This window comes from Micromonospora orduensis (assembly GCF_006228125.1).
Taxonomy (GTDB): domain Bacteria; phylum Actinomycetota; class Actinomycetes; order Mycobacteriales; family Micromonosporaceae; genus Micromonospora; species Micromonospora orduensis.
The window spans coordinates 1-55,765 of record NZ_VDFY01000088.1 but is presented as its reverse complement, the minus strand read 5'-3'; the positions used below and the strand labels follow the sequence as shown (position 1 = coordinate 55,765).

The window sequence follows — 55,765 nt, the reverse complement described above, 5'->3', positions numbered from 1 at the left end:
CGGGTCCCGGATGCCGAAGTCGATCCCGTACGGGCGCTCGGTCGGCTCGTCGGTGATCTCGACGCCCTTCGCCACGAGATCCTCGTGCGTCTTGCGGGCGTCGTCGGTGGTCATGAAGAGGTACCCGCCCAGGGCACCCTTGGTGAGCAACTCCCGGACCTGCTCGGCGGTAGCCGGGTCGAGCGCCGGCGGACCCGGCTTCTCCAACAGGATCTCGCGCTCCGGGTCGCCGGGCAGGTTGACCGTCAACCACCGCATGAACCCGAGGTCCTGGTCGGTGTTGACCTCCATGCCGAGCTTGTTCACGTAGAAGTCGAGCGCCTCGTCCTGGTCGAGGACGTAGATCTGGGAGCGGCTGATCGCGTTCATCGTCATGCCCATGACGCTAGAGGTCGCCCCTGACCTGCTGCTTATCCAAAACTGATCGGTCTGGTCCAGGCCTTGGTGAAGCAGGACGGCACGTTCGTGGGCGTGGCGCGTCGACGGAAGCCGGTCGGCGACTCACCGACGATCTGCCGGAACGTCCGACTGAACGTGCCCAGGCTGCTGAAGCCGACCGCGAAACAGATGTCGGTCACGTCCCGCTCGGTCTCCACAAGCAGCCACATCGCCCGCTCCACCCGGCGGCGTTGCAGGTAGCGGTGCGGGGTCTCACCGAACGTGGCCCGGAATGTCCTGATGAAATGGGCCTCCGAGACGTGCGCGATCCGGGCCAACGCCGGAATGTCCAGCGGCTCGGCGTACGCCCGGTCCATCGCGTCCCGGGCACGCAGCATCGCCCGGTTCGACTCCTCCACCGCGCGACTCATCGGGCCCCCGTCCCGCCCGGCTGTCTGCCCGGCCCCAGGCTACCGCCAGGCCCCGGACTGCCGAGAAGATGCGCCGCCACGTTGCCGCGCGGCGCACTCGCGGCGGCGCCGGTCCGAAAACTGCCTGATGGAATTGGAGCCCCCGGCCGGGATCGAACCGGCGACATCTCGCTTACAAGGCGAGTGCTCTGGCCAGCTGAGCTACAGGGGCGCGTGCGTCGTGGTCAGCATAGCGAGTGACGTCCGGATATCCCGCTCGCGAGGGCTCCCGAGCACGGGAAACGTCAACAACCCGACGCCCATTGGTATGACGACATGTCGATTGATGGCCTCCCGTGCCCGACTGACCGGAATGCGTAGGTGATGGGCCACGTACGACCCTCCCCCGCCTTGGCAGCGCGGGGAAAGCCGTTTACGGTGCAGTGACACGGACGACAACCCGGCCGCCCCCGCGACCGGGCCGCCGTCCGCTGACCGGCACGGACACGTGCCTGTCGCTCCTTCACTCGGATCGTCCGGCACGTTCCTGCCGGTGAAAGGAAGCGCTTCACCATGGCTACGGTCACCTATTCCAAGGCGTCCCGGATCTACCCGGGCACCGAGCGTCCCGCCGTCAACGAGCTGGACCTCGAGATCGGCGACGGCGAGTTCCTCGTCCTGGTCGGCCCCTCCGGTTGCGGCAAGTCCACGAGCCTGCGGATGCTCGCCGGCCTGGAGGACGTGGACGCCGGTTCGATCTACATCGACCAGCGTGACGTCACCCACCTCCCCCCGAAGGCCCGCGACATCGCGATGGTCTTCCAGAACTACGCCCTCTACCCGCACATGACTGTGTACGAGAACATGGCGTTCGCCCTGAAGCTGCGCAAGACCTCCAAGTCGGAGATCGACCGCCGGGTCAAGGAGGCGGCCGGCCTGCTCCAGCTGGAGGAGTTCCTCAGCCGCAAGCCGAAGGCGCTCTCCGGTGGTCAGCGTCAGCGTGTCGCCATGGGCCGCGCGATCGTCCGCGAGCCGCAGGTCTTCCTCATGGACGAGCCACTGTCGAACCTCGACGCCAAGCTGCGTGTGCAGACCCGTACGCAGATCGCGTCGCTCCAGGCCAAGCTGGGCGTCACCACCGTGTACGTCACGCACGACCAGGTCGAGGCCATGACCATGGGTCACCGGGTGGCCGTGCTGCTCGACGGCGTCCTTCAGCAGGTGGACACGCCGCGGGCGCTCTACGACACCCCGGCCAACGTCTTCGTCGCCGGCTTCATGGGCTCCCCCGCCATGAACATCAAGACCGTTCCGCTGAACGAGCAGGGCGCCGAGTTCGCCGAGCTGCACATCCCGCTGACCCGCGAGCAGGTCGCCGCGGCCCGCGCCGAGGGCGGCGACGGCAAGGTGACCGTGGGCTTCCGCCCGGAGGACTGCGACCTGGTCAGCCCGACTGAGGGCGGCATGCCCGTCGTCGTCGAGCTGGTCGAGGACCTCGGCTCGGACGCGAACGTCTACGGTCACGCCGCGCTGGGTGGCAACTCGGAGCGCTTCGTCGTCCGCACCGACCGGCGCACCATGCCGAACATGGGTGACACCGTGTTCGTCAAGCCGCGCACCGGCCGCAGCCACGTCTTCCACGCCGCCACGGGCAGCCGGATCTGACGTAACGCCGTACCGGAAGGGGCGGTCCGCTTCGGCGGGCCGCCCCTTTTGTCGTACCGGCAGGTTCGCCTCACCCGGTGGGCACACGACGCGGCCCCTCCCCGGAGTCGGGGAGGGGCCGCGTCGACGTGACTACAGCTCGACCGAGCGCCGGCGGGCGACCTCGGCCAGGGTGACGGCGGCCGCCACGCTGGCGTTGAGCGACTCCACCTCGGAGATCATCGGGATGCTGACGGTCAGGTCGCAGGTCTCGCCGACCAGCCGGGACAGCCCGCGCCCCTCGGAGCCGACCACCACCACCAGCGGACCGACCGCGGCCTCCAGGTCGTACAGGTCGGTGTCGCCGTCGGCGTCCAGGCCGACCACCATGAAGCCGGCCTCGCGGCACGCCTTCAACGACCGGGTCAGGTTGGTCACCTGCGCCACCGGCACCCGCGCGGCCGCGCCGGCGCTGGTCCGCCAGGCGGTCGCGGTGATCCCGGCGGCCCGCCGCTCGGGTACGAAGACACCCTGCGCGCCGAATGCGGCGGCCGAACGGATCACCGCGCCCAGGTTGCGCGGGTCGGTGACCCCGTCCAGTGCGACAAGCAGCGGCGCCTGCTGCTCCAGGGCGGCGGCGACCATGTCGTCGAACGGCTGGTACGCGAAGGGCGGCACCTGCAACCCGACGCCCTGGTGCAGCACCCCGCCGGTCATCCTGTCCAGCTCGGCCCGGCTGATCTCCAGGTTGGCGATGCCCCGGTCGGCGGCGGTCCGGATGATCTCGTTGATCCGGTCGTCCATGTCGATGCCCTGGGCCGTGTAGAGCGCCGTCGCCGGCACCTGGGCGCGCAGCGCCTCCAGCACCGGGTTGCGCCCGACCAGCAGCTCCGGGGTGTCCTTCGACGGGTTGGACTTGCGCCCGGGCGCGACCCGGGGACCGCTGCGGCCGACGGGCTTGCCGCCCCGGCCTGCGGCGCCACGACCGGCGGCCCGCCCGGCAGGTACGCCCCGGCCGCCGCCCTTGCCCCAGGTGGTGTCCTTGCTGCCCGGCTGACCGATCTTCGGGGCACGCCCCTCCTCGGCCGCCGCCCGACGCTCCTTGTCCTGCTTCCAGGCGGTGCGCTGGGGCAGCTTCTCGGTGCCCGAGTAACCCTTGTGCCACGGTCGCTCGTCGGCGGGCAGCGTACGCCCCCGACCGGCGAGGGAGTCCTTGTTCTTGCCGCCGGAGCCCTTGGGGGCACCCGCCTTCGGCGTCAGTCGCCGGCCACGGCGCTGCGAGTTGCCGGCCATCAGTCCTGCTCTCCAATAGTCCAACGGGGGCCCTGGGGGGTGTCCTCGACCACCACGCCGGCCAGCTTGAGCTGGTCGCGTACGGCGTCCGCGGCGGTCCAGTCCTTGCGGCCCCGGGCCTGCGCGCGCTGCTCCAGGGCCAGCGCGATCAGGGAGTCCACCACGGCGCGCAGGTCATCCGAGCGGCCGCCACCGGTCCACGCCGGGTCGAGGGGGTCGATGCCGAGGATATCCAGCATTGCCCGCACTGCGGCCAGGGTGGTGCGGACGGTCACATCGTCACCGACGCTGAGCGCGGTGTTGCCGTCCCGGATGTGCTGTTGCAGCACGGCCAGGGCGGCGGACGTGTTGAGGTCGTCGTCCATGGCGGCGACGAAACCGGCCGGAAGCTCGCCGAGCTGCCCGACGCCGACCCGCTCGGCGGCCCGCTGCACGAAACCCTCGATCCGGCGATACGCGGTGGCCGCGTCGCGCAGCGAATCCTCCGAGTAGTCGATCACCGAGCGGTAGTGGGCGGCGGCGTAGTAGTAGCGCAGCTCCACCGGCCGCACCCCCAGCGAGTCCACGTACGCCAGGTCCAGCGCGTTGCCCGCCGACTTGCCCATCTTGGCCCCGCCGATGCTGAGCAGCCCGTGGTGCACCCAGTAGCGGGCGAACGGCAGCCCGGCCGCCTGAGACTGGGCGATCTCGTTCTCGTGGTGCGGGAACGTCAGGTCCAGTCCGCCACCGTGGATGTCGAACTCCGGGCCGAGGTACCGCCAGCACATCGCCGAGCACTCGATGTGCCAGCCCGGCCGGCCCAGCCCCCACGGCGACGGCCAGTAGGCGTCCGCCGGCTCGTCCGGCTTGGCGCCCTTCCACAGGGCGAAGTCGCGCGGGTCCCGCTTGCCCCGGTCGGGGGCGTCGCCGGCCGACTGCATCGCGTCCGGGGATTGACCCGACAGCGATCCGTACGCCGGCCAGGACGCCACGTCGAAGTAGACGTCGCCGGAGCCGTCTGTGGCCGGGTAGGCGTGCCCATCGTTGATCAGCTTGGTGATCAGCTCGTGCATCTCCGGGATGTGCCCGGTGGCGCGCGGCTCGTAGGTGGGCGCCAGCACGTTCAACGCCTGGTACGACTCGGCGAGGATCAACTCGTTGGCGTACGCGATCGACCAGAACGGCCGACCCTGCTCGCCCGCCTTGACCAGGATCTTGTCGTCGATGTCGGTCACGTTGCGGATGAACGTGACCTCGTAACCGGCGACAAGCAGCCAGCGGCGCAGCACGTCATAGTTGACGCCGGAGCGAAGATGGCCGATGTGCGGCGGCGCCTGGAGGGTGAGACCACACAGGTAGACCCCCACCTTGCCGGCTTCCCGCGGGACGAAGTCCCGCACCGATCGGGTGGCGGTGTCATACAGGCGTAGCGTCACCGTACAAGGGTAGCCGTCCACGCCTGTCCGGATCCGCCGGTGCCGGGTCGTACGCTGCCAGACGTGGATGCGACCGCACGCTCCGGTGAGCCACCCGCCAGCACCGAGACTGTCGTGGGTCACCCGGACGCGGTCGCCGGGGTGGCCGGGCGGGGCGGGGAGACGGCGCAGACGCTGGACCGGGGTCTGCGGCTGCTGCACCTGGTCGCCGACGCGCCGGGCGGCCTGACGGTCACCGAGGCCGCGACCCGGCTGGGGATCGGCCGGGCCGCCGTCTACCGGCTGGTCGGCCCGCTGACCGGGCACGGAATGCTGCGCCGCGACGCCGACGGGCGGCTCCGCCTCGGCGCCGGGGTGCTGCACCTGGCCCGCCGGGCCCAACCACTGCTCGCCGAGGGCGCGCTGCCAGCCCTGCGTCGGCTCGCCGAGCAGGCCGGCGCGACCGCGCACCTGACCGTGGTCGAGGGCGGCGAGGGCGTCGCGCTTGTCGTGGTCGAGCCGAGCTGGACGTCGTTCCACGTGGCGTACCGGACGGGGGCGCGGCATCCACTGGATCGGGGAGCGGCGGGGCGGGCCATCCTGGCCGGCCGGACCGGTGTGGCGGAACCGGTGAGCAGCAGCGGAGAGTTGCAGTCCGGGGCGTACGGGGTGGCAGCGCCGGTGCTCGGCGTACCCGGGTTGGAGGCGAGCGTGGGCGTGGTGGCCCTCGCCCCGCTGGACGTCGGACTGGTCGGCCCGCAGGTGCTGGCCGCCGCAACGGCCGTCGCCGCCGCCCTCCGCTGACGCTGACCCCGCCGGCCCGCTGACCCGTCGGTCGGTCGGCCTTGATCGACTCCACATCGCCGATGTGGCGGCATCTCGGCCGATCGATGGCGCCACTACGCCGATATGGTGTTGATCTAGCCGTATAGCACTCCGAGCCGGGTGGTCGGCGGTCGTCCACAGGTGCGCCCCGGGCGCCCTTCCGGCGCTGTCCACAGGGGTTTCGGGTGCCCAGTCGGGGTCCGAGTCTGGGCCTATGCCTCCTCATCCCCACCGACCTCCCGCCCTCGCCTGGCAGGTCTTCCGCGGCTCCGACGTGGTCCGACAGGGACTGGCCACCAGACACCAGCTACGTGGCTCGTCCTGGATCCGCCTTCGGCACGACGTGTACGCCGACGCCCGCCTCGATCGCGACCACGCGCTGGCCTGCCGGGCAGCGGCGTTGCGGCTGCCACCCGAGGCGGTGATCGCCGGCCCGTCGGCGGCCTACCTGCACGGCGTCGAGCACGCCGCAGGGTTCGACGACGACGTCCACGTCCTGGTGCCGAAGGCCTGTCGGGTCGACTCCCGACGCCGCCTCCGGGTGCACCTGCTCGGCGCCGCCGACGCGCCGTCCCTCCCGCCGGTGACCAACCGAAGAGACGGCATCGAGCTGCGCCGCACGGATCCCACCTCGGCCGCCTGGGAGACGGCTGTCTGGTTGGATCCGCTGCGCGCGGTCCCGATCGTCGACTCGCTCCTCGCGGGCGGTCTGACCACCCAGGCGGCGTTGTCCACAGTCGGCACCGCCAACGCGGACCGACCGGGTGGCCGGCGGGCGAGATGGGTCTTCGGCCTGGCCGATCCGGGCGCGCAGTCGCCTCCCGAGTCGCAGCTACGGGTACGTCTGGTGCTGGGCGGGCTTCCCCGGCCGGTGACCCGGCAGCCGATCCGCGTGGCCGGCGGGCTCGTGCTGCATCCCGACCTGGCCTGGCCGGAGTTCCGGGTGGCGCTCGAGTACGACGGCCGGTGGCACTCCGATCCGCAGCAACTGCACCGCGACCGCCGACGGCTCAACCTGCTCGTCGGTGCGGGCTGGCTGGTGCTGCACGTGACCAGCCGGCGATTGCATGGCGAGTTCCCGGCGGTGCTCAGCGAGGTGCGCGCCGCGCTGATCGGCCGGGGCTGGCGTCGGTGAGCACCAGAACCCGAGTCGATCAAGCGCCGAGACCACTGTCTCAGGCGTTGACGGCCAGCGCGGGCTCGGGCGGGGCAGGTGCGGGCGAGGCGCGCAGTTCGTCGAGGCGTACCAGCGCGACCCCGGCGACGATCAGCACGCCTCCGAACAACTGCCAGGCGGTAGGCAACTCGTCCAGGAACAGCCAGGCGATGAGCACCGCGAAGAGCACCTCGGTCAGTCCCACGAACGAGGCCAGCCGGGGCCCGAGGATCCGGGTGCCGGCGATCCCGGCCAGGTACGCGACGACGGCGGCGACCAGGGAGAGCCCGACGATGGGCAGGAGCCAGCTGGTGCGCTGCCCGGCGAAGGTGACCTCGCCGAAGGTGGCGTGCAGCGGCAGCACACCGGTCAGCCCGATCAGGAGCAGAACGGCGGCGCCGACGGCCATTCCGCCGCTGGCCATGGCGACGGAGGGCAGCCGGGGATCGACGCGGCCGGCGAGTACGAAGTAGCCGGCCAGGCCCAGCGCCGCGCCGAGTCCCCAGAGCACGCCCACCGGGTGGAAGTCGGCGTTGCCGGCGAGGTCCAGCACGAACGCCAGTCCGCCCAGGGCGGCCACCGAGCCGACCACGGTGAGCTGGCGGGGACGCTGCCCGTGTCGCAGCCACATCCAGCCCACGACCAGGATGATGCCGAGGTATTCCAGCAGCAGCGCGACGCCGACCGGCAGGTAGCGCACGGCGTTGAAGAAGCAGGCCTGGGCCAGCGCGACCCCGAGCAGCCCGAACATCGCGATCGCCGTGGTGTTCCGCCGCAGCACGTCCCAGTTGCCGCGCAGTGACAGCACGGCGGGGATCGCCAGCACCAGGGCGGCGATGCCGACCCGGGCGCTGACGGCGGCCTCGGCGGACCAGCCGGCTTCGATGAGGGAGCGCGCGAAGGTGCCCGAGGTGGCGAAGGTGACCGCGGAGAGCAGCGCCAGCGCTACGCCGGCGGCGGGTCGTCGGTGCATCTCGCGCTCCTCGGTACGGCACGGGTGTCATGAGCAAACTATCCTTGTGCCGATGACGCTAGGCGGAGCCTGTGACAGGAGTCAAGTTGCTGTTCGCTCATGACACCGAGTGTTCGCTGATCGCCGCCGCCGCACTCGTGAACACGGCGGGCCGCGACGGCGAACTGCTCCCCGACGTCGCCGCGCTGGACGCGTTCTTCGTCCGGCACTCCTACAGCGGGCGGCACGAGCACACCGACGCGGAGTTGCACGCCGTCCGGGAGCTGCGGCCACGGCTACGCCGCATCTGGTACGCCGAACCGCCCGAGATCGTCACCCTGGTCAACGGCCTGCTGCTGGAGCACAAGGCGCTGCCGCAGCTCATCGAGCACGACGACGAGCCGTACCACCTGCACGCCGTACCCCGGGACGCCCCGCTGGCGACCCGCCTCGCGGTGGAGGCAGCGATGGCCATGGCCGACCTGGTCCGCGCCGGTGAGCTGCGTCGACTGCGGATCTGCGAATTCCCGGACTGCGACAACGTGGTCGTCGACCTGTCCCGCAACCGGTCGCGGCGCTTCTGCGAGGCCGGCTGCGGCAACCGCGCGGCGGTGACCGCCTACCGGGCGCGCAGGGCCGCCGGCCGTTCCTGAACGGCGTCGGCCCGCACCTCGTACTCGACCTCGCCGTGCTCGGTCCCGGGAATCGGGTCGTCCCACTGAAGGTGGAAGGTGCGCACGTGGCGCAGGCCCGCCTTCGCCAGCACCCGCCGGGACCTGTCGTTGACCGCCATCGTCTCGGCCCAGACCCGACGCACGCCCACCCGGTCGAAGGCGTACCGGACCAGCGCCCGGGACCCCTCGGTGGCCAGGCCGCGCCCCCACGCCGAGCGGCGCAGCCGGTAACCCAGCTCGGCCTCCGTGCCGTCGACCGACGGGTCGAGCGCGAGCCAGCCCAGGAAGTCGCCCGTCCCCCGGTCGAGCGCCGCCCAGCGGCCCAGCCCGGGATGCCTGTCGTACTGGGCGAGCAGCTTCGGCAACTGCTCATCCCGGACGGTGGCCAGCGGTGTGGCGACGCCACCGGTGAGGAACCGCATCACCTCCGGGTCGCTGTCCAGCTCCACCAGCGCGTCCACGTCGGCGATCGTCAACCGACGCAGCAGCAGCCGCCCGGTCGCCGGAGGCACTCCATCCATGACCGGATCATCCCGCCCACCCGAACACCCGTCGAGCCGTTTACCCACGACCCCGCGACCGCCGCGGCGGGCGAGGCGGTCGCGTCAGCGCGGGGGCGCGGCCACGAAGAGCCGCCAGGAGTACGCGTCGACCACGAGCACGGGCCCGTCCGGGTCCTTGCTGTCCCGCACCCCGACCACGCCCCCGCGATTCGTAGCCACCTCGACGCACCAGTTGTCCTGGTTGCTGCGGCTGCTCTTGCGCCATCGAGCGTCGGTCAACTCCACGACTCGGCCACCTCGTTCATCAACTCGATCGACGCCTGCGGGGGCAGGGCTTCGCCCAAGGTAGCCTCCCAGACCCGCTGCAACCGCAACAGATCCCTCGGCTGGTCCAGCTCCTGGCCGCGGACCTGACCCTCCAGGTAGGCCACCTCGGTGCCGTCGGGCAGGGCGGCGAGCGCGAACTGCCCACCGAGCCCCGGATACTCCTCGGCGGATCGCGGCACCACGTGCAACCAGACCCGGGGGTGCCCGGTGGCGATGCCCAAGGTGCAGCGTCTGGTCGCGCATCACCTTCCGCCCGCCCACCCGACGCCGCAGCACGGCCTCGTCCAGCACCGCCACGATCTGCGGCGCCCGCTCGCTGTGCAGCACCTCCTGACGTTCCAGGTACTTGGCCGTGGGCGGCTGCTGGCCCAACTCGACGGCGCTGACCATCGACGCCGAGTAGTTGACCGCCTTGGCCAGCTCGTCCTGACTCCAACCGCGCCGGGCCCGCGCCCGGCGCAGCTCCGCGATCAGGAACGCCGCCGCCGTCATCTGCCCATCGGCCATGCCCAGCCACCCTCCACCCTGCCGACGATCAACTCCAGCCGGTCGCCAGCGGCGGTGCGGTCCCGGAACAGAGCAGCCCCGACAGGCCGGCCGAACCCTTCCGACCGTAGTCGTCCGATCACCAGACTGTGAAGCGCGGCACCGCTCCCCGTCCCCTGGGCGAAGCCGACCAACTGCGCAAGATCGTGCTCGATCATGGAAGTAGTGGGGTCCTGGCGTGCGAAGGCCACTACATCCAGGATCGAACACGATCAAGGCACGGCACGGCAAGGCGCGGCACGGCGCGGACGCCAGAGCGAGCGGGGGTGATGCCACAAACGATTCAGCTCCAAAGGAAGGCCGCAGCATGCCCCGGACCACCCCGGACGACCGCGCGACGACGCCCCGCCGACCGCACCTGCCGCTGCGCCCGCTCTGGCTCTGCCGGGTCTGCGCCGCGCCCTGGCCGTGCCCGGTCGCCCGGCTCACCCTCCGCCAGGAGTACGCCCACGACCGGATCGCGTTGAGCATCTACCTCTGCGCCGTCCTGCACGACGCGGCTGCCGACCTGTACCGGCTCAACCCGCACGACGGGCCGGACCCGGCAACGCTCTTCACCCGGTTCCTCGGCTGGGCGGCACCGCGCGGCGGCCAGGCCTCAGGGGTGGGTCATGCGGAGTAGGTCCAGGGTCTCGTCCAGCTGGGTTTCGGTGAGTTTGCCGGAGTCGACATGCCCCCGGGAGATCACCACCTCGCGGATGGAGGTCTGCTTGGCGAGCGCCTCCTTGGCGATCGAGGCGGCCTCGTCGTACCCGAGGTAGCGATTCAGCGGAGTGACGATCGACGGCGATCCCTCCGCGTACGCCAGGCAGACCTCGGCGTCCGCGACCAGGCCGGCCACCAGGCGGTCGGCGAACAGCCGGCTCACGGCGGCCAGCAGCCGGATCGACTCCAGCAGGTTGCGGCCCATCACCGGGAGCATCACGTTCAGCTCGAAGTCGCCCTGGGAGCCGGCGAAAGCGACTGTCGCGTCGTTGCCGATCACCTGGGCGCACACCTGCCGCATCGCCTCGGCGACCACCGGGTTGACCTTGCCCGGCATGATCGACGAGCCGGGCTGGAGATCGGGGATGCGCAGCTCACGCAGGCCGGCGCGAGGGCCGGAGCCCATCCAGCGGATGTCGTTGGCGACCTTGTAGAGGCCGACCGCCACGGTCCGCAACTGCCCCGACGTCTCCACCAGCGCGTCCCGGGCCCCCTGCGCCTCGAAGTGGTTACGTGCCTCGGACAGCGGCAGGCCGGTCGACTCGCGCAGCTTGCCGATGACGGCGGCGGCGAAACCGAGCGGGGTGTTGATCCCGGTGCCCACGGCGGTGCCACCCAGCGGCAGCTCCGCCAGCCGGGGCAGCGAGCCCTCCAGCCGCTCCACGCCGTAACGGACCTGGGCCGCGTACCCACCGAACTCCTGCCCCAACGTGACAGGGGTGGCGTCCATCAGGTGGGTACGCCCCGCCTTCACCACCGTCTCGAACTCGGCCGCCTTCGCCTCCAACGCGGCGGCGAGGTGGTTCAGCGACGGCAGCAGATCCTCCACGATGAACTGCGTGGCGGCCAGGTGGATCGACGACGGGAACACGTCGTTGCTCGACTGGGATGCGTTGACGTGATCGTTGGGGTGCACAGGCGCGCCCAGCTCACGGCTCGCCAGCGTGGCGATCACCTCGTTGGTGTTCATGTTCGAGGAGGTGCCCGAGCCGGTCTGGAACACGTCCACCGGGAACTGGTCGTCGTAACCGCCGTCGGCCACGTGCGCGGCGGCGGCCGTGATGGCGGCGGCCACGTTGGCGTCGATCACGCCCAGCTCGCCGTTGACCTCGGCCGCCGCGCCCTTGATCTGCGCGAGGGCCTTGATCTGGGCCGGCTCGATGCCCCGCCCGGAGATCGGGAAGTTCTGCACCGCACGCTGGGTCTGCGCCCGCCACAGCGCCTCGGCGGGCACCTCCACCTCGCCCATCGAGTCGCGTTCGATCCGGTATCCGGTCGCCTCTGGAGTCGTCACGCGTACCATCCTGCCGCGCCCGTGGCCGACTCGCAGATGATCCGTCAGCCCAACTCGGCCAGCAGCCGTTCCACCTCGTGCCGCTCCGGCGACTCGACCTGCCGGTACAAACCCAGCGCCCGGTTCAGGTCCGCACGCGCCGCAACCGGGTCGCTGCCCCGCAGGCAGCGTGCGATGCCCTCCAGCGCCCGGGCCTGCTCGTAGCGGGCACCCAGTTGCGAGGCGTCGGCGAGCACCCGGCGATGCAGGTCGAGCGCGCTGGCCGTGTCGCCCTGATCCAGGATCGCCCGGGCCAGCAGATTGCGCGAGGCGCACTGGCCGATGCGGTCCCCCACCTCGGTCATCGCGGCGAGGGCCGCGCGGTGCAGGTCGGCGGCCCGTTCCGGGTGCCCGGCCTCCCGGTCCATGGCCCCGATCTCGTTGAGCACCTCACCCTCACCGAACCGGGCACCGGCCTGCCGCTTGAGGCGCAGAGCCGCCCGCAGCAGTCGACGTGCCGGCCCCGCCGCACCCATCCGGTGCCGGATCATCCCCAGGTGACCCACGGCGTTGCCGAGCTGTCGCGGATCGCCGATCTCCCGGGCCAGCGCCAGGTGCCGTCGACACGTGTGGAGCGCCTCGTCGTACCGGCCGCAGAGAAGCAGGGCGATCGCCAGGTTGTTGAGCCCGTTCGCGAGTGGCACGCGCTCCCGCATCTGCCGCGCGAGGGTCACTCCGGCGTTGTAGCACTCGATGCCTCTGCGGTAGTCGCCGTTCGCCGCGTACGACGTACCCAGGTTCCCCAGGCTGTTGCGCACCTCCTTCCACAGCCCGAGCTGGCGGTACAGGCCTACCGACTTCTCCATGAGGCGGGTCGACTCGGCGAACCGACCGAGCCGGTAGTGGGCCGAGGCGAGGTAGTTGAGGGTCGTACCGACCGCCGTCTTGTCACCCAGCGCCTCGGCGGCGCTCAGCGCGATCGTGTGCGTCTCGATCAGCTCGTCCAGGTGCCCGCCATCGAACTGGGCGTGCCAGCAGGCGCGCGCCAGATGCCAGCAGTGCTGGAGAAAACCCTCCTCGTCCGCGAGGCGGACCAGGGCCGTCAGCGCGGTCAGGTTCTCGTCGAACCACACGCCACCCTGTTCGGCGACGGGCAGGACCAGCTCCGGACGTGCGGGCTCGGGCAGCAGCGCCAGGGTGTAGCCGGAGGAGAGTTCCCTCCGACGGGCGATCACGGCGGCCACGTGTAGGTGATGGTCGAGCAGACGCTCGATGCCGACCCGCCGCTCCACCGCCCGCTCCGGCTCGGCGACGAGCGAACGCGCGTACTCCCGGACCAGGTCGTGCAGCCGGTACCGGCCCGGCACCGTCTCCTCCACCAGGTTCGCATCGACCAGCTCGTCCAGCAGGTCCTGCGCCTCGGGAAGCGGCTGCTCGGTGAGAGCCGCGGCGACCGCCCTGTCGAACCGTACCCCCGGGTGCAGGCCCAGCAGCCGGAACGCGCGCTGCGCGGCCGGCGACACCTGGGCGTACGACAGGGCGAACGCGCGGCCGACGGACCGCTCGCCCGCCTCGAACTCGGCCAACGGATCACGACGGGAGATCAGCCGCTCCGCCAGGTCGGCGATGCGCCACCGAGGCCGGTGCGCCAGCCGGGCGCCGGCCAGCCGGATCGCCAGAGGCAGGTGGCCGCAGCGCCGGACGACCTCGGTGGCCGCCTCCGGCTCCGCCGCCACCCGGTCCACGCCGGCCACCCGCCCGAGCAGCTCGACCGCCTCGTCGGTGTCGAGCACGGGCAGCGACGACGGGCGTCCCTCGTCCACCCCGACCAGCCGGCGACGGCTGGTGATCAGGATCAGGCACTGCGAACCGTTGGGCAGAAGCGGTGTCACCTGGTCGGCGGTGGCCGCGTTGTCCAACACCACAAGGGCTCGCCGACCGGCCAATTCGGTGCGCCAGAGCGCCAACCGGTCTTCCGGGTTCGTGGGCACCTGCTCGGCGGGCACACCGAGCTGCCGCAGCAGCGTGGCCACCGCCGCGGCCGGCGTCAACGGGGTGCGCTCGCTGTGCCCGTGCAGGTCGATGAAGAGCTGCGCGTCGGGGTAGTCGTCGGCGAGGGCGGTGGCGACGTGCACGGCGAGGGCGGTCTTGCCGCTGCCGGCCATGCCGTCGACCAGTTGGATCCGCGCGCCGTCCTGCACCTCCTTCATGAGGCGGGCCAGCGTCTCCTGCCGACCGGTGAAATCGCCGATCGCCCGGGGCAGGGAACGGACCGGCGCGACCGACCGGGTTTCCCGTCCGGCCAGTGCCAGGTCGCCGGCGAGTACGCGCTGATGCAGCTTCTGCAACTCGGCGCCCGGTTCGATACCCAACTCGTCGGCGTAGGAGCGGCGGCCCTCCCGGTAGACCGCGAGCGCGTCGGCCTGCCGACCGACCGAGGACAGTGCCAGCATCAGTTGACCCCGCAGGCGTTCCCGCAGCGGATGCCGGTCGACGCTCTCGGTCAGCTCCTCGATCAGCTCCGCGGCCCGCCCGAGGCGCAGCTCGACGTCGACGCACTCCTCCAGCACGGTGAGGCGCTGCTCGTCGAGTGCCTGGGCGCGCCGGCGGACGCTGCGGCTCGGGATGCCGCCGAGCGCCGGCCCGCGCCAGAGCGCCAGGGCCGCGCGGAACCGCTCACCCGCGTCGCCCAACCGGCCGGCCGCGACGGCGGCCCGGGCGGCGTCCACCGCGCGGGCGAAGACCTCGGCGTCCAGGTCGCTCGGGGCGGTACGGATGCCGTAGCCGACCGGGTCGGTGATGATGGTTTCCGGGGTGAGCCCCAGCTCGGTGAACCTGCGGCGCAACCGCGACACGCAGGTCTGCAACTGGGCCCGGGCGGTGGCCGGCGGGTGCTCCTCCCACACCGCGTCGACCAGCTCCTCGACGGGCACCAGCCGACCGGGGCGCAGCAGCAGCATGGCGAGCACGATCCGGTCGCGGCCGGCGGTGACAGTGGACTCGCCACCGCCCACCCGCAGAGGCCCCAGGATCCCGAACCGCATCTACTCCCCCGCATCAGTGGTGCAACTTTCAGCAGAGTAGTCCGGCGATCACAGATCGGCGCAGTCAGGCGAGAGTGATCTGAGAGCGGATCGACAGCGGTGCGCAGCAGACTCGCTCCGGGTTGTCGGTGACGGCATCCGACGGGGGCGGTGCGCCCGCCCCACCCCAGCGGGGCGGGCGCACCGATGTCGGTTCAGCACGGGCGACAGAAGGGGCGTCGGGCGATGTGCCCGGTGCCCCTTTCGCCGTACGCGTCGGGTCAGCGGCGGCCGACTGTGAGCACCGGCTTGGTGACCTCGGCGAAGAAGTCGTTGCCCTTGTCGTCGACGACGATGAAGGCGGGGAAGTCCTCCACCTCGATCTTCCAGACGGCCTCCATGCCCAGCTCCGCGTATTCGAGCACCTCGACGTGCTTGATGCAGTCCTGGGCGAGGCGGGCGGCGGGACCGCCGATCGAGCCGAGGTAGAAGCCGCCGTGCTGCTGGCAGGAGCGGGTCACCTGGGCCGAGCGGTTGCCCTTGGCCAGCATCACTTGCGAGCCGCCGGCGGCCTGGAACTTCTCCACGTAGGCGTCCATCCGGCCGGCGGTGGTGGGGCCGAAGGAGCCGGAAGCGTACCCCTCGGGGGTCTTCGCGGGGCCGGCGTAGTAGACGGCGTGGTCGCGGAGGTACTGCGGCATGGGCTCGCCGGCGTCCAGCCTCTCGGCGATCTTCGCGTGGGCGATGTCCCGGGCGACGACCAGCGGGCCGGACAGGGACAGCCGGGTCTTCACCGGGTACTTCGACAGCTCGGCGCGGATCTCGTCCATCGGCCGGTTGAGGTCGACCCGGATGACCATCTCGCCGTCGAGGGAGTCGTCGGTGACGTCGGGCAGGAACCGCGCCGGGTCGGTTTCGAGGCGTTCCAGCCACACGCCCGACGGGGTGATCTTGGCGACGGCCTGCCGGTCGGCGGAGCAGGAGACGGCGATCGCCACCGGGCAGGACGCGCCGTGCCGGGGCAGCCGGACCACCCGTACGTCGTGGCAGAAGTAGCGGCCGCCGAACTGCGCGCCGATGCCGAAGTTGCGGGTCAGCTCCAGCACCTGCGCCTCCAGCTCCAGGTCCCGGAAGCCGTGTGCGCTCATCGACCCGGAGGTGGGCAGCGCGTCGAGGTACTTGGCGCTGGCGTACTTCGCGGTCTTCAGCGCGTACTCGGCGGAGGTGCCGCCGATGACGATGGCCAGGTGGTACGGCGGGCAGGCGGCGGTGCCGATCAGCCGTAGCTTCTCCTCCAGGAACTGCATCATCCGCGTCGGGTTGAGCAGCGCCTTCGTCTCCTGGTAGAGGTACGACTTGTTGGCCGAGCCGCCGCCCTTGGCCATGAACAGGAACTTGTACGCGTCGGGGTGCCCGTCCGGGTCCTCGGCGTACAGGTCCACCTGGGCGGGCAGGTTGCTGCCGGTGTTCCGCTCGTCCCACATGGTCAGCGGGGCGAGCTGCGAGTAGCGCAGGTTCAGTCGGGTGTACGCCTGGTAGACGCCCTTCGAGATGGCCTCGGCGTCGGCCCCGTCGGTCAGCACGTGCCGGCCCCGCTTGCCCATCACGATCGCGGTGCCGGTGTCCTGGCACATCGGCAGCACCCCGCCGGCGGCGATGTTGGCGTTGCGCAGCAGGTCCAGTGCGACGAACCTGTCGTTCGGCGAGGCGGCCGGGTCGTCGATGATCGACCGGAGCTGGGCCAGGTGCGCCGGGCGCAGGAAGTGCGCGATGTCGTGCATCGCCTCGGCGGTCAGCGCGGTGAGCGCGGCCGGCTCCACGGTGAGGAACCGGCGGCCCCCGGGGCCGTGTACGACGTCCACGCCCTCGTCGGTGACCAGGCGGTAGTCCGTCTGGTCGGGGCCGGTCGGCAGGAGGGGGGCGTACGAGAATGCGGCGGCACTGCTCATGAGCGGCAAGCCTAGGGCAGACCGGTCGATCATTCCCACCCGCCGGGCTGCGTCTGGGACGCCGCTCTCATCAGCCGTCCTTGCCGCCGCCCGGGTCGGGGCAGAGTTCCCGTTTGGGTCCGCAGTTGTCGCCGCCGTCCGGTCCGGCGGGGCCGGTGCCGCCGGGGCGCGGGACACCGCCGTCGCCGGGCCGGCCGGGGGTGCCCGCGGAGGTGCCGAAGCGGATGTAGCCGATCTCCCGCCCCTCCCCGATGATCATGCCTTGTGGCCCGACCGCGAGGGCGTTCGCCGAGGTCCGTACGACGGCCAACTCCCGCCCGGTACGCGGGTCCCGCGCCGTCAACCGGGACGGCTTCTCGTCGGCGATCAGCGCCGCGTACGGCGTGAGGGCGGCGCCGGCCTTGCCGCTGGCGGTGCGGGTCCACAGAACCCGGTCGGTGCCGAGTTCACGGGCCGTCACCGAGCGCTTGTCGGCGGCCCGGAACACCGCGTACCGGTCGTCGACCGCGACAAGTCTGGTGCCCGGTTCGCCCACCCACAGCAGCCGCCCGTCGTACCCGTCGATGACCGCCTCGCGGCCGTCCGCGCCGACGCCGATCAGCACGTTCCGCGCGCCCTGCGGGTCCTCGCGCTGCGCGCAGCCGGCGTTGTCGGCGGTCCGCAGGTTGACGCCGGCCCGCTGCCAGGCCTCCTGCCCGGTCGCCGGGTCGCGGGCGGAGATCGCGAAGTAGCAGGATCCGTCCTGCGAGCGGGCGGCGATCCGCAACATCCGGCCGCCCACCACCGAGAGCCGCTCGTCCTGGCCGGGCTCCACGTTCTGCAGGACCCGGCCGGTGGCGGTGTCGACGACGTGCACCCGACCGTCGACGGGGAAGCCGAGCAGCGGCGGCACCGACTCGGGGCCGCCGACGCCGTCGTCGACCCGGGGGGCGGTGAGCCGGCGGGTGCCGCGCAACCCCGGGTTGTCGGCGAGCAGGCCGCTGTGCACCCCGGGCAGGAACGCCGTCCACAGGGGGGCGGTGCCGCGCGGGTCCCAGGCGCTCAGGGTGCAGTCGGTGGCGTCCGTGCAACTGGCGTCCAGCAGCAGGTTGCGGTACGTCCACACGGCCACCGCGTCGTCGTCGCGCCGCCGCGTCGCCCCGGTGGTGGGGTCGAGCAGCTCGTACCCCTTGACCAGCAGCTTGCCCACGGCGACGACCGGGTCACGGTCACCGCCGGCGACCGCCGCCCAGTCCGCCTTGCGTTCCCAGAGCTGGGTGCCGGTGGCGAGGCTGCGGGCCTCGACCCGGGTGCGCTGCTCCACCACGACTGTGTCGCCGGCGATGGTCACGCTGCGTGGGGTGCCGCCGATCCGCTGCTGCCAGACCACGTCCGGCTCGGAGATCGGATCGCTGCGGTCGACCCAGTCCCACAGGCCGGGGAAGGGATTCCAGACACCTGTGGCGGCGAGGGCGACGACCACGGCAAGGCCGAGCAGCAGCCCACCGCGCACGCTCCCCTTCGCCACACCGCACACCGTAGCCACGATCACGGATCTTCCGTACGCCCGCGCCGCCGTGTCGCCGCGCTTTCTGGGCGCGCAGGTGTTACGAGGGGTTTCGCCCCTCGGCGCGTACGGCACTGCGTACCAGCGGAAGCGTGCGGTAGGGGATCTGCTCGGCCAGCGCGATGATCGTCGACGCCCGGGTGATGCCGGCGGACGAGACGATCTGGTCGATGACCCGTTGCAGGTCGGTGTTGGAGCGGGCGACAATCCGGCAGAGCAGGTCGCTGGAGCCGGTGATGGTGTGCGCCTCCAGCACCTCGGGGATGGCCGCGAGGTGGGCCGTGACCGGGTCGTGGCCGTGCCGTTGGCTGATCTCCAGGGTGACGAAGCTGGTCACCCCGAACCCGATCGCGGCCGGTGCGATCTCCGGGCCGAAGCCGCCGATGACACCCCTGTCGACCAGCTTGTCGAGGCGGGCCTGCACGGTGCCCCGGGCCACGCCGAGCCGCCGGGAGCACTCCAGCACCCCGATCCGTGGCTCCTCGGCGAGCAGTTCGATCAAGCGAACGTCGAGCGCGTCGAGCTGTACAGCCTGCTCACCCTTCATGGGTTCAGACCATACTGAATGCGCAACCTGACCAGCGTTCACACCGACAGTTGCCCACCTGACACCGACACGGCGATCCTTCGGACAACAACCGGCCCACGAGGCCGGCCGGTACGCGAGGGAGGCCACCATGACCCAGGCGATCGACCGACCCCAGTCGACCGAGGACGTCGACGTCGACCAGCTCGTCGGCGCTGTCGACCACGACATCAGCCACGACCCGTTCCCGGTCCGGGGCCTCGACCACGTGCACTTCCTGGTGGGCAACGCCAAGCAGGCCGCGCACTACTACTCCACCGCGTTCGGCATGACCTGCGTGGCGTACCGCGGCCCCGAGCAGGGCTACCGCGACCACGCCCAGTACGTGCTGACCAGCGGGTCGGCCCGGTTCGTCCTGACCGGCGCGGTGCGCCCGGACGCCGACGGCGCGGAGCACGTGGCCCGGCACAGCGACGGGGTCAGCGACATCGCGCTGGAGGTGCCGGACGTCGACGCCGCGTACGCGCACGCCGTCGCGCAGGGCGCCACGAGCGTCGTCGAGCCGCACGAGGTGAGCGACGAGCACGGCACCGTGCGGATGGCCGCCATCGCCGCGTACGGCGACACCCGGCACACCCTCGTCGACAGGTCCCGCTACACCGGCCCGTTCCTGCCCGGCTTCGTGGCCCGCGGCCCGATCGTGGACCGGCAGCCGATGATCGACGCCGGCATCCAGCCGAAGCGCTTCTTCCAGGCCGTCGACCACGTGGTCGGCAACGTGGAGCTGGGCCGGATGGACGAGTGGGTCGAGTTCTACAAGCGGGTGATGGGCTTCTCCAACATGGCGGAGTTCATCGGTGACGACATCGCCACCGACTACTCGGCGCTGATGAGCAAGGTCGTGGCGAACGGCACCCGCAAGGTGAAGTTCCCGCTCAACGAGCCGGCGGTGGCCCGCAAGAAGTCGCAGATCGACGAGTACCTGGAGTTCTACCAGGGCCCCGGCGCCCAGCACATCGCGGTCGCCACCAACGACATCGTGGCAAGCGTGGACGCGATGCGGGCCGCCGGTGTCGAGTTCCTGGACACGCCCGACTCGTACTACGACGACCCGGAGCTGCGCGCCCGGATCGGCAACGTGCGGGTGCCGATCGAGGAGCTGAAGGCCCGCAAGATCCTGGTCGACCGGGACGAGGACGGCTACCTGCTCCAGATCTTCACCAAGCCGGTGCAGGACCGCCCCACCGTCTTCTTCGAGCTGATCGAGCGGCACGGCTCGCTGGGCTTCGGCAAGGGCAACTTCAAGGCCCTGTTCGAGGCGATCGAGCGGGAGCAGGAAGCGCGCGGCAACCTGTAACACTTGCGGGCGTGACGCAGCCTCCGTCGTACCCGACGCCGCCGGCCGGTGGGCCTCAGCCCGCCGCCGGCGGCTTCACGCCGCCACCCGGACCACACCCCCAGGGGTACGCCGTGCCGCCGCAGTACGCCCCACCCGGGTACGCCGTGCCGCCGCGGTACGCCCCACCGCCGCCGGCGTTGAGCCCGGCCGGGCAGCCACTGGCCAGCTTCGGTGACCGACTGCTTGCCTGGTTGATCGACACGGCGCTGGCCAGTGTCGTCGTGATGGTGCTGTTCATGCCGGTCTTCCTGGTCCTCTGGTGGCGGATGTTCTCCGAGATGACGCGGACCAACGCGGACGGCACTCTCGTGGAGCCCGACCCTGGCACCTTCTTCGCCACCTTCTTCCTGCCGCTGCTGCTGTTCCAGGCCGGCCTGTTCGTGGTGCTGCTCGGGCTCTACTGGCTGTATCACGTGGAGTACCTCAAGCGCGGCGGTCAGACGCTGGGCAAGAAGCTCATGAAGCTGCGGGTGGTGCCGCTGGACCCGAGCGGCACTCTCGACCGGCGGATGGCCGGCCGGCGGTGGCTCGTGCAGCACCTGGCGTGCTCACTGGTGCCGGGCGCGAGCTACGCCGACGGGTTGTGGCAGCTCTGGGACAAGCCCTGGCAGCAGTGCCTCCACGACAAGTTCGCCGGGACGGTCGTCGTTAAGGTGGCTTCGTGAGTGTGGAACCGGGTTGGTACGTCGACCCCGCCGACCCTGAGACCCGACGGTACTGGGACGGCGAGGGTTGGCTCGGCGCGCCCATCCCTGTCGACGCCACCCCACCGGACGGGCCGCCACCGCCCGAGCCGCCACCGGTCCCGGTCACTCCGGCGGCCCTCGACGCGCCGGCGACCGCCCCGGGCTGGCCGCCGCACACCGGGTCAGGCCCCGCGCCGGGTCACGGCACCCAGCCAGGGCACGACACCCCGTCGCCGCACGGTCCCCAGCCGGGGCCGGGCCCGGGTTGGTCGCCGCAGGGCGCTCCGCCCGGCTGGTCGCCGCAGGCCGGTCCGCCCGGCTGGACGCCGCAGGGCGTGCCACCGGGCTGGCCCGGCCGGCCGCCCGAGCCCCGCCCGCACGGGCTGAGACTGGCCGGCTACGGCCGCCGGTTCGCCGCCCGGCTGATCGACTTCACAGTCGTCTTCGCCCTGAACGCCCTGGTCAACGGCTGGTTCGTCTGGCGGCTGATCGATGAGATGCTGCCGTACTGGCGGGAGGTGTTCCGGCGGGCGTTCGCCGGCGACACCTCCACCGACAACCTGCCGCAGATCGGCGAGCAGGCCGGGCTGCTCCAAGTGGTGATCCTGCTGATCGCCACGGCGCTCTGGCTGGCGTACGAGGTGCCCGCCATGGCGTCCCACGGGCAGACCTTCGGCAAGCGGGTGATGCGGATCCGTGCCGTGCCGCTCGCCGCCGACCAGCCGCTGGGCTTCGCCCGGGCGTTCGGCCGGTGGACCACGATGGGTCTGCCCACCCTGCTCTGGTACTGCGCCGGCCTCGGCCTGGTGCTGCAACTGGTCGACGCCCTCTCCCCCCTCTTCGACCACCCGCTGCGTCAGGCGCTGCACGACAAGCGCGTGCAGACCGTCGTGGTCGAGGTCCCCGCCAGCACCGCTTCCGCCCCCTCGAACGACGACCAGCCCTCGGGAGACACCCCATGACCGATTCCGGACGTCACCAGCCGGCGCTGCGGCTGACCCGCGCCGACCTGGACGCGCTGCCCAGCTACGTGCCGGGGCGCAGCCCCGCCGACCTCGCCCGGGAGCTGGGGCTGCCCGAGGCGATCAAGCTGGCCAGCAACGAGGTGCCGTACGGCCCGCTGCCCGGCGTGGTCGAGGCGGTCACCGAGGCGGTCACCGCCTCGCACCGCTACCCGGACATGGGCGTGGTGGCACTGCGCGACGCCCTGGCCCAGCGGTACGGGGTGGACGCCGACCGGATCGCCACCGGCTGCGGGTCGGTGGCGCTCGCCGAGCACCTGGTCCGGGCCACCTGCCTGCCCGGCGACGAGCTGCTCTACTCGTGGCGGTCCTTCGAGGCGTACCCGATCATCGCGGCGACCAGCGGCGCGACAAGCGTGCGGGTGCCCAACGACGCCGGGCACGGGCACGACCTGGCGGCCATGGCCGCGGCGGTGACCGACCGGACCCGGATGATCCTGGTCTGCAACCCGAACAACCCGACCGGCACCGCGGTACGCAAGGCCGAGCTGGACCGCTTCCTCGACGCGGTGCCCGACGACGTGCTGGTCGTCATCGACGAGGCGTACCGGGAGTTCGTCACCGATCCGGAGGTGCCGGACGGGCTCGACTACCTGGACCGGCCGAACGTCGCGGTGCTGCGCACCCTGTCCAAGGCGTGGGGTCTGGCCGGGCTGCGGATCGGCTGGCTCGTCGCGCAGCCGGCGGTGGCGGCGGCGATCCGCAAGGTGGTGACGCCGTTCTCCACGAGCACGGCCGCCCAGGCCGGCGCGCTCGCGGCGCTGACCCAGGCCGCCGAGATGGAACGCCGCTGCGCGCTTGTCGTCGCCGAGCGGGACCGGGTCACCGAGGCGCTGCGCAAGTTCGTGCCGGACGTGCCGACCAGCCAGGCCAACTTCGTCTGGATGCCGCTGGGCGACCGGGCGGTGGCCTTCGGCAAGGCGTGCGAGGCCCGTGGGGTGATCGTCCGGCCGTTCGCCGGGGACGGCGTGCGGGTCACCATCGGCACGCCGGCCGAGAACGACGCGTTCCTGGCCGCCGCGGAGGCGGCGCTCGCCTGAGAAGCGTGCTGCCCGGGGCCGTTCCGTCAACCCCCTACGGACCGGCCCCGGGCGCCTCAGCCGGCGGTCACCGCTTGCCGGAACCGTCGGCGGTAGGTCAGGTGGCGGCCAGGATCACCGTCTCGGCGGTGAGGTAGTACCGCTGGTCGTCGCCGTCCGGATCCACCGGTTCCCGGAGCCGTTCCACCGCGACGAAGCCACCTTCGGCAGCCACCGCCCCCGGCGCCCAACCCGTACCGTCCGACCCGACGGTGAACGGGAAGCGGGAGAGCAGGACACCGGTCACCGATTCCAGCGTCACCAGCTCGTTCTCTTCGGTCAGCAGGTGCACCCGACCGGGCTGCACGGCGAGCACCCGCGCCGGGCCCAGACCGTCGAAGCGCCACAGCTCGGCACCGGAACGCGCCGAGCGACCCACGGCCATCCCGTCGGCGACCGTGACCGCCAGCTCACCGGCGAGGGCGGCACCGGCCGTCCCGAGAGCCGGTGCGGCCAGCGGTTCACCTCCGCCCAGCAGCCAGCCCCGACCACCGGCGTCACCCGGTCCGGCCGTCCGCAGGCCCGAACAGTCCGACCGGCCGGTACGGCAACCGAGCGGGGACACCACCAATCCGTCCGTCGTCAGCCCCGGCGGCTGCCAGCGCTCGCGTACCAGTCCGCTGACCGCGTCCCGGAACTCGACAGCTGCCGTTCCGGCGCAGGTGTCCAGGCCGATCAACTGCCCGGCCACGGTGGTGCCGATATCGCTGCGACACGAGCCGGGCAGGTCGACCCGCCACAGCTCCCGGCCGTCGGCCACCTGCACCCCACGGGCCTCGGCGGTCCCCGTGACCACCAGCACCCTCCGGCCGTCCGCGAGGTCGGTGAGGTAGAGCCCACGCGGATCCCAGACGGTGGCCGCCCCGGTGCGCCGCGGCGCCGCGCCACCCTCGGCCGGCGCCGGCCCCGCGGCCCGCCACAGCACCCGACCGGACGACGCGTCGAGCGCGACCAACCGACCGTCGGACCAACGGCTCACGACGGTGCGACCGCTTGCCACCACCCCGCTCAGCTCCGCCGGCCAGCGCCGGTACGACCAGAACGGCGTGGTCCGGTACCGCCCGTCGACAGGCCGGTCGGCGTAGACCTGCCGGTGCGCCGCGTACACCCGCAGTCGGGCGTCCACGATCAGCGGGGCGGCGGGCAGCCGGCCGATCACGCCAGGCCCGGGTCGGGGCGCGGCCGGGTACTCACCCCGCGCCACCGTGCTCACCTCTGCCGGCGCGAGCACCCGGTGGACGACGACCGCGACGACCGCGACGGCGAGCAGCGCCGCGACCACCATCACGAGCCGTCGCCGGCTCTTCGGGAACCCCATGCCGCACCTCCGCCCGGCACCCTACCCAGCGGAGGCGGCCGGAGCCCGGTCAGGTCGCGGCGCCCACGGGCCGGATCAGGCCGCTTCCACCGCGCTGGAGGGCCTCGCCGCGGCCGTCAGATCGGCGAGATCACGCCGCAACGCCACCTCGACCGCCCGGGCGGCAAGCCCACCGAGCAGCAGGGCGACCACCCGAGGGTACGGAGCGGTCGGCACCGCCTCCTGCGTGACGGTGACCGCCGTGCAACCGCGACGACGGCGCCGGACCGGTCGCAGGGTCCAGGTGATCCGGTAGTCCACGTCGGCGCCCGAGGAGCAGAGCACCAGCCGATGCGGGGCGAGAGCCTCCACCACGAGGAACTCCTCGGTGAGCGTGCCGCCGCCCGGCTGGGCGCGCTCCTCACGCCACGCGGTGCCCGGCCCGAACGGACCCGGAGTGAGCAGCTCGGTCGGGCCGGCGGCGGTCATGCGGGCCGCACGGCCGGGCAGGTCGGTCAGCAGACGCCAGACATCGACGGCGTGCGCCTGGATGAACCCGGTAACCGCCACCGTCGACATGACACCTCCCGTGTCGTCGACGGTACGCGGGGTGAGCGCCGGACGGGGCCCCCGGGACGGAATTTCCACCACCCGGAGGCCCCGCTGTCCGTTCGGGCGGCCGCGTCGTACCGGTCGACCGGTGCGACGCCGCCGCTCAGCGTTCGAAGCGACCGGCCCGGATCGCTCCGACGAACGCTGTCCACCCCGGCGGGCTGACGGCCAGTGTGGGGCCGGTCTGGTCCTTGGAGTCGCGGACCGCGACGAGGCCGAGGACGTCGACCAGGTTGTCCGCCACCTCCACGCAGAGCCCTTGGTCGTTGGAGCGGCTACTGGTACGCCAAACCGCGCGCGAGAGATCGTGCATCGTCGTCTACCTCCGTGTGCGATGGGTTGCCCCACCGCCGGCATCCGGGCGGGGGGCCCGGCCCGTACCGCGCGGTGGAGCGACGGAATCCGCGACGATCAACGCGGCAACCGGCCCTGGTTATCGCACATTCGGTGCGATCATCAGTCCCGCAGACGAGACAGAGGACCGCTCCGGCCCGGCATGGCGCTCAGCGGGCCGGACGGACCGTCCCGGTGACCTCGCCGAGGGCGATGGTGGTGCCGTCCGGGCCGGGCGCGGTAGCGGTGATGATCACCGTGTCGCCGTCGGCGAGGAAGGTGCGGGTCTCGTCGCCGAGCTTCACCGGCTCCGCCCCGCCCCAGGTCAGTTCCAGGAACGAGCCGACCTGCGACCGGTCCGGACCGGAGACGGTGCCCGAGGCGTACAGGTCGCCGGTACGCAGGGACGCGCCGTTGACGGTGAGGTGCGCCAACTGCTGGGCCGGCGTCCAGTACATGGTGCCGAACGGCGGCTCGCTGACCTGTTCGCCGTTCCACTCGACCGCGAGGCGCAGGTCGAGGCCCAGGTGCGGCACGTCGCGCAGGTAGTCGACCACCGGCGGGTCCTGGTCCGGGGCGGGCACGAACGCGTCGGCGAGAGCGTCCAGCGGCGTCACCCAGGCCGATACCGAGGTGGCGAAGGACTTGCCGAGGAAGGGGCCGAGGGGCTGGTACTCCCAGGCCTGGATGTCCCGGGCCGACCAGTCGTTGACCAGCACCACACCGAAGACGTGGTCGGCGAAGTCGTCAACGCTGACCCGGTCGCCCAGCCCGCTCGGCACGCCCACCACGAAGCCGACCTCGGCCTCGATGTCGAGGCGTACCGACGGGCCGGTGACCGGGCCCTCCGCCGAGGCGCGCTGACCGGTCGGCCGGATCACGGGCGTGCCGGAGACGACGACCGTGCCGGCCCGACCGTGGTAGCCGATCGGCAGGTGCTTCCAGTTGGGCAGCAGCGGCGGCTGACCCGGACGGAAGATCTGCCCGACGTTGGACGCGTGGTGCTCGGAGGAGTAGAAGTCGACGTAGTCGGCCACCTCGAACGGCAGCAGCAACTCCACCTCGGCCAGCGGCACCAGCAGCGGCTCCACCGCCGCCCGGTGCGCCGGGTCGGTCAGCAGCTCGGTGATCCGCTGCCGCACCGACGTCCACTGCGGACGGCCCAGCGCCATGAAGTCGTTCAGGGTGGGGCGGCACAGCGCGCCGGCCGCCAGCACGAGGTCCGCGGCCTCCGCCCCGGCCAGGTCGAACACCCACGACCCGATCCGTACGCCGATCCGCGGCTGGCCCCCGTTGGACCGGAACACCCCGTACGGCAGGTTCGTCACCCCGTACGGCGAACCGTCAGCGCCGGTCACCCAGGTCATACGTCGTAGCCCCCGTTCACCAGCCCCAGCCGGATCAGATCGGTAAGTGGTTCCAGGATGCTGCACGAGCCGAAGCCCACCCACAGGGGGCGGGGCGCGTCCAGCCGCCCGTTCAGGTGTTCCAACAGTGGGCGCGGGTCGGCCACGGTCAGCAGCTCGGCGACGGCGCGTACACCGTCGCCGCCGGCGGCGGCCAGCGTCGCGGCCAGCACGTTGGCGTAGCCGTGGTGGGTGAAGCCGGTCTCCGGGTCGAGGTGCCGGACCGCCTCGTGCAGCCCGGCGGTGAGCTTGAACGGCAGGCCCCGGTCCCGGCAGGCGCAGATCACGGCGGCCAGCTCGGCCGGGGTGGGGAACAGTTCGGCGGCCAGGCCGCCGGTGCGGAACTTGGCGGCGATCGGCACCCCGTCGGCGCGGGCGGCGGCGAGCGCGTCCAGCGCGCCCATCAGCCCGAAGGTCAGCGGCAGCTCGGCGTACACGGCCTCGACGCCGGGCGTCGTGGCGGTCACCCGCAGCAGTTCGGTGATGCCGGGCAGCGGGTCCTCGCCCCGCTTGGCGACGAAGACCTCGACCTGCCGGGCGGTGACCCCGTCCGGCTCCAGGAGCGGGAGCGCGACCGGCAGTCCGGCGATCCCGGTGTCCCCGATCAGCCCGACCACCAGGCCCTCGGCAGGGTCCACGAGTCCGCTCAGCCCGCCGGCCGCGACGGTCGAGGCGGGGACGAGCAGCGGGCCGACCAGGTCGGCGTACCAGGCGGCGCGGTGTCGACGGTGGGCGGTCAGCGCGTCGGGGAGCGCGGCGCTGCCCGGCGGGAAGACGGCGGCGTCGTCCACCAGGCCGTCGAGGAGTGCGGGCACCTGCGTTGACACGGAACAAGAATCTACGGGACGCTACAAGGAACGGACAACAGCGTCCGATTATCGGACGTCTTCGACCGCTGAACGGGACATATCGGGAGGCGAGATGCCGTACTACCGCAGCATCGGCGAGGTGCCGCGCAAGCGCCACACCCAGTTCCGCCAACCCGACGGCAGCCTCTACGCCGAGGAGCTGATGGGCCAGGAGGGCTTCTCCTCCGACTCGTCCCTGCTCTACCACCGGTACGCGCCCACCGCGATCCTCGCCGCCGACGAGTTCACCCCGCCCGCGTTCACCCGGGCGCCGAACCTGCCCCTCAAACCCCGCCACCTGCGCACCCACAAGCTCGACACAGGTGGCGCCGACCCGGTCCTCGGCCGGCAGTACCTGCTCGCCAACGACGACGTGCGCATCGGGTACGTGCTCGCCGACCGGCCCTCGCCGCTGTTCCGCGACGCCACCGGCGACCACTGCCTCTACGTCGAGGCCGGCACCCTGCGGGTCGAGTCGCCGTTCGGGGCGCTGGACGCGGTCGCCGGCGACTACGTCATCATCCCCACCTCGACCATCCACCGGCTGGTGCCCACCGGCGACCAGCCCGTCCGACTGCTCACCGTCGAGGCCGCCGGACACATCGGCCCACCCAAGCGCTACCTCTCCGTGCGCGGCCAGTTCCTGGAGCACTCGCCGTACTGCGAGCGCGACGTCCGCGGGCCGGAGGCGCCGCTGCTCGTCGACGGCGAGGAGGCCGAGGTGTTGGTCCGCCACCGCCGCGGCTGGACCCGCTACGTCTACGCCAACCACCCGTTCGACGTGGTCGGCTGGGACGGGCACCTCTACCCGTGGGCGTTCTCCATCCACGACTTCGAGCCGATCACCGGGCGCATCCACCAGCCCCCGCCGGTGCACCAGACCTTCCAGGGCCCCAACTTCGTCATCTGCTCGTTCGTGCCCCGCAAGGTCGACTACCACCCCGAGTCGATCCCGGTGCCGTACAACCACCACAACGTCGACTCCGACGAGATGCTCTTCTACACCGGCGGCAACTACGAGGCCCGCCGCGGCTCCGGCATCGAGCAGGGCTCGATCTCGCTGCACCCGTCCGGGTTCACCCACGGCCCCCAGCCCGGGGCCGCCGAACGCTCCATCGGCGCCGACTACTTCGACGAGCTGGCCGTCATGGTCGACACGTTCCGCCCCCTGGACCTCTGCGACGCGGCCCGCGCCTGCGAGGACGACGGGTACGCCTGGACGTGGGCGCGTCGGGTCTAGCGGAACGTGGTTCTGGTGAAGATGGCGAACTCGGCTATCGCTGTTACGGCCACGGCCAGCACCAACGGCCACGGCGAGCCGACCACCGCGTACACCAGGAGCAGCACCGGCGCGGCGGCCACCGCGTAGACCGCCAGGGCCATCGCCCGGTCCGAGTGCACCAGGGCGGGCAGGACGGTCCGGGTCAGCCCCGGCAGACGCGCCGCGAGCTGCCACACCACGACCCCACCGGTCAGCGCGGCCAGCACCGCGACGACGCGGGAGAAGCCGCCGTTGGCCGAGGCCGCGAACGCCACCAGCACCGCCGCCACCAGCGACCAGCCCGCGCCGTAGAGCACCAGGCGGTGCAGGCCGTACGCGATGGTCCGCCCGGAGTCCATCCGACTCGGGCTGATCGTGACCGCCTCGGCGACGTGCGCCAACGCCTGCGACCAGCGGCGCTGCTCCAGGCGGATGACACCCACGTCGTGGGAGGCGTCGGCGAGGCGCGGGTCGAGCCGCAACGCCTCCCGGTAGGCCCGCTCGGCCAGGTCGAACAACTCCAGCCGGGCGGCGACCAGAGCGAGCACGAGGTGCGCCTGTGGTTCGTCCGGCGCCAGCTCGACCCCACGCCACGCGGCGTTCAGCGCTGGCTGGCCGTTACGCGAGTCGGCCAGGATCGCCGCCGCGCTCCGCTGGGCGTACGCGTCGGCCGGGCCGAGGGCGAGGAGCCGGTCGGCGGTGGCGGCGGACTCCGCGTACCGCTCCAGGTCGGCCAGCGCCATGGCACGCGTGACCAGCGGAGCAAGGGCGTCCGGTGCGGCGGCGACGGCCGCGTCCGCGGCGGTGAGCGCGTCCGCTGGCCGGCCGGCGGCCAGGTGCACCCGGGCCAGCATGGTGAGGGCGGCCACGTCATCCGGCTGGAGGGCCAGCCCGTAGGTCAGCTCACCTGCCGCCTCGTCATGGCGGCCGAGCTCGGCGAGGAGCTGGGCGCGCTGCACATAGCCGTCGGCGGCGGACTGGTCGGGGGTGGGGTCGCTGGACATCGCGGCGAGCCTAGGCGTCCGGAGCGTCGTACACCAGCGCCACCGCGATGCCGGCCAACCCCTCCTCGCGGCCGGTGAACCCGAGACCGTCGGTGGTCGCGGCGGAGATGGTCACCGGGGCGCCGACGGCGGCGGAGAGCACCTGCTGGGCCTCCTCCCGACGACGACTGATCTTGGGTCGGTTGCCGACGACCTGCACGGACACGTTGCCGATTTCCAGGCCGGCGGCCCGCACCCGGCGGGCGGTCTCGGTCAGCAGGGCCACCCCGGAGGCCCCGGCCCACTCCGGCTGGCCGATCCCGAAGACGGACCCGAGATCACCGAGGCCGGCGGCGGAGAGCAGCGCGTTGCAGGCGGCGTGCGCGGCCACGTCGGCGTCCGAGTGCCCGGCCAGGCCGTCCTGGTCGGGCCAGAGCAGGCCCGCCACCCAGCAGGGCCGGCCGGGCTCGAACGCGTGCACGTCGGTGCCGATGGCCACCCGGGGAACGATCATGATCAGAGGGTACGCGTCAACCGGCGGCGGTGAGCAGGTGCTCCGCCAGCGCCAGGTCGAACGGGCGGGTGATTTTCAGCGCGTACTCCGAGCCGGGTACGCAGCTCACCGGGACGCCCTGTTTCTCGACGAGCCCGGCGTCGTCGGTGAGTGGATCACCGGCCGCGGCGTGCGCCGCGGTGAGCACCGCCCGGCGGAAACCCTGCGGGGTCTGCACGGCGCGCAGGGCGGACCTGTCGACGGTGCCGAGCACCACCTCGCCCGCGCCGACCTCCTTGATGGTGTCGACGACCGGCAGCACCGGGATCACCGCGGCACACCCGTCGCGGACCGCCGCCGCGACGGACTCCACCAGCTCGGGCGGGGTGAGCGCGCGGGCGGCGTCGTGCACCAGGACGATCGTCGGCCCGTCGGGCACCGCGGCCAGTGCGGCGGCGACCGAAGCCTGCCGTTCCGCGCCACCGGGCACCACGATCACCGGCGCCACCGGGGCGAGCAGCTCGCGGACAGCCGTCACCTCGGAGGCCGGCGCGGCCACCACGATCGTGTGCACCGAGGGCGCCGCCGCCAACCGCCGTACGGCGTGCACCAGCAGCGGCTCGCCCGCGAGCAGGCGCAGCGCCTTGGGTCGGCCGGGGCCGAGCCGTACGCCAGCGCCCGCCGCAGGCACGAGGACCGCGACGTCACCGCGCGGGTTGAGCTGCGCGGTCACGTCGCGGTCCTCGGTGGTTTCTTCGCTACGAATCGGGTACGACGATGCTGTGCGGACTAGGCCTCGGTAAGGACCTTGTCGAGCAGCGTCTCCGCCTCGTCCTTGGTGCTCTTCTCCGCCAGCGCGACCTCGCCGACGAGGATGTCGCGGGCCTTGGCGAGCATCCGCTTCTCACCCGCCGAAAGACCCCGCTCCCGCTCCCGACGCCACAGGTCACGCACGACCTCGGCGACCTTCAGCGGGTTGCCGGAAGCCAGCTTCTCCAGGTTGGCCTTGTAACGCCGCGACCAGTTGGTCGGCTCCTCGGTGTGCGGAGCCCGGAGAACGTCGAAGACCTTGCCGAGGCCCTCTTCGCCGACCACCTCGCGTACGCCCACGATCTCGGCGTTCTCGGCAGGCACCCGGACCGTCAGGTCACCCTGCGCGACCCTCAGGACGAGGTATTGCTTAGGCTCGCCCTTGATGACCCGAGTCTCGATTGCCTCGATGAGTGCGGCCCCGTGGTGGGGGTAAACAACGGTCTCGCCGACACTGAAAACCATAGGTTCGAAACCCCTTTCGCTGTGTCTAGGATAACACGGTCAGGCACCGATGTCTCACCGATGTCCTGACTGTTGGCGCAGCTCAGGGGCCCTGTGAGAGGTCTTTCTTCAGCTTGACAGGCGGTCAAACCGATGGTTCGAACACGCTCCGTAACGTACGGATGACTGCCCGGTACGGGTGAACAGAACGTCGAGATCAAGGGCTATGCGCTCACCTCATGGTATCCCTCCTTGCGCGATCGCGCCCAGGTGTGGCGAGAGGTGCCCCCGTGCGGGACGCTGGAGGTCGAAACAGCAGTCCGCTCTCGAGACGCTTCCAGGGGGTCCGATGGGCAAGCCGGACGCAGAGGGCCACGGGCCGTCCGACGGTCTGCCCGACCTGCCCCCCGAATGGGGTCGGGTGGTGGTCCCCGACGACGCCTCGGCGCTCGCCGACGAGGCCGCCCAGATCCGCCGTGAGCTACGCCGGGCCGCCGGGTCACCCAGACCGCACCGCGTCCTGGTCCTGCCGATGCTGGTCCTGCTGATCGCGCTGCTCACCACGCTGGCCGGCCTTCTTGCCGTCACCTGGCCACGCGCTCCCCGCAGCACCGACCGGCCGACCTCGACGCCCTCCGTCCCGCCCGTGACCCTCACCGGTCGGGCGCTGCCCGCGCTGGACCTGGTCGACGCCGGGCAGGCGCCGGTGCCGCTGCGCGGCCTGCTCCCCGCCATGATCATTCTCGTGGACGGCTGCCCGTGCCCGGACGTCGTCACCGAGGCCGTGGCGGCGGCACCCGCCGGAGTGACAGTGGTCACCGTGACCGGCGGGCGAACGGTCACGCCACCGCCGGTGCACGGCGTCCGGGCGCTGGCCGACCCCGCCGGCGGACTGCGCTCGTTCCTCGGCCAGCCGGCCCGCCCCGGCACCGCGACCGCGCTGCTTGTCGACCGCGCCGGCACGGTCACGCGGGTGCTTCCCGAACTGGGGCCGATCGACGCGTACCGGGAAGACCTCAGCGCCCTGGCCGCCTGACCGGCCCGGGCTAGCGAGGGGGCAGGCCGATGAGCTGCGCCTGGGCGACGATGGGCTGGTCACCGACAGCCGACAGGGACACCCGGAACGGCCCGCCGCCGGGCAACACCTCGGCCGAGGCGACCGAGCCGTCGCAGTCGATACGCGACGGGCCGGCGATCTCAGCCCCGGTGCTCGTCACCGCCATCGTTCCGGGCCGGGTGCACCGGTACTGGAGCAGATAACGGGAGCCGTCGTCGGCAGCCTGCCGGGTCAGCCCCTGGCCGGGCGTGAGTTCCCTGTCCTCCCGCCAGACCGTCTCGCGGAACGAGGGCAGGTCACTCCCGGGAGAGAGCACCCCCTGATCGCCCTCGATGTCGGTGATCGCGCCCGTCGCCGAGTCGATCACCACTCTCGAACCGCTCGGCACCCGCACGGCCTCGCCCGTCTGGGGATCCACCCAGACGGTCACCCGCTCACCGGGGGCGGCGGAGACCAGCGCCCGCTCCAGTTCGGTGCTGACGCTCGGCTCGTCCGACGGCGGGCCGACCGGCCCGGCCATCGGGGCGGGCGCAGCCGCCCGCCACCACCAGCCGCCCACCGCCAGCACGGCCAGGGTCCCCCCGACCAGCACCGCCGACCGCAGCCGGTCGTCCGCCATGTCCATGGTGGTGAGCGTACCCGCCGGGGTAGCGGACGATCACTCCTGTCGATCGAGCAGGGCAGCGTACAGGGTGAGACCGGGACCGAACGCCAGCATCACGATCCGGCGGGGAGCCGCACGGGCCAGCCGGTCCACGATCAGCAACACCGTCGGCGAGGAGCAGTTGCCGTGCTCGTCGAGCGTCGCCCGGGACGCCGCCAGCGCCTCCGGCGGCAACGCCAACTCCCGCTCGACCACGTTGAGGATCCTCGGCCCACCCGGGTGCACCGCCCAGCCGTCCACCTCGGAACGGGTCGTGCCGTGCCGGGCCAGCAGGTCGTCCACCAGGGCGCGCACATGCCGGGACAGCACCTGCGGCACCTTCGGCGACAGACCCATCCGGAAACCGGCGTCGGTCACGTCCCAGGTCATGTGGTCCGCCGTGGAGGTGTCCGTGACCGAGGTGACCTCGCTCAGCGCGTACCCCCGGCCGCCCGGCACCACCACGGCCGCGACCGCGGCGTCCGAGAAGAGCGCGTGCGAGACGATCTGCTGGGTGTCCACCCGGGCGCTGGACGGCTGGATGTGCAGGCTTGTCAACTCGGCGCAGAGCAGCAGCGCCGGACGGCCGCGGGCCGTGACGAAGTCACTCGCCGCGCCCAGCCCCGGCAGCGCCGCGTAGCAGCCCATGTGACCGACGAACATCCGCTGCGTGTCCGGGGCCATGCCGAGGTCCCGGGCGAGCAGGATGTCCAGCCCCGGGGTGGCGTACCCGGTGCAGGAACACACGATGAACAACCCCACGTCGCCGGCGCCCAGCCCGGCCGCCGTCAACGCGCGGCCGACCGCCTCCTTGCCCAACGGCAGCGCCTCCACCTGGTAGCGGCGCATCCGCCGCTCGGTCGGCCAGTCCGACACGTCCTCCAGCAGGGGATTGACGGCAGCCTGACGGCGGGTCACCCCCGAATGCGCGAAGATCCGCTCGGCCAACGACCGGGTGGTGCCGGAGAAGTGCCGGGAGAAGAAGCTCTCCCACAACTCGTCCTGGGAGGCCGACGGCGGCTGCGCCACCCCGAGCCCCGCGATCACTGGTACGGGCACGATCCCCACCTCTCGTCCGAAGCTGTCCTCCCCCGGTCCGTTCCGCCGACCATCGTGCCCGGCCGTTCCCCCACGTCAGTTGAGCCGCGCCGGCTCACCAACGCGGAGCCGATCCGTCGCGGTCCGGGTCGCCGCCCAGCGCGGCGATGCCGAGCCAGTCGGCGCAGACATCCGACGTCGCCGGGTGCAGCGACCCGCAGCGGGCATCCCGGTAGAGCCGCTCCAACGGATGGCCGCGTCGCGTCGCCGAGGTGCCCGCCGCCTCCAGCACCGAGGCCGCCACGTCGGCCGCCGTGGTGCCGGCCAGCAACTTGGCCCGCCACACCCACCGGTTGGTCTCCGCCTCACCCGGCTCCTCGTCCACCCGGCGGGCCGCCTCGGCCACCACCAGTCGGGCCGCCGCCGTCGCCGCGTCCGCCCGCCCCAGCCGTGCCCGCACAGCGGGCAGGCCGGCCAGGTTGCGGGCGTTGAGGTGCTCGGCCGCCGCGTCGATCGCCGCCTGGGCCACCCCCACGTAGACCGCCGCGTAGCTCGCCACCAGCCAGTGCGGCATCAACTGGGCGACCACCAGGGCCAACCCCTCCACGCCGCCGAGCAGCCGGTCGGCCGGCACGGTGACGTCCAGGTGCATGTCATGCGAGGAGGTGGCCCGCATGCCGAGCGCGTCCCAGGTCGGCTCGACGGTCAACCCGTCGCCGGCCGGCACCAGGAACTGGGACACCACCGACTGGTCGGCGGCACTGCGCGCGGCCACCAGGTAGCCGTCGGCGTGCCCCGCCCCCGAGCAGAAGGTCTTACTGCCCTTGAGGTGCCAGCCACCGTCGGTCGCCTCGTAGACCGTGCTCAACTGCGAGAGCCGGGCACCGGCACCGCGTTCACTCATGGCAACCGCGTACCACGAGCCCTGCGCTGCGGCGGTGAGCAGCCGGTCCCGGGCGACCAACGCCTCGTCCGGCACACCCAGCGCCTCGGCCAGTTCCTCGGTGACCGCTCCCAGCGCGCCGGTCACCGAGGCGTGCATGTTGAACACCAGGGCCGTCGCGCCGTTGCCCCGGGCAAGCTCGGTGGCCACGGCGGCGTACTCGGCGAAGCTGGCCCCGAGACCACCAAGCGCCCGGGGCACCATCAGCCCGAACAGGCCCGCCTCCCGCAGGTCACGGAAGTCCTCCACCGGGAAGGAGCCGTCCCGGTCGTGCTCCGCCGCCCGTGCGGCGAACCGCGGCGCCAACCGGCGGGCCGCCTCAAGCGCATGCACCGTCATATCGCCCCCTCCTCGGCGTCCTTACCCCCGCCACGACCCGACTATCCGTTGCGGACCCCCCGGCCCTGGTAGAGCACGGCCGTGGATCGGGTCGGCACGATGCGCGGCGCCCGGCCGGCCGGCGCCGTACCGGCGGACCGGGACGCGCGGGCCCGCCGCAGCAGCCAGGCCAGCAGACCGCCGACCTGCGGTCGGATGCCGCGCAGCCGCAGGTCGACGCCATGCCGGGCACACTCGGCCACCAACCGGCGAGCGTCCACGAACAACTGTGGATCGTGGATGCCGCACGGCACAGTCGGTAGACGCTCGGCGATCCGTACCGCGACGAGCCGCGCCAGCGCCGTGTCGTTGAGGGTGTCCAGCACCAGCAGCCCACCGGGACGCAGCAGCCGACACGCCTCGGCCACCGCGCGGGGCCAGTCCGGCACATGCTCCAGCAGCTCGCCGGCGGAGACCACGTCGGCGCAGCCGTCCGGCAGCGGGACGGCGGTGACGTCGGCCTGGATGACGCGTACCCCGTGCTCGGCGGCCTGGACGAGCGCCGAACGGGTCAGGTCGACCCCGACATGCCGGTAACCCTTGCCGGCCAGGTGCGGCGCGAGCAGGCCGGCGCCGCAGCCCAGATCGACCAGGAGCGCGTCGGGACGGCCCGCCGGGGGCACCATCGCCGCGCGGGCCTCGGCCAGCCAGTGCAGCATCGCGAACGCGCCATCCGGCCGCCACCACTCACCGGCCAGGTCGTCGTACTGGCGCGGATCGTTGCGCGGCAGCACCCGGGGGCCGGTGGACGCCGGGGCCGCAGCCACGTCTCGCATGGCACGAGCGTGGCACGACTGCTCGGTAACGACCAGACTTCCCTTATGTCGTCGAGGGTGTTAGGGCTGGTCAGGGCGAGCCATCCGGAACCGGCCGCCGCGGTGACCATGGTGGCCGGTCTGCTGGCGTGGGGGGTGGGGCACCGACCGTCCGGAATCGCCTCGGTGGTGCTCGCGGTGCTGGCCAGCCAGCTCGCCGTCGGCTGGACCAACGACGCGCTGGACGCCGAGCGGGACGCCACCGTGGGGCGTACCGACAAGCCGGTCGCCGCCGGCGCGGTCGGCCGGCGCACCACGGCCTGGGCCGCCGCGGCGGCGGCGGTGGCCTGCCCGTTGCTGGCGCTGACCACGAACCCCACGGCGGCGCTCTGGCTCACCGTCGCCCTGGTCTCCGCGCTGCTCTACGACTGGCCGCTCAAGGCCACCGCGTTCTCGGTGCTGCCCTACGCGCTCTCGTTCGGGGCACTGCCCGCCTTCATCGTGCTGGCGCTGCCCGGCGAGCCGGCCCCGCCGGTCTGGCTGCTGGTCGCGGCGGCGTGCCTGGGCGCCGGCGCGCACTTCGCCAACGTGCTCCCCGACCTCGCCGACGACGCCCGCACCGGCGTACGCGGCCTGCCGCACCGCCTCGGCGCGGCCGTCAGCCGGATCGCCGCCGCCGCGCTCCTGCTCGCGGCGACCGCCGCCCTGGTCGTGGGGCCGCCCGGGCCGCCGTCGGTGGTCGGCGTCGCGGCGGTCGGCGCGGCCGCCGTGGTGCCGCCGCTGAGCTGGTACGCCGGACGCTACGCGCTCCGGGCCGGCCGGCGGCCGGTGGCCGCCTTCCGGGGAGTCATGCTTATCGCCCTCGTCGACGTGGTCCTGCTGGTGGCGAGCGGTCGGGTCGTCTGACCCGCACCCGGGCAGGTGGCATTGCCGGGTCCGTGTGCGGGCCTCGATCAGCTCCAACTACCCTGGAGCGCGGTCTGCGCGGGTATGGCCACCGTGCCCGGCGTGGAGGCCGGGTGGGGATTGTGACGAGGAGGACCGACGTGACGCGCTCGATCAGGGGATCCCGGCGGGCGGCCCTGCTGCTGTCCGGGATCGCGGCAGCCAGCCTGCTGGCGTCCGGCTGCGGCACCGGTCAGATCGCCGAGACCGCCCAGAAGGAGGCTTCGGTCCAGGGCGTCAGCCTCACGACCAGCAACGGCTCGTTCTCGGTGCGCGGCCTGCTGGTCGACTACCCGGGCGCCGAGGGCTACCGGGCCGGTCAGGACGCCCCGCTCAACGCCGTGATCTACAACGACTCGAAGGAGACGGTGACGGTAACCGTCACCACCGACAGCGCCCGCGAGGTGGTGATCAGCGGCGGTTCGGCGAGCCCGTCGCCGTCCGCCTCGGAGTCGACCTCCGCCAGCCCGTCCCCGTCCGGCTCGGCCAGCCCGTCGACGTCCGGCTCGGCCAGCCCCTCCGCGACCCCCTCCGAGACCGGGTCGTCCTCGGCCACGCCGTCCGCCCCGGAGTCGGCGCGGGCGTCGGGCTCGGCCAGCCCTGCCGCGCCGGGTCAGCCGGCCCGCATCGAGCTGGCCCCGCTGAGCTACCTCCAGCTCAACTCCGAGGCGACCACCCAGCTCCGCCTGATCGGCCTGAACGAGGCGCTGCGCTCCGGCCAGAACGTCTTCGTGACCTTCGACTTCGGTAACGGCAACACGGTCACCGGCCAGGCGCCGATCGCCGTGCCGCTCACCCCGGCTGCGCCTCCGTCGCCGATCATCGAGCGCGAGGGCGGCTACGAGGGCGGCGAGGGCGGCACGACCCACGACTGACCCCATCCCGACATCGACGAACGCCCCGGCGTGGTGACCACCACGCCGGGGTGTTTTCGTCGTACGAGAGGGCTAGCGTCCTGATGTGACCACCTCCCGATCGACCTCTCCGCGCGGCGGCACGGCCGGTGCCCCCCGCGCTCGGTCCGCCGCACGCGAGCCGCGTCCGGCCTACGAGTGCGACGCCTGCGGGCACCAGCCGCCCAAGTGGGTGGGGCGCTGCCCGGAGTGCGGCGAGTGGGGTTCGGTGGTCGAGTCGACGGTGACCGGCCCGACCGTCTCCGGCCGGGTGGTGAGCTCGCGGATGCCGTCCGAGCCGGCCCGACCGATCGCCACCATCAGCGCCGCTCCGGCCCGCGCGCGGCCCACCGGCGTCAGCGAGTTGGACCGGGTGCTCGGCGGCGGCCTGGTCCCGGGGGCGGTGGTGCTGCTCGCCGGCGAGCCCGGCGTGGGCAAGTCGACCCTCCTGCTGGACGTGGCGCAGCAGTGGGCCGTCGGCGCCGGCAGCCCGTCGCTGGTGGTCAGCGGTGAGGAGTCGGTCAGCCAGGTGCGGTTGCGTGCCGAGCGGATGGGCACCCTGCACGACCAGCTCTACCTCGCGGCCGAGAGTGACCTGGCCTCGGTGCTGGGGCATCTCGACGCGGTCAAGCCGGGGCTGCTGGTGCTCGACTCGGTGCAGACCATCTCGACCACCGGCACCGAGGGTGTGCCGGGCGGGGTGACCCAGGTCCGTGCGGTCACCGCCGCGCTGGTGTCGGTCGCCAAGGAGCGGGGCATCGCCACCGTGCTGGTCGGGCACGTCACCAAGGACGGCCAGGTCGCCGGGCCCCGGGTTCTGGAGCACCTGGTCGACGTGGTGCTGCACTTCGAGGGCGACAAACACTCCTCGTTGCGCCTGGTGCGCGGCGTCAAGAACAGGTTCGGCGCGGCCGACGAGGTCGGCTGCTTCGAGATGCACGAGGGCGGCATCAGCAGCCTCGCCGACCCGTCCGGGCTGTTCCTGACCCGCTACTCGGAGCCGGTCCCGGGCACCTGCGTGACAGTGGCCATGGAGGGGCGCCGGGCCCTGGTCACCGAGGTGCAGGCGCTGATCGGCGCGACGGTGGCCGGTTCGCCCCGACGCACCGTCTCCGGTCTCGACTCGGCCCGGCTGGCGATGGTCCTCGCTGTGCTGCAACGTCGTACTGAGCGGTTGACCCTGCACGACCGGGAGGTCTTCGCGGCCACCGTGGGCGGCATCCGGGTGGTGGAGCCGGCCGCCGACCTGGCGGTCGCCCTGGCGGTCGCCTCCGGCGGTCTCAACCTGGCCATCGCGCCGCACCTGGTGGCGATCGGCGAGGTGGGGCTCACCGGCGAGGTGCGTCGGGTCGGCGCGGTGCCACGTCGGCTGGCGGAGGCGGCCCGGCTGGGGTTCAAGGTCGCCCTGGTGCCACCCGGCTGCGGCCCGGCGAGCACCGGCGCCGGCCCCGAACAGATGCGGGTGACCGAGGTCACCGACGTCCGTTCGGCGCTGCAACATGCGGCGCGCGCGTCCGCCGAGTGACCCACCGTGCCGGCGGGGAGGGCGATACCGGACAGGCCACCGCAAGCGGGAAACCTGGGAAAGGGCGGCATCGTGACACATCACAGTAACCACGACAGCACCCACCGCACGGCAGTCCGTAGACTGTGCCCGTGCCGATCGACCGCGATACCACCAAGCCAGCCGGCGCGCCGCCCCATGCCCGCACCGGCGCCGTGGGCTCGCCCGCCCGCCCGATCAGCGTGAGCGTGACCGCGGGAGCCGCCGGAGGCGCCGGGGATCCGCTGCGGGCCAACCTCGCCCTGATGGCGCCCGGCACCGCGCTGCGCGACGGCCTGGAACGCATTCTGCGCGGCCGCACCGGCGCGCTCATCGTCCTCGGGTACGACAAGGTCGTCGAGGGCCTCTGCACCGGCGGTTTCCCCCTGGACGTGGAGTTCTCCGCGACCCGGGTGCGTGAGCTGTGCAAGATGGACGGCGCGGTCGTGCTCTCCAGCGACGGCACCCGGATCGTCCGGGCGGCCGTGCACCTGATGCCCGACCCGTCGATCCCGACGGAGGAGTCCGGCACCCGGCACCGCACCGCCGAGCGGGTGGCCCGGCAGACCGGCTACCCGGTCATCTCGGTCAGCCAGTCCATGCGGATCATCAGCCTCTACGTCAACGGGCAGCGCCACGTGCTCGACGACTCGGCGGCCATCCTGTCCCGCGCCAACCAGGCGCTGGCGACCCTGGAACGCTACAAGCTCCGACTGGACGAGGTCTCCGGCACGCTCTCCGCGCTGGAGATCGAGGATCTGGTCACCGTCCGCGACGCGGTGGCGGTGGTGCAGCGGCTGGAGATGGTCCGCCGGATCGCCGACGAGATCGCCGGTTACGTGGTCGAGCTGGGCACCGACGGCCGGCTGCTCGCCCTCCAGCTCGACGAGCTGATGGCCGGCGTGGACGCCGACCGGACGCTCGTCATCCGGGACTACCTCCCCATCGGCCGCAAGTCCCGCACCCTGGACGAGGCGCTCGTCGAGCTGGACCTGCTCGGCGCCACCGAGCTGATCGACCTGGTGTCGGTGGCCAAGGCGATCGGCTACCCGGCCGCATCGGACGCGCTGGACGCCGCCGTCAGCCCGCGCGGCTTCCGGCTGCTGGCCAAGGTGCCCCGGCTGCCGGTGGCGGTGGTCGACAGGCTGGTGCTGCACTTCGGCAGCCTCCAGCGGCTGCTCGGCGCGACCGTGGAAGACCTGCAGGCCGTCGAAGGGGTCGGCGACGCCCGCGCCCGGGGCGTCCGGGAAGGCCTGTCCCGGCTCGCCGAGGCGTCCATCCTGGAGCGGTACGTCTGATCCGGCTCAGCCGGTGACGGTGATCTTCACGGGCGCACTGAGTTTGCCGCCCACCCGGGCCAGCACCTGGTAGCTCCCCGCCGGCGGGAACGGCCCGGCCGCCAGGCCGTTGTCGCCGCAGCGGCTGGTGTCCCGGCCGTTCCAGCCCACCTCGTACGAGCGCTCGAAGTTGGGCGTGAAGGACTGCACGTCTGAGCCTTTGGCCTTGCCGCAGGTGTCCGACGACCAGACCTTCTCGGCACCGGACTTGATGAAGATCTCCTGAAGGTCGGCGCCGACGTTGCGGCTGCACGTCCGGTCGGAGATGTTCTTGATCTTGAGCTGGAGGTTGACGACCGTCCCGCGCTGCGCCGTGACCGGCTGCGCCACGGCCGTCACGCTGATCTCGGCGTCGGTGCAGGTGCCGTCGTCCACGGAACCGGCAGCGGCGCCCAGCGGCGGGTTGTTGCTGGTGATCTCCGGGCTCGGTGTCGTGGTGTCCGGATCAGCGGACGCGGGCACCGACGGCGCCCCCGTCTGCGGCGTCAGCACCGGCCCGCCGGCCCCCGGAGCGGCCGACGTCGCCGACGGCGCCCCCGCCTTCGGCTGACCGCCCGAGCGATCCGAGCCGGTGCAGGAGTAGAGAAGGACAATCAGGAAGAGAAGCCCCGCTCCGAGTACGACGACGCGACGCCGCCAGTACACGGCGGGTGGCAGGGGGCCGACCGTCAGACGCATGATGCCCCCCACGGTAGTCGCGCGACACCCACCAGCCCGACGCGACGCGCCGGAGCACCACCGACCCGCCGCCCCAACCCTCCATTGAGGACTGATGGACGGCAGGTCCGGCTCCCGTTCAGAGGTAGACCTTGCGCTGGTAGACCGCGTGCGCCCCGGCCACACGATCCAGGAAGAGCAGGCCCGCGCAGTGGTCGATCTCATGCTGCAACGCCCGCGCCTCGAAGCCGTCCGTCACCAGCCGCACCGACGTCCCGCTGCCCGGCAGGTCACCCTCCACCACCAGCCGGCTGGCCCGCTTCACGTCCCCGGTCAGGTCCGGCACCGACATGCACCCCTCCCGGCCCGGCTTCCACCTGGTGGCCTCGACCACCCGGGCGTTGCACAACACGAACGTCCCGTGCACGGTGACCGCCTTCGGATGCCCTGTCACGTCGACCGCGAAGACCTGCGCGTCCACCCCGATCTGCGGCGCGGCCAACCCCACGCACCCAGGCGAGACCCGCATGGTCGCCACCAGATCGGCCGCCAACCGGACCGTCTCCTCGGACGTCGGATCGACCACACCGCCGGCCCGGCTCAACACCGGATTCGGGGCCGACACCACCGCCCGGAGCTCACCCTCGACCGGCAACGACTCCGGCGTCCAGCCGCCGAGCCCGACGTACGCCCCGCTCTGCTCGCCGGTCACAGCAGATCCGGGTCCGCCGGCCGGAGGGTGACCTCCACGCCCAACTCGGCAGCCGTCCGATCCAGCCGGTCCACAAGCGTCCCGGCCACCCCCGCCGGCAACTCGACCTCCGCCAGCACCACGTAGAGCGAACCTGCCAACCGGGTGCTCAGATCCGTGACGTTCCCACCCGCGTCCACAAGCACCCTGGTCATCGCCGCCACGATGCCCATCCGGTCCGATCCGTGCACCGCCATCACGTACGGCTCACCCGCCGGAGGGACCTGACCGTCCGGGGTGACCTCGCGTACCGTCGCCAGCAGTTGACCCTCGGCCGCCAGCGGCGCCAGCGCGGCCTCGACCTCGGCGGCGGCCGGGCCGGTGCAGATGAGGGTCATCGCGAAATGCCCCCGCAACCGCGTCATCGTGCTGTCGGTGAGGTTAGCGCCCAGCCGGGCCAGCACCTCCGCGACGTCGGCCACGATGCCCGGCCGGTCCCGGCCGATGACGGTGATCGCGAGCTCGTTCATCCGGGCATTCTCTCCGATCCGTCCACCACCGCCGCGACGCCCCGCCCGATCCGCCCACCCAGCGGGAACACGCCCCGTGACATCATCGACGACGCCATGACACAACCCGATTTCGCCACAGTGGTCAGCCAATGGTTCCGGCAGCACGCCCGTGACCTGCCGTGGCGCGAGCCCGGCGTCACCCCGTGGGCCATCCTCGTCAGCGAGGTCATGCTCCAGCAGACACCTGTGGTCCGCGTGGTGCCGGCCTGGCAGGCCTGGCTGGCCCGCTGGCCGGAGCCCGCCGCGTTGGCCGCCGACACCCCCGCCGAGGCGATCCGGATGTGGGGACGCCTCGGCTACCCGCGCCGCGCCGTCCGCCTGCGGGAGTGCGCGGTCGCGATCGTCGACAGGCACGGCGGGCAGGTGCCGGACCGGCTGGAGCAGCTGCTGGCGCTGCCGGGCGTCGGCATGTACACGGCGCGGGCGGTGGCCGCGTTCGCGTACGGGCAGCGGCACCCGGTGGTCGACACGAACGTGCGTCGCGTGGTCTGCCGGGCGGTCGCCGGTGAGCCGGACGCCGGCCCGGTCACCCGACCCGCCGACCTGGTCGCCACGGAGGAACTACTCCCGGCCGAGCCCGCCGCGGCGGCCCTGGCCAGCGCCGCGTTCATGGAGCTGGGCGCCGTGATCTGCACGGCCCGGTCACCGCGCTGCACGGCCTGCCCGGTCGAGTCGGTCTGCGCGTGGCGGGCCTCCGGTCAGGAGCCGCCGATCGGACCGACCCGCCGCCCCCAGCGGTACGCGGGCACCGACCGGCAGGTACGCGGACTGCTGCTCGGGGTGCTCCGGGAGACCACCGGGCCGGTGCCGCACCAGCGGCTGGACCAGGTCTGGACCGACGACGTGCAGCGCGCCCGGGCTCTGGCGGGTCTGGTCCAGGACGGGCTGGTGGAAGCGGTCGGCGCCGACTCCTTCCGCCTGGCCGGCGACGGCCCGTCCCAACCTGCCGCCGACCTCATCACCTGAGCCGCCCGTCCCCGTCGGACCCACCCTCCGGGCCGCCAAGATCCGCGCGACATCAGGGAAGTTGCTGCCTCAGGTCGCTCCGAGGCAGCAGTTTCCCTGATGTTGTGCCCCGCGCGGCCGTTCGCGAGCGCAGGTCGCGCCGTACCTCGAGCGGTCTGCGGCCCGGCCCGCAGACCTCACACGACCCGGCCCACCCGCCCCCGACTCGCCCGACGGACCCCAAGATCGTGCTCGATCCTGGATGTAGTGGTGTCAGGCGCGCCGGATGCCACTACATCCAGGATGTTGCGGCGAAGGGGGGGCCGACACCGGCACGCCGGGCGCCGTGCCGGCGGTGCGGCGGGCGCGGAAGGGCGGACGGCCCGGGCGTCCGTGCGCCCTGCGTCCACCGCGACGGACGCGAGAAGGCGGACGCCCGCCCCGGGCGACGGACGCGACAAAGCAGGCGCCAGCCCGCCGTGCGGGTGGACGCGACAAATTGGGCGCCAGTGCGCCGTGCGGGTGGACGCAACGAAGGCGGGGCCCGGTGGCTCATGCCACCGGGCCCCGCCTTCGTTGCGTGCTGTTTACTCGTCCGCGCCCGCGGTGGCGGTGCTGCCACCGAGGTCGGCCGGCACGGCGTCCGGAACTTCCACCGGCTTCTCCGCGCCCCGGAAGACGAGCTTGGACTTGTCGATGTCGTTCGGGTCGCCCTCGCAGTCCACCACGACGATCTGACCGGGGGTCAGCTCGTTGAACAGGATCCGCTCGGAGAGGTTGTCCTCGATGTCGCGCTGGATCGTGCGACGAAGCGGACGGGCACCGAGCACCGGGTCGAAGCCCTTCGCGGCCAGGTACTTCTTGGCGTTGTCGGTCAGCTCCAGACCCATGTCCTTGTTGCGCAGCTGCGTCTCGATCCGCTGGATCATGATGTCCACGATCGAGAGGATCTCGGTCTGGCGCAGCTGGTGGAAGACGATGGTGTCGTCGATCCGGTTGAGGAACTCAGGCCGGAAGTGCTGCTTGAGCTCGTCGTTGACCTTCTGCTTCATCCGGTCGTAGTTGGACTCGGAGTCCTCCGACGCCTGGAAGCCCAGCGACACCGCCTTGGCGACGTCACGGGTGCCCAGGTTGGTGGTCAGGATGATGACCGTGTTCTTGAAGTCCACGATCCGACCCTGACCGTCGGTGAGCCGACCGTCCTCCAGGATCTGGAGCAGCGTGTTGAACACGTCCGGGTGGGCCTTCTCGATCTCGTCGAAGAGAACCACCGAGAACGGCCGACGCCGCACCTTCTCGGTCAGCTGCCCGCCCTCGTCGTAGCCGACGTAGCCGGGAGGGGCACCCACCAGCCGGGAGACCGTGTAGCGGTCGTGGAACTCGGACATGTCCAGCTGGATGAGGGCGTCCTCGCTGCCGAAGAGGAACTCGGCGAGCGCCTTGGACAGCTCGGTCTTACCGACACCGGACGGGCCGGCGAAGATGAACGAGCCCGACGGGCGCTTCGGGTCCTTCAGGCCGGCCCGGGTACGCCGGATCGCCTTCGAGACCGCCTTGACCGCGTCCTCCTGGCCGATGACGCGCTTGTGCAGCTCGTCCTCCATGCGCAGCAGGCGCGAGGTCTCCTCCTCGGTCAGCTTGTAGACCGGGATGCCGGTCCAGTTGCCGAGCACCTCGGCGATCTGCTCGTCGTCGACCTCGCTGACGACGTCCAGGTCACCGGCCTTCCACTCCTTCTCCCGCTGAGCCTTCTGGCCGAGGAGCTGCTTCTCCTTGTCGCGCAGCTGGGCGGCGCGCTCGAAGTCCTGCGCGTCGATCGCGGACTCCTTGTCGCGACGCACCTGGGCGATGCGCTCGTCGAAGTCACGCAGGTCTGGCGGCGCGGTCATCCGGCGGATCCGCATCCGGGCACCGGCCTCGTCGATCAGGTCGATCGCCTTGTCCGGCAGGAAGCGGTCGGAGATGTACCGGTCGGCCAGCGTCGCGGCCGCCACCAGGGCGGCGTCGGTGATCGAGACACGGTGGTGCGCCTCGTACCGGTCGCGCAGGCCCTTGAGGATCTCGATGGTGTGCGCCAGCGACGGCTCACCCACCTGGATCGGCTGGAACCGGCGCTCGAGAGCGGCGTCCTTCTCCAGGTGCTTGCGGTACTCATCCAGGGTGGTGGCACCGATGGTCTGCAGCTCACCACGGGCCAGCATCGGCTTGAGGATGCTCGCCGCGTCGATCGCGCCCTCGGCGGCACCCGCACCCACCAGGGTGTGGATCTCGTCGATGAACAGGATGATGTCGCCGCGGGTGCGGATCTCCTTGAGCACCTTCTTGAGGCGCTCCTCGAAGTCACCGCGGTAGCGGGAACCGGCGACCAGCGCACCGAGGTCGAGCGTGTAGAGCTGCTTGTCCTTCAGAGTCTCGGGCACCTCGCCCTTGATGATCTTCTGGGAAAGCCCCTCCACGACGGCGGTCTTACCGACGCCGGGCTCACCGATCAGGACCGGGTTGTTCTTGGTACGGCGGGAGAGCACCTGCATGACCCGCTCGATTTCCTTCTCGCGCCCGATGACCGGGTCGAGCTTGCCCTCACGGGCGGCCTGGGTCAGGTTGCGGCCGAACTGGTCCAGCACCAGGCTGGTCGACGGCGCGGCCTCGCCCGGCGCGGCGCCGGCGGCGGCCGGCTCCTTGCCCTGGTAGCCGGAGAGGAGCTGGATCACCTGCTGGCGGACCCGGTTGAGGTCGGCGCCGAGCTTGACCAGCACCTGGGCGGCGACGCCCTCACCCTCGCGGATCAGACCGAGCAGGATGTGCTCCGTGCCGATGTAGTTGTGGCCGAGCTGCAGCGCCTCGCGCAGCGACAGCTCCAGCACCTTCTTGGCCCGCGGCGTGAACGGGATGTGCCCGCTCGGCGCCTGCTGGCCCTGGCCGATGATCTCCTCGACCTGCTGGCGGACGCCCTCCAGGGAGATGCCGAGGCTCTCCAGGGCCTTTGCCGCGACGCCTTCACCTTCGTGGATCAGGCCCAGCAGGATGTGTTCCGTACCGATGTAGTTGTGGTTGAGCATCCGGGCCTCTTCTTGGGCCAGGACGACAACCCGTCGCGCTCGGTCGGTGAACCGCTCGAACATGCCCTCGTGCTCCTCACGTGCCGTGCGCCTTGATGGTCAAGATCTTGGCGGGGCCGGTGCACGAACGTCCGGGACGGGCGTCCGTGCCTCCTTACTCTATCGTCGCTTACCGACTCAGCCGTGGTCGTGTGTCTCCGGTGTGGGTCGGTTGCACGTCGTTTTGCACAACCGTCCGCGCTCAGGAGGTGTTCCGGTACCCCTGTCGCTACGCGCAGAGCGAAATCCGACTGACGCGACGGAGGCCCTTCCCCGGCTTCGGAAGCCCTCCAGGGGGTGGATCGCCGCGCGAAAACGCCGCGCGGGACCCCGGGGGACGGTTGTCCACAGGCTGTGGAAGGTCGCTCCACTGGTTGTGGACAACGTCGGTCGGCGCCGGAAGCTTCCCTGATCCGCGAAGCGGGCACGGGAGGGGTGGATACGGCGACGCCGGCCCGGAGGAATGCTCCGGTCCGGCGTCGGTGTCGCCTTCGGTGGCGCCTGCACCCAGGCTGCTGACGGGTCAGCGCTTGGCGTGGAACTCGTCGACGATCTCCTGCGGGATCCGGCCCCGGTCCGAGATGTCCTTGCCCGCCTTCTTGGCCCACTCCCGGATCGCCTTGTTCTGCTCGCGGTCCGCGGTCGCGCCGCCCCGGCCGCGGGCAGCCCGCCCACCGATCACGACGCCACCCCGGCCCACCTTCGTGCCGGCACCCACGTACGGCGCGAATACGTCGCGCAATTTCGCGGCGTTGGAACTCGACAGGTCGATCTCGTACTGAACGCCGTCGAGCGCGAACTTGACGGTCTCGTCCGCGTCCCCGCCGTCCAGGTCATCGACCAGCTTGTGAATGATCTGCTTGGCCACGTCCCACATTCCTTTCGAGCAGGGCACTCCTGCTAACGAGAGCACAATAACCCGCGCGCTGCTTGCCCCGTCAATAGGATGCGGTTACGGCTCGCTGTGAGCCGGGCGGGACTACTCCGGGCGGACCAACGGGAAGAGGATCGTTTCCCGAATTCCGAGCCCGGTCAGGGCCATCAAGAGCCGGTCGATTCCCATTCCCATACCGCCGGCCGGCGGCATTCCGTACTCCATCGCCCGGAGAAAGTCCTCGTCGAGACGCATCGCCTCGTCGTCACCCCGCGCGGCCAGCTGCGCCTGGGCCACCAGCCGCTCCCGCTGCACCACCGGGTCCACCAGCTCGGAGTACGCGGTGCCCAACTCGAACCCGAGCACGTAGAGGTCCCACTTCTCGGCCAGCCCGGGCTCACTGCGGTGCGCCCGGGTGAGCGGGCTGGTCTCCTCCGGGTAGTCCCGCACGAAGGTGGGCGCCTGCAGGCCGGGAACGACCAGTTCCTCGAACAGTTCCTCGGCCAGCTTGCCCGGCCCCCACTTGGGGTCCACGGCCAATCCCACCTTGTCCGCGTACTCGACGAGGCGGGACCGCTCGGTGCGCACCGTGACCTCCTCGCCGAGTGCCTCGGAAAGCACCCCGAACAGCGTCACCGAGCGCCACTCGCCACCCAGGTCGAACTCGCGCCCGTCGGCGTGGGTCACCACCGTCGAGCCGCTGACCGCGATCGCCGCCTGTTGCACGAGATTGCGGGTCAACTCGGCCATCGTGTCGTAGTCGCCGTACGCCTGGTAGGTCTCCAGCATCGCGAACTCGGGTGAGTGCGAAGAGTCGACACCCTCATTACGGAAGTTGCGGTTGATCTCGAAGACCCGATCGACGCCACCGACCACGGCGCGCTTGAGAAACAGTTCCGGCGCGATTCGTAGATACAGATCGGTGTTCAACGCATTGCTGTGGGTCACGAACGGTCGAGCGGCAGCACCGCCGTGCAGAAGTTGCAACATCGGCGTTTCCACCTCGATGAAGCCCTGCCCGTGCAGCGAATCACGCAGGCTGCGTACGGCCGCCGCCCGGGTACGGACCATCTGCCGGGCCTGCGGCCGGACGATCAGGTCGACGTAGCGCTGACGGACCCGGGCCTCCTCGGAGAGCGGCTTGTGCGCCACCGGCAGCGGCCGCAGCGCCTTCGCGGTCATCTCCCACCGCTGCGCCAGCACTGAGAGCTCACCCCGGCGGCTGGTGATCACCTCACCGGTGACGCCGACGTGGTCGCCGAGGTCGACGAGGCGCTTCCAGGCCTCCAGCCGCTCCGGGCCGACCCGGTCCAGCGACAGCATCGCCTGCAACTCGGTGCCGTCGCCGTCCCGCAGGGTCGCGAAGCAGAGCTTGCCGGTGTTGCGTACGAAGATCACCCGGCCGGTGACCGAGACCTCGTCACCGGTGGCGGTGTCGGTGGGCAGATCCGCGTACCGGGTCCGGATCTCCGCCAGGGTGGTGGTGCGGGGGAAACCGACCGGGTAGGGCTCGATGCCCTCGGCGAGCATCCGGTCCCGCTTCTCCCGGCGGACCTTCATCTGCTCGGGAAGGTCGTCGGCGGGGTCCACTGGTACGGCGTTCTGCTCGCTCACGGCACGCTTCCTCGTCACGGGAGATACGGGGGGTCAGGCCCGAGCGTACTCAAGCGGTCGGAGGGCTGTTACCGGATAACCTGCCCGTCATGGTCGATCACACTCACGCCCTCTCCTTCGGCGCTGCGGCGAGCGATTACGACCGATTTCGTCCGCGCTATCCGGAAGCCGCCCTGCGCTGGGCATTCGACGGGCTGAGCAGCGGTCGGGTCGTCGACCTCGGCGCGGGCACCGGCATCCTGACCCGCGGCGTACAGGCCCTGGGCCACCAGGTCGTACCCGTCGAGCCCGATCCGGGGATGCGGGCGCAACTCGCCGACAGCACCCCGGGCACGACGGCGCTGGCGGGCAGCGCCGAGGCCGTGCCGCTGCCCGACGCGGCGGCGGACGCGGTGCTGGTCGGGACGGCGTACCACTGGTTCGACCAGGAGCCCGCACACGCCGAGATCGCCCGGGTGCTCCGCCCCGGCGGCATCTTCGCCCCCATCTGGAACATCCGGGACGACAGGGTCGAGTGGGTGGCGGAGCTGGGCCGGATCGCCCACCTCGACGACAAGTCGGGCAACATCATGGTGAAGTACGCGGACTTCGGTCCGGCGTTCGGCGCGATCGAGACGCGCGAGTTCGCGCACCGCACGACCCTCACCCCGGACGAGGTACGCGGGATGATCCGGACCCGTTCCTACTGGCTCACCGCCTCGGACACCGATCGGCAGCGGGTCGAGCGGGAGCTGACCGACCTCCTGGCCACCCACCCTGACCTGGCCGGCCGGGAGACCGTCGAGCTGCCGTACCGGACGCTGGTGCTGCGCGCCCGCCGGCGCTGAACGGTCACAGGTTGCGTTCGTAGACCATCCGCAGACCGATCAGCGTGATCATCGGTTCGTGGTGGGTGATGCTCCGGCACTCGTTGAGCACCAGGGCGGCGAGGCCGCCGGTGGCGATCACCGCCTTCACCTCGCCCAGCTCCTCGGTCATCCGCTCGACGATCCGGTCCACCTGCCCGGCGAAGCCGAAGTACAGGCCGGCCTGGAGGCACTCCACGGTGTTCTTGCCGATCACCGAGCGGGGCTTGGTCGCCTCGACCTTGCGCAGCTGGGCGGCGCGCGCGGCCAGCGCGTCGAACGAGATCTCGATGCCCGGGGCGAACGCCCCACCGAGGAACTCGCCCCGCCCGCTGATCACGTCGAAGTTGGTGGTGGTGCCGAAGTCCACCACGATCGACGGCCCGCCGTAGAGGGTGTACGCCGCCAGGGTGTTCACCACCCGGTCGGCGCCCACCTCCTTCGGGTTGTCGATGGCCAGCTGCACCCCGGTGCGCACGCCCGGCTCGACGATCACACTCGGCAGGTCGGCGTAGTAGCGGCCGAGCATGGTGCGCAGCGACCGCAGCGCGGCGGGCACCGTGGAGCAGGCGGCCACACCGGTGATCTCGACGTTGTCCCCGGCGAGCAGGCCCCGGAACATCAGGCCCAGCTCGTCCGCCGTCGAACGGGCATCGGTCTTGATCCGCCAGGAGTGCACCAGCTTGTCGCCGTCGAAGGTCGCCAGCACGGTGTTCGTGTTTCCGATGTCGATGCAGAGCAGCACGCTCGCAGCCTAGACAACTACCCGGTGCGCAGGTCCATCGCGATGTCCAGGATCGGTGACGAGTGGGTAAGCGCACCCACCGAGAGGAAGTCGACGCCGGTGGCCGCGTACCGGGCCGCCGCCTCCAGGGTCAGCCCGCCGGTCGCCTCCAGCTCCGCCCGGTCGCCTACCGCGTCCACCGCCCGGGCCAGCGTCTCCGGCGTCATGTTGTCGCAGAGCAGGAAGTCCGCCCCGGCCTCCACGGCCTCCACCGCCTCGTCGACAGTGGTTACCTCGACCTGCACCGGGACCTCCGGGAACGCTTCCCGGACCCGCCGGAACGCCGCCGTGATCCCCCCGGCCGCCAGCTTGTGGTTGTCCTTGATCATGGCGACGTCGTAGAGGCCCATCCGCTTGTTGGTGCCGCCGCCGGCCCGCACCGCGTACTTCTCCAGCGCCCGCAGGCCCGGCGTCGTCTTGCGGGTGTCCAGCACCATCGCCTTCGTACCGGCCAGGGCGTCCGCCCAGGCACGGGTGTGGGTGGCCACCCCGGACATCCGGCAGAGCAGGTTGAGCGCCGTCCGCTCGGCCGTCAGCAGCAGCCGGGTCGGGCCGGTCACCGTCGCCAGCACGTCGCCGCGGGCCACCCGCTCGCCGTCGCGGGCCAGCACCGACACGTCGACGGTACGACCGGAGCCGGTCACCTCGCCCACCAGCTCGAACACGGCAGCGGCCACGGCCATCCCGGCCAGCACCCCGTCGGCGCGGGCCACCAGGTCGGCGGTGTCGGTCTGCTCCGCCGGAATGGTGGCCGCACTTGTGACGTCCAGGAAATCCGGCCCCAGGTCCTCGACGAGCGCGGTCTCGATCACCCGCCGCACCTGCTCCGGGTCGAGTCCGGCCGCCAGCAACACCGTCCGCGTCGACTCCGTCATGGTTTGCTCTCCTCCCACTGAGACGTCAACCGGCCCTGCGCCCCGACCGCCCCGACCAGATGGCCCAGCCACCGTTCGTCGGCCGTCGGGAAATCCTCCCGCCAGTGGCAACCCCGGGTCTCGCCGCGCGCGTACGCCGCCGCCACGAGCGTGGACGCCACAGTGAGCAGGTTGGTCGCCTCCCAGTCGGCGGTCCTCGGTCGGCCCCGGGCAGCGCCCAGCTCGGTAAGCGTCCCGGCCGTCGCGGCCAACGTCGCCGCCGACCGCAGCACTCCCGCGCCCCGGGTCATCGCCCGTTGCAGAGCGGGCGTGACCTCGGCCGGCAGCACCCACCCCTCGCCGCCCCGCCAGGCGCCGGTGTCGGCCGGCTGCGCCTGCTCGGGCAGGCCGGCCGCGATGTCGTCGGCGATCCGGCGGGAGAACACCAGCCCCTCCAGCAGCGAGTTGCTGGCCAGCCGGTTCGCGCCGTGCACGCCCGTGCACGCCACCTCGCCGCAGGCGTACAGGCCAGGGATGGAGGTGCGGCCGCGCAGGTCGGTGCGGACGCCGCCGGAGGCGTAGTGCGCCGCCGGGGCGACAGGGATCAGGTCGGTGGCCGGGTCGACGCCGATCGCCAGGCAGGACGCCACGATGGTGGGGAACCGCCCGGCCAGGAAGGCGCCGCCGAGGTGCCGGGCGTCGAGGAAGACGTGATCCGCGCCGGTGGCCAGCAGCACCCGGTGGATGCCCTTGGCCACCACGTCCCGGGGGGCCAGCTCGGCCAACTCGTGCTGGCCCACCATGAACCGCTTGCCGTCCGCGTCCACCAGGTACGCGCCCTCGCCGCGCAGCGCCTCGGACACCAGTGGCTGCTGCGCGTGCCCGGCGCCGGGCACGCCCGCACCGGACGGGGTGATCAGCGCGGTCGGGTGGAACTGGACGAACTCGACGTCGGTCACCGCCGCGCCGGCCCGCATCGCCAGCGCCACCCCGTCGCCGGTGGAGACCGCCGGGTTGGTGGTGGCCGCGAAGACCTGCCCCATCCCGCCGGTGGCCAGCACCACCGCCCGGGCCAGCAGCGCGCCCACGCCGTCCTCGCTGCCCTCGCCGAGCACGTGCAGGGTGATCCCGCAGGCCGGGCCGAGCCCGTCCGGCCCGTCGCCGGGCGCCCGCAGCAGGTCCAGCACCAGGGCGTGCTCGACCAGCCGGATCCACGGGTCGCGCTGCACGGCGGCGTGCAGGGCGCGCTGCACCTCCGCGCCGGTGGCGTCCCCGCCGGCGTGCACGATGCGGTCCGCCCGGTGCCCGCCCTCGCGGGTCAGCATCAGCGAGCCGTCCGGGTGACGGTCGAACTCGGCGCCGATCCGGATCAGCTCCCGCAACCGGGTCGGGCCCTCCTCGACCAGCACCCGCACCGCCGCCGGGTCGCAGAGCCCCACCCCGGCGACCTCGGTGTCCCGGGCGTGCGCCGCCGGTGTGTCCGCCGGGTCGAGCACCGCGGCGATGCCGCCCTGCGCCCACCGGGTCGAGCCGTCGTCAATGTTGACCTTGGTGACGACCGTGACGTGCAGACCCGCCTCCCGCAGGTGCAGCGCGGCGGTCAGGCCGGCCACCCCGGACCCCACGACGATCACGTCGGTGGTCTCCACCCAGCCGGGCTCGGGCGCGGCCAGCAGTCTGGGCAGGGCCGGCAGGTCGACGGTCGGAAGGTCCATCCCACCAGTCAACCCGAACGATCCTCGCCGGGGGCGGCGGGGGCGGGACGAGTGGTATCGGCTACCCCGTCCCGCGCCGGGCGGGCCGCGCCGACCGTCGGGCCGTGGTCACTTCGTCCGGACCGGAAGACCCGCCGGGCCCGCGCCCTTCAGTGAGGCGATCACCGTACGGTCGCTGAGCCACAGGTAGCAGCGCACGCCCCGGTCACCGACCCGCCACCGCCCGGCCCCCGGTGGGCGGACCACCACACCGCTGCGGAAACGCAGCTCGGCGTCGTCCGGCACGCCCACGTAGCGGCCGAGGGCGCTGCGGCAGCCCGTGTAGAGCGGCGCCCAGTCGGCGTCCCTGGTGGGGTACGGCGTGTCCGGCGCACGCCACACCCCGACGAACTCGGCGTCGTGCTGCCTGCCGCACTCCACCGGGACCAGCGTCTGCACCCGCCCGGCCGCGCCACGGGTCTGCTGGCAACCCAGCCGCAGCGGCGAGGGGGTCTTCAACGCGTCCCGCAGGCTGCCCGAGCGGACCACCACCGTCGCCGCCGCCTCGACAGTGCTCAGTTCGGTGAGATCGCACCGGAACCAGCGGGAGCCCGCCGCCCAGCCCGGCCCGGAGGGCAGCGCCACGGACAACCGCAGCCGCCCGGCCCGCCAGTCGTCACCCACGTACCCGGTCGCCCGGGTGTCGCACTCGGCGAACGCGCCCCGCAGCTCCGCCGAACCACCCGCCGGGGCGGTCGCCCGTTGGGCCGGGAACGCCCCGACATGCACGGTCTCCAGCCGGTGCGGCCCCGCGCAGTCCACCGGCTCGTAGCCGGCCAGGGTGACCACGTCGGTGAAATCGGCGGCGTGACACACACCGGCCGCCGGAGTGAACGCCGACGGCGCCGCCATCGCGGCCCACTCGTCGGTCAGGTCACCGTCCAGGTCGCCGGACCCGGCGCAGCCCACCAGCAGCACCGCCGTCACGGCGACGGCGAACAGGGTCGTCACGGCACTGCGCATAGCGGCCTCCCCCAGCCACCCGCCAGCTTGCGCCAGCGCGCCAAGGGTAACCGCACATGACCTTCCGGTGACAGACCGGAATGGCGACGCGGGGGGTCACACGGCGGACACGGCCAGCGGGCTGGGCACCGGGTCACCGGCCGTGCCGGGGGCCACCGCGGCCGGGTCGGCGCCCAGCTCGATCACCCGGTTGTCGGCGTCCACATGCACCACCCGCGGCCGGTACGACCGGGCCTCGGCCTCGTCCATCTGCCCGTACGAGATCAGGATGACCAGGTCACCGGGGTGTACGAGGTGCGCGGCGGCACCGTTGATGCCGATCACGCCGCTGCCCCGCTCACCGGGGATCACGTACGTCTCCAGCCGGGCGCCGTTGGTGATGTCCACGATCGCCACCTGCTCGCCGGGGAGCAGGTCGGCGGCGTCGAGCAGATCCTCGTCCACAGTCACCGAACCCACGTAGTGCAGGTCGGCCTGGGTCACCGTGGCCCGGTGGATCTTCGACTTGAGCATGGTCCGCAGCATCGGAATGGCCTTTCGCCAAAGTGGTGGAGGTGGGAGGGGCCGGGTCAGGGACGGGGTGCCAGGTGGATCGCCGCGTTGTCGATCAGGCGGGTGGCCCCGACCCACGCGGCGATCACCAGCCGGGCCGGCCCGGACACCGGCCCCGGCTCCAACTCGGGATCGGTGAGCACCAGGTAGTCGAGGCGGGCGCCGGGCGTACCCGCGCCGAACGCGGCGTGCGCGGCGGTCACCTGCTTGTAGCCGGCCAGGTCCCGGGGTGC

Annotated in this window: 54 protein-coding genes, 1 tRNA gene and 2 pseudogenes (1 of these 57 cut by a window edge); 17 read left to right on the top strand and 40 right to left on the bottom strand. The window is 72.3% G+C overall.

The window, feature by feature from the left end:
• From FHG89_RS04525 to FHG89_RS04515, 3 genes are all read right to left on the bottom strand, one after another.
• A protein-coding gene (locus FHG89_RS04525; RefSeq protein WP_139583040.1) for a VOC family protein crosses the window boundary here: on the bottom strand, positions 1 to 375 show its 5' portion. The gene continues 45 nt to the left of window position 1, outside the view; the window shows 375 of its 420 coding nt (coding positions 1–375); it begins with the start codon at positions 373 to 375; the stop codon falls past the left edge of the window.
• A 35-nt stretch (positions 376 to 410) separates the two neighbouring features.
• On the bottom strand, positions 411 to 809 hold the full coding sequence (locus FHG89_RS04520; RefSeq protein WP_139583038.1) for a helix-turn-helix domain-containing protein: 399 nt from the start codon (positions 807 to 809) through the stop codon (positions 411 to 413).
• 134 nt (positions 810 to 943) lie between these two features.
• Positions 944 to 1,020: transfer RNA gene (locus FHG89_RS04515), tRNA-Thr, on the bottom strand.
• Positions 1,021 to 1,361: 341 nt separating this feature from the next.
• Here FHG89_RS04515 and FHG89_RS04510 point away from each other — a divergent pair.
• Positions 1,362 to 2,453 (top strand): ABC transporter ATP-binding protein, encoded by a 1,092-nt coding sequence (locus tag FHG89_RS04510; protein ID WP_139583036.1) that lies wholly within the window; start codon positions 1,362 to 1,364, stop codon positions 2,451 to 2,453.
• 132 nt (positions 2,454 to 2,585) lie between these two features.
• Here FHG89_RS04510 and rlmB read toward each other — a convergent pair whose 3' ends face one another.
• Both rlmB and cysS read right to left on the bottom strand, forming a co-directional pair.
• Complete coding sequence (rlmB, locus tag FHG89_RS04505) at positions 2,586 to 3,725, bottom strand: 23S rRNA (guanosine(2251)-2'-O)-methyltransferase RlmB (protein WP_139583034.1); 1,140 nt, start codon at positions 3,723 to 3,725, stop codon at positions 2,586 to 2,588.
• Entirely contained in the window at positions 3,725 to 5,140 is a 1,416-nt protein-coding gene (gene cysS / locus FHG89_RS04500; RefSeq protein WP_139583033.1) for a cysteine--tRNA ligase, read from the bottom strand. Before cysS ends, rlmB begins: the two co-directional genes overlap by 1 nt.
• Before the next feature lie 114 nt (positions 5,141 to 5,254).
• Between cysS and FHG89_RS04495 the strand changes: the two genes are divergently transcribed.
• Together FHG89_RS04495 and FHG89_RS04490 are read left to right on the top strand one after the other, a co-directional pair.
• A complete protein-coding gene (locus tag FHG89_RS04495) occupies positions 5,255 to 5,923 on the top strand; it encodes an IclR family transcriptional regulator (protein ID WP_139583051.1) in 669 nt (222 codons plus the stop codon).
• A 235-nt stretch (positions 5,924 to 6,158) separates the two neighbouring features.
• Positions 6,159 to 7,079: a hypothetical protein gene (locus FHG89_RS04490; RefSeq protein WP_139583031.1), complete on the top strand. Its 921-nt coding sequence runs from the start codon at positions 6,159 to 6,161 to the stop codon at positions 7,077 to 7,079.
• A 40-nt stretch (positions 7,080 to 7,119) separates the two neighbouring features.
• Here FHG89_RS04490 and FHG89_RS04485 read toward each other — a convergent pair whose 3' ends face one another.
• Complete coding sequence (locus FHG89_RS04485; RefSeq protein ID WP_139583029.1) at positions 7,120 to 8,073, bottom strand: EamA family transporter; 954 nt, start codon at positions 8,071 to 8,073, stop codon at positions 7,120 to 7,122.
• Between the two features lie 86 nt (positions 8,074 to 8,159).
• Between FHG89_RS04485 and FHG89_RS04480 the strand changes: the two genes are divergently transcribed.
• Positions 8,160 to 8,705: a CGNR zinc finger domain-containing protein gene (locus FHG89_RS04480; protein ID WP_139583028.1), complete on the top strand. Its 546-nt coding sequence runs from the start codon at positions 8,160 to 8,162 to the stop codon at positions 8,703 to 8,705.
• Here the strand turns inward: FHG89_RS04480 and FHG89_RS04475 are convergent.
• The 4 genes and pseudogenes from FHG89_RS04475 to FHG89_RS04460 all read right to left on the bottom strand — a co-directional run bounded on the left by FHG89_RS04475 (position 8,672) and on the right by FHG89_RS04460 (position 10,260).
• A complete protein-coding gene (locus tag FHG89_RS04475) occupies positions 8,672 to 9,247 on the bottom strand; it encodes a GNAT family N-acetyltransferase (RefSeq protein ID WP_139583026.1) in 576 nt (191 codons plus the stop codon). The genes FHG89_RS04480 and FHG89_RS04475 overlap by 34 nt on opposite strands.
• Positions 9,248 to 9,331: 84 nt before the next feature.
• Positions 9,332 to 9,514: a DUF397 domain-containing protein gene (locus FHG89_RS04470; protein WP_139583024.1), complete on the bottom strand. Its 183-nt coding sequence runs from the start codon at positions 9,512 to 9,514 to the stop codon at positions 9,332 to 9,334.
• A pseudogene (locus FHG89_RS04465) lies at positions 9,505 to 10,063 on the bottom strand (helix-turn-helix domain-containing protein). The gene FHG89_RS04470 and the pseudogene FHG89_RS04465 overlap by 10 nt, the downstream one beginning before the upstream one ends.
• Positions 10,045 to 10,260 carry a hypothetical protein gene (locus FHG89_RS04460; protein WP_139583022.1) on the bottom strand — a complete coding sequence of 72 codons (216 nt, stop codon included), beginning with the start codon at positions 10,258 to 10,260 and terminating at the stop codon, positions 10,045 to 10,047. Before FHG89_RS04460 ends, FHG89_RS04465 begins: the two are co-directional and overlap by 19 nt.
• Positions 10,261 to 10,409: 149 nt before the next feature.
• Between FHG89_RS04460 and FHG89_RS04455 the strand changes: the two genes are divergently transcribed.
• Positions 10,410 to 10,724, top strand: a complete 315-nt coding sequence (locus FHG89_RS04455) for a hypothetical protein (protein ID WP_139583020.1) — start codon at positions 10,410 to 10,412, stop codon at positions 10,722 to 10,724.
• Here the strand turns inward: FHG89_RS04455 and FHG89_RS04450 are convergent.
• From FHG89_RS04450 to FHG89_RS04430, 5 genes are all read right to left on the bottom strand, one after another.
• Positions 10,701 to 12,110: a class II fumarate hydratase gene (locus FHG89_RS04450; protein ID WP_208760856.1), complete on the bottom strand. Its 1,410-nt coding sequence runs from the start codon at positions 12,108 to 12,110 to the stop codon at positions 10,701 to 10,703. The two genes, FHG89_RS04455 and FHG89_RS04450, sit on opposite strands and share 24 nt — an antisense overlap.
• Before the next feature lie 35 nt (positions 12,111 to 12,145).
• A complete protein-coding gene (locus tag FHG89_RS04445) occupies positions 12,146 to 15,124 on the bottom strand; it encodes an AfsR/SARP family transcriptional regulator (RefSeq protein WP_139583017.1) in 2,979 nt (992 codons plus the stop codon).
• A gap of 260 nt (positions 15,125 to 15,384) precedes the next feature.
• Positions 15,385 to 17,052 carry a fumarate hydratase gene (locus FHG89_RS04440; RefSeq protein WP_139583016.1) on the bottom strand — a complete coding sequence of 556 codons (1,668 nt, stop codon included), beginning with the start codon at positions 17,050 to 17,052 and terminating at the stop codon, positions 15,385 to 15,387.
• A 70-nt stretch (positions 17,053 to 17,122) separates the two neighbouring features.
• Complete coding sequence (locus FHG89_RS04435) at positions 17,123 to 18,568, bottom strand: outer membrane protein assembly factor BamB family protein (protein WP_425280151.1); 1,446 nt, start codon at positions 18,566 to 18,568, stop codon at positions 17,123 to 17,125.
• A 70-nt stretch (positions 18,569 to 18,638) separates the two neighbouring features.
• Positions 18,639 to 19,145, bottom strand: a complete 507-nt coding sequence (locus FHG89_RS04430; RefSeq protein ID WP_139583014.1) for an Lrp/AsnC family transcriptional regulator — start codon at positions 19,143 to 19,145, stop codon at positions 18,639 to 18,641.
• Positions 19,146 to 19,275: 130 nt separating this feature from the next.
• Here FHG89_RS04430 and hppD point away from each other — a divergent pair, with 130 nt between their 5' ends.
• Genes hppD through hisC form a run of 4 tightly spaced genes read left to right on the top strand, consistent with a single transcriptional unit; the run spans position 19,276 to position 23,271 of the window.
• Entirely contained in the window at positions 19,276 to 20,481 is a 1,206-nt protein-coding gene (gene hppD, locus FHG89_RS04425; protein WP_139583012.1) for a 4-hydroxyphenylpyruvate dioxygenase, read from the top strand.
• An 11-nt stretch (positions 20,482 to 20,492) separates the two neighbouring features.
• Positions 20,493 to 21,188, top strand: coding sequence for an RDD family protein (locus FHG89_RS04420; protein WP_139583010.1), 696 nt, complete (start codon positions 20,493 to 20,495; stop codon positions 21,186 to 21,188).
• On the top strand, positions 21,185 to 22,171 hold the full coding sequence (locus tag FHG89_RS04415; RefSeq protein ID WP_139583008.1) for an RDD family protein: 987 nt from the start codon (positions 21,185 to 21,187) through the stop codon (positions 22,169 to 22,171). The genes FHG89_RS04420 and FHG89_RS04415 overlap by 4 nt, the downstream gene beginning before the upstream one ends.
• Positions 22,168 to 23,271 (top strand): histidinol-phosphate transaminase, encoded by a 1,104-nt coding sequence (gene hisC / locus FHG89_RS04410; protein ID WP_139583006.1) that lies wholly within the window; start codon positions 22,168 to 22,170, stop codon positions 23,269 to 23,271. The genes FHG89_RS04415 and hisC overlap by 4 nt, the downstream gene beginning before the upstream one ends.
• A 97-nt stretch (positions 23,272 to 23,368) precedes the next feature.
• On the opposite strand, the gene FHG89_RS04405 is transcribed toward hisC, so the two are convergent.
• The 5 genes from FHG89_RS04405 to FHG89_RS04385 form a co-directional block, all read right to left on the bottom strand.
• Positions 23,369 to 24,628: an outer membrane protein assembly factor BamB family protein gene (locus FHG89_RS04405; protein ID WP_139583004.1), complete on the bottom strand. Its 1,260-nt coding sequence runs from the start codon at positions 24,626 to 24,628 to the stop codon at positions 23,369 to 23,371.
• A 75-nt stretch (positions 24,629 to 24,703) separates the two neighbouring features.
• On the bottom strand, positions 24,704 to 25,186 hold the full coding sequence (locus tag FHG89_RS04400; RefSeq protein WP_139583003.1) for an SRPBCC family protein: 483 nt from the start codon (positions 25,184 to 25,186) through the stop codon (positions 24,704 to 24,706).
• A 136-nt stretch (positions 25,187 to 25,322) separates the two neighbouring features.
• On the bottom strand, positions 25,323 to 25,532 hold the full coding sequence (locus tag FHG89_RS04395; protein ID WP_139583001.1) for a DUF397 domain-containing protein: 210 nt from the start codon (positions 25,530 to 25,532) through the stop codon (positions 25,323 to 25,325).
• 190 nt (positions 25,533 to 25,722) lie between these two features.
• Positions 25,723 to 26,919, bottom strand: coding sequence for a fumarylacetoacetase (gene fahA / locus FHG89_RS04390; RefSeq protein ID WP_139583000.1), 1,197 nt, complete (start codon positions 26,917 to 26,919; stop codon positions 25,723 to 25,725).
• A complete protein-coding gene (locus FHG89_RS04385; protein WP_139582998.1) occupies positions 26,916 to 27,785 on the bottom strand; it encodes a hypothetical protein in 870 nt (289 codons plus the stop codon). The genes fahA and FHG89_RS04385 overlap by 4 nt, the downstream gene beginning before the upstream one ends.
• A gap of 94 nt (positions 27,786 to 27,879) precedes the next feature.
• Between FHG89_RS04385 and FHG89_RS04380 the strand changes: the two genes are divergently transcribed.
• Positions 27,880 to 29,046 carry a homogentisate 1,2-dioxygenase gene (locus FHG89_RS04380; protein ID WP_139582997.1) on the top strand — a complete coding sequence of 389 codons (1,167 nt, stop codon included), beginning with the start codon at positions 27,880 to 27,882 and terminating at the stop codon, positions 29,044 to 29,046.
• Here the strand turns inward: FHG89_RS04380 and FHG89_RS04375 are convergent.
• Genes FHG89_RS04375 through FHG89_RS04360 form a run of 4 tightly spaced genes read right to left on the bottom strand, consistent with a single transcriptional unit; the run spans position 29,043 to position 31,818 of the window.
• The gene (locus FHG89_RS04375; protein ID WP_139582995.1) at positions 29,043 to 30,071 is read right to left on the bottom strand and encodes a tetratricopeptide repeat protein; all 1,029 of its coding nucleotides are present in this window, start codon (positions 30,069 to 30,071) and stop codon (positions 29,043 to 29,045) included. The two genes, FHG89_RS04380 and FHG89_RS04375, sit on opposite strands and share 4 nt — an antisense overlap.
• Before the next feature lie 10 nt (positions 30,072 to 30,081).
• Complete coding sequence (gene ispF, locus FHG89_RS04370; protein WP_139582993.1) at positions 30,082 to 30,567, bottom strand: 2-C-methyl-D-erythritol 2,4-cyclodiphosphate synthase; 486 nt, start codon at positions 30,565 to 30,567, stop codon at positions 30,082 to 30,084.
• A gap of 13 nt (positions 30,568 to 30,580) precedes the next feature.
• Entirely contained in the window at positions 30,581 to 31,276 is a 696-nt protein-coding gene (ispD, locus tag FHG89_RS04365) for a 2-C-methyl-D-erythritol 4-phosphate cytidylyltransferase (protein WP_139582989.1), read from the bottom strand.
• Positions 31,277 to 31,332: 56 nt separating this feature from the next.
• Positions 31,333 to 31,818 carry a CarD family transcriptional regulator gene (locus tag FHG89_RS04360; RefSeq protein ID WP_007073334.1) on the bottom strand — a complete coding sequence of 162 codons (486 nt, stop codon included), beginning with the start codon at positions 31,816 to 31,818 and terminating at the stop codon, positions 31,333 to 31,335.
• Between the two features lie 328 nt (positions 31,819 to 32,146).
• Here FHG89_RS04360 and FHG89_RS04355 point away from each other — a divergent pair, with 328 nt between their 5' ends.
• Entirely contained in the window at positions 32,147 to 32,833 is a 687-nt protein-coding gene (locus FHG89_RS04355; protein ID WP_139582987.1) for a hypothetical protein, read from the top strand.
• 10 nt (positions 32,834 to 32,843) lie between these two features.
• Here FHG89_RS04355 and FHG89_RS04350 read toward each other — a convergent pair whose 3' ends face one another.
• The 4 genes from FHG89_RS04350 to FHG89_RS04330 all read right to left on the bottom strand — a co-directional run bounded on the left by FHG89_RS04350 (position 32,844) and on the right by FHG89_RS04330 (position 36,632).
• The gene (locus FHG89_RS04350) at positions 32,844 to 33,479 is read right to left on the bottom strand and encodes a hypothetical protein (protein ID WP_167517339.1); all 636 of its coding nucleotides are present in this window, start codon (positions 33,477 to 33,479) and stop codon (positions 32,844 to 32,846) included.
• 33 nt (positions 33,480 to 33,512) lie between these two features.
• On the bottom strand, positions 33,513 to 34,556 hold the full coding sequence (locus tag FHG89_RS04340; protein ID WP_139582982.1) for a type III polyketide synthase: 1,044 nt from the start codon (positions 34,554 to 34,556) through the stop codon (positions 33,513 to 33,515).
• A gap of 94 nt (positions 34,557 to 34,650) precedes the next feature.
• The gene (locus tag FHG89_RS04335; protein ID WP_139582980.1) at positions 34,651 to 35,817 is read right to left on the bottom strand and encodes an acyl-CoA dehydrogenase family protein; all 1,167 of its coding nucleotides are present in this window, start codon (positions 35,815 to 35,817) and stop codon (positions 34,651 to 34,653) included.
• Between the two features lie 41 nt (positions 35,818 to 35,858).
• Positions 35,859 to 36,632 (bottom strand): class I SAM-dependent methyltransferase, encoded by a 774-nt coding sequence (locus tag FHG89_RS04330; protein ID WP_139582978.1) that lies wholly within the window; start codon positions 36,630 to 36,632, stop codon positions 35,859 to 35,861.
• 45 nt (positions 36,633 to 36,677) lie between these two features.
• Between FHG89_RS04330 and FHG89_RS04325 the strand changes: the two genes are divergently transcribed.
• The 4 genes from FHG89_RS04325 to disA all read left to right on the top strand — a co-directional run bounded on the left by FHG89_RS04325 (position 36,678) and on the right by disA (position 41,290).
• Positions 36,678 to 37,517: a UbiA family prenyltransferase gene (locus FHG89_RS04325; RefSeq protein ID WP_139582976.1), complete on the top strand. Its 840-nt coding sequence runs from the start codon at positions 36,678 to 36,680 to the stop codon at positions 37,515 to 37,517.
• Positions 37,518 to 37,657: 140 nt separating this feature from the next.
• Positions 37,658 to 38,431, top strand: coding sequence for a hypothetical protein (locus FHG89_RS04320; RefSeq protein WP_139582974.1), 774 nt, complete (start codon positions 37,658 to 37,660; stop codon positions 38,429 to 38,431).
• Positions 38,432 to 38,516: 85 nt separating this feature from the next.
• Positions 38,517 to 39,974 (top strand): DNA repair protein RadA, encoded by a 1,458-nt coding sequence (gene radA / locus FHG89_RS04315; RefSeq protein ID WP_139582973.1) that lies wholly within the window; start codon positions 38,517 to 38,519, stop codon positions 39,972 to 39,974.
• A gap of 131 nt (positions 39,975 to 40,105) precedes the next feature.
• The gene (disA, locus tag FHG89_RS04310; protein ID WP_139582971.1) at positions 40,106 to 41,290 is read left to right on the top strand and encodes a DNA integrity scanning diadenylate cyclase DisA; all 1,185 of its coding nucleotides are present in this window, start codon (positions 40,106 to 40,108) and stop codon (positions 41,288 to 41,290) included.
• Between the two features lie 6 nt (positions 41,291 to 41,296).
• On the opposite strand, the gene FHG89_RS04305 is transcribed toward disA, so the two are convergent.
• From FHG89_RS04305 to FHG89_RS04295, 3 genes are all read right to left on the bottom strand, one after another.
• Positions 41,297 to 42,007 (bottom strand): hypothetical protein, encoded by a 711-nt coding sequence (locus FHG89_RS04305; RefSeq protein ID WP_139582969.1) that lies wholly within the window; start codon positions 42,005 to 42,007, stop codon positions 41,297 to 41,299.
• Between the two features lie 118 nt (positions 42,008 to 42,125).
• Positions 42,126 to 42,698, bottom strand: coding sequence for a peptide deformylase (locus FHG89_RS04300; protein ID WP_139582967.1), 573 nt, complete (start codon positions 42,696 to 42,698; stop codon positions 42,126 to 42,128).
• Positions 42,695 to 43,207, bottom strand: coding sequence for a glycine cleavage system transcriptional repressor (locus FHG89_RS04295; RefSeq protein ID WP_139582965.1), 513 nt, complete (start codon positions 43,205 to 43,207; stop codon positions 42,695 to 42,697). Before FHG89_RS04295 ends, FHG89_RS04300 begins: the two co-directional genes overlap by 4 nt.
• A 96-nt stretch (positions 43,208 to 43,303) precedes the next feature.
• Here FHG89_RS04295 and FHG89_RS04290 point away from each other — a divergent pair, with 96 nt between their 5' ends.
• On the top strand, positions 43,304 to 44,215 hold the full coding sequence (locus FHG89_RS04290; RefSeq protein WP_139582964.1) for an HhH-GPD family protein: 912 nt from the start codon (positions 43,304 to 43,306) through the stop codon (positions 44,213 to 44,215).
• A 566-nt stretch (positions 44,216 to 44,781) separates the two neighbouring features.
• Here the strand turns inward: FHG89_RS04290 and FHG89_RS04280 are convergent.
• The 3 genes from FHG89_RS04280 to lysS all read right to left on the bottom strand — a co-directional run bounded on the left by FHG89_RS04280 (position 44,782) and on the right by lysS (position 49,780).
• Positions 44,782 to 47,316 (bottom strand): ATP-dependent Clp protease ATP-binding subunit, encoded by a 2,535-nt coding sequence (locus FHG89_RS04280; RefSeq protein WP_139582959.1) that lies wholly within the window; start codon positions 47,314 to 47,316, stop codon positions 44,782 to 44,784.
• Positions 47,317 to 47,815: 499 nt separating this feature from the next.
• Positions 47,816 to 48,160 carry a histone-like nucleoid-structuring protein Lsr2 gene (locus FHG89_RS04275; protein WP_139582958.1) on the bottom strand — a complete coding sequence of 115 codons (345 nt, stop codon included), beginning with the start codon at positions 48,158 to 48,160 and terminating at the stop codon, positions 47,816 to 47,818.
• A gap of 111 nt (positions 48,161 to 48,271) precedes the next feature.
• Positions 48,272 to 49,780, bottom strand: a complete 1,509-nt coding sequence (gene lysS, locus FHG89_RS04270) for a lysine--tRNA ligase (RefSeq protein ID WP_139582956.1) — start codon at positions 49,778 to 49,780, stop codon at positions 48,272 to 48,274.
• 89 nt (positions 49,781 to 49,869) lie between these two features.
• Between lysS and FHG89_RS04265 the strand changes: the two genes are divergently transcribed.
• Complete coding sequence (locus FHG89_RS04265; protein ID WP_139582955.1) at positions 49,870 to 50,607, top strand: class I SAM-dependent methyltransferase; 738 nt, start codon at positions 49,870 to 49,872, stop codon at positions 50,605 to 50,607.
• A gap of 4 nt (positions 50,608 to 50,611) precedes the next feature.
• Here FHG89_RS04265 and FHG89_RS04260 read toward each other — a convergent pair whose 3' ends face one another.
• The 6 genes and pseudogenes from FHG89_RS04260 to FHG89_RS04235 form a co-directional block, all read right to left on the bottom strand.
• Positions 50,612 to 51,370 carry a type III pantothenate kinase gene (locus tag FHG89_RS04260; RefSeq protein ID WP_139582953.1) on the bottom strand — a complete coding sequence of 253 codons (759 nt, stop codon included), beginning with the start codon at positions 51,368 to 51,370 and terminating at the stop codon, positions 50,612 to 50,614.
• Between the two features lie 17 nt (positions 51,371 to 51,387).
• A complete protein-coding gene (nadC, locus tag FHG89_RS04255; protein WP_139582952.1) occupies positions 51,388 to 52,284 on the bottom strand; it encodes a carboxylating nicotinate-nucleotide diphosphorylase in 897 nt (298 codons plus the stop codon).
• Positions 52,281 to 53,978, bottom strand: coding sequence for an L-aspartate oxidase (locus tag FHG89_RS04250; RefSeq protein ID WP_139582951.1), 1,698 nt, complete (start codon positions 53,976 to 53,978; stop codon positions 52,281 to 52,283). The genes nadC and FHG89_RS04250 overlap by 4 nt, the downstream gene beginning before the upstream one ends.
• Before the next feature lie 108 nt (positions 53,979 to 54,086).
• Positions 54,087 to 54,980, bottom strand: coding sequence for a septum formation family protein (locus FHG89_RS04245; protein WP_139582949.1), 894 nt, complete (start codon positions 54,978 to 54,980; stop codon positions 54,087 to 54,089).
• 96 nt (positions 54,981 to 55,076) lie between these two features.
• Positions 55,077 to 55,505 carry an aspartate 1-decarboxylase gene (gene panD / locus FHG89_RS04240; RefSeq protein WP_139582947.1) on the bottom strand — a complete coding sequence of 143 codons (429 nt, stop codon included), beginning with the start codon at positions 55,503 to 55,505 and terminating at the stop codon, positions 55,077 to 55,079.
• Between the two features lie 44 nt (positions 55,506 to 55,549).
• Positions 55,550 to 55,765, bottom strand: a pseudogene (locus FHG89_RS04235) (hypothetical protein); the annotation flags it as partial.

Coding starts and splice junctions, on each gene's coding strand:
- FHG89_RS04520 (WP_139583038.1), bottom strand. CDS start 809: ATGAGTCGCGCGGTGGAGGAGTCGAACCGGGCGATGCTGCGTGCCCGG.
- FHG89_RS04510 (WP_139583036.1), top strand. CDS start 1,362: ATGGCTACGGTCACCTATTCCAAGGCGTCCCGGATCTACCCGGGCACC.
- rlmB (WP_139583034.1), bottom strand. CDS start 3,725: ATGGCCGGCAACTCGCAGCGCCGTGGCCGGCGACTGACGCCGAAGGCG.
- FHG89_RS04490 (WP_139583031.1), top strand. CDS start 6,159: ATGCCTCCTCATCCCCACCGACCTCCCGCCCTCGCCTGGCAGGTCTTC.
- FHG89_RS04485 (WP_139583029.1), bottom strand. CDS start 8,073: ATGCACCGACGACCCGCCGCCGGCGTAGCGCTGGCGCTGCTCTCCGCG.
- FHG89_RS04475 (WP_139583026.1), bottom strand. CDS start 9,247: ATGGATGGAGTGCCTCCGGCGACCGGGCGGCTGCTGCTGCGTCGGTTG.
- FHG89_RS04460 (WP_139583022.1), bottom strand. CDS start 10,260: ATGATCGAGCACGATCTTGCGCAGTTGGTCGGCTTCGCCCAGGGGACG.
- FHG89_RS04455 (WP_139583020.1), top strand. CDS start 10,410: ATGCCCCGGACCACCCCGGACGACCGCGCGACGACGCCCCGCCGACCG.
- FHG89_RS04450 (WP_208760856.1), bottom strand. CDS start 12,110: ATGGTACGCGTGACGACTCCAGAGGCGACCGGATACCGGATCGAACGC.
- FHG89_RS04445 (WP_139583017.1), bottom strand. CDS start 15,124: ATGCGGTTCGGGATCCTGGGGCCTCTGCGGGTGGGCGGTGGCGAGTCC.
- FHG89_RS04440 (WP_139583016.1), bottom strand. CDS start 17,052: ATGAGCAGTGCCGCCGCATTCTCGTACGCCCCCCTCCTGCCGACCGGC.
- FHG89_RS04430 (WP_139583014.1), bottom strand. CDS start 19,145: ATGAAGGGTGAGCAGGCTGTACAGCTCGACGCGCTCGACGTTCGCTTG.
- hppD (WP_139583012.1), top strand. CDS start 19,276: ATGACCCAGGCGATCGACCGACCCCAGTCGACCGAGGACGTCGACGTC.
- hisC (WP_139583006.1), top strand. CDS start 22,168: ATGACCGATTCCGGACGTCACCAGCCGGCGCTGCGGCTGACCCGCGCC.
- FHG89_RS04405 (WP_139583004.1), bottom strand. CDS start 24,628: ATGGGGTTCCCGAAGAGCCGGCGACGGCTCGTGATGGTGGTCGCGGCG.
- FHG89_RS04400 (WP_139583003.1), bottom strand. CDS start 25,186: ATGTCGACGGTGGCGGTTACCGGGTTCATCCAGGCGCACGCCGTCGAT.
- FHG89_RS04395 (WP_139583001.1), bottom strand. CDS start 25,532: ATGCACGATCTCTCGCGCGCGGTTTGGCGTACCAGTAGCCGCTCCAAC.
- fahA (WP_139583000.1), bottom strand. CDS start 26,919: ATGACCTGGGTGACCGGCGCTGACGGTTCGCCGTACGGGGTGACGAAC.
- FHG89_RS04380 (WP_139582997.1), top strand. CDS start 27,880: ATGCCGTACTACCGCAGCATCGGCGAGGTGCCGCGCAAGCGCCACACC.
- FHG89_RS04375 (WP_139582995.1), bottom strand. CDS start 30,071: ATGTCCAGCGACCCCACCCCCGACCAGTCCGCCGCCGACGGCTATGTG.
- FHG89_RS04360 (WP_007073334.1), bottom strand. CDS start 31,818: ATGGTTTTCAGTGTCGGCGAGACCGTTGTTTACCCCCACCACGGGGCC.
- FHG89_RS04355 (WP_139582987.1), top strand. CDS start 32,147: ATGGGCAAGCCGGACGCAGAGGGCCACGGGCCGTCCGACGGTCTGCCC.
- FHG89_RS04350 (WP_167517339.1), bottom strand. CDS start 33,479: ATGGACATGGCGGACGACCGGCTGCGGTCGGCGGTGCTGGTCGGGGGG.
- FHG89_RS04335 (WP_139582980.1), bottom strand. CDS start 35,817: ATGACGGTGCATGCGCTTGAGGCGGCCCGCCGGTTGGCGCCGCGGTTC.
- FHG89_RS04330 (WP_139582978.1), bottom strand. CDS start 36,632: ATGCGAGACGTGGCTGCGGCCCCGGCGTCCACCGGCCCCCGGGTGCTG.
- FHG89_RS04325 (WP_139582976.1), top strand. CDS start 36,678: ATGTCGTCGAGGGTGTTAGGGCTGGTCAGGGCGAGCCATCCGGAACCG.
- FHG89_RS04305 (WP_139582969.1), bottom strand. CDS start 42,007: ATGCGTCTGACGGTCGGCCCCCTGCCACCCGCCGTGTACTGGCGGCGT.
- FHG89_RS04295 (WP_139582965.1), bottom strand. CDS start 43,207: ATGAACGAGCTCGCGATCACCGTCATCGGCCGGGACCGGCCGGGCATC.
- FHG89_RS04290 (WP_139582964.1), top strand. CDS start 43,304: ATGACACAACCCGATTTCGCCACAGTGGTCAGCCAATGGTTCCGGCAG.
- FHG89_RS04280 (WP_139582959.1), bottom strand. CDS start 47,316: ATGTTCGAGCGGTTCACCGACCGAGCGCGACGGGTTGTCGTCCTGGCC.
- FHG89_RS04265 (WP_139582955.1), top strand. CDS start 49,870: ATGGTCGATCACACTCACGCCCTCTCCTTCGGCGCTGCGGCGAGCGAT.
- nadC (WP_139582952.1), bottom strand. CDS start 52,284: ATGACGGAGTCGACGCGGACGGTGTTGCTGGCGGCCGGACTCGACCCG.
- FHG89_RS04250 (WP_139582951.1), bottom strand. CDS start 53,978: ATGGACCTTCCGACCGTCGACCTGCCGGCCCTGCCCAGACTGCTGGCC.
- FHG89_RS04245 (WP_139582949.1), bottom strand. CDS start 54,980: ATGCGCAGTGCCGTGACGACCCTGTTCGCCGTCGCCGTGACGGCGGTG.
- panD (WP_139582947.1), bottom strand. CDS start 55,505: ATGCTGCGGACCATGCTCAAGTCGAAGATCCACCGGGCCACGGTGACC.